Annotated in this window: 40 protein-coding genes, 1 pseudogene and 1 riboswitch (1 of these 42 cut by a window edge); of the genes and pseudogenes, 17 read left to right on the top strand and 24 right to left on the bottom strand. The window is 71.4% G+C overall.

Features of this window, described 5'->3' with window-relative positions; translation table 11 throughout:
* Positions 1-258: the 3' portion of a hypothetical protein gene (locus ACZ7L5_RS38865; protein WP_328879814.1), read on the top strand. It extends 129 nt beyond the left edge of the window; 258 of the gene's 387 nt are visible here — the last part of the coding sequence; the start codon falls outside the window, past its left edge; it ends in the stop codon at positions 256-258.
* Positions 259-522: 264 nt separating this feature from the next.
* Positions 523-2287, top strand: a pseudogene (locus tag ACZ7L5_RS38860) (protein kinase domain-containing protein).
* Between the two features lie 72 nt (positions 2288-2359).
* Here the strand turns inward: ACZ7L5_RS38860 and purH are convergent.
* Positions 2360-3925: a bifunctional phosphoribosylaminoimidazolecarboxamide formyltransferase/IMP cyclohydrolase gene (purH, locus tag ACZ7L5_RS38855; RefSeq protein WP_471523078.1), complete on the bottom strand. Its 1566-nt coding sequence runs from the start codon at positions 3923-3925 to the stop codon at positions 2360-2362.
* Positions 3922-4551 (bottom strand): phosphoribosylglycinamide formyltransferase, encoded by a 630-nt coding sequence (gene purN, locus ACZ7L5_RS38850; protein ID WP_328879818.1) that lies wholly within the window; start codon positions 4549-4551, stop codon positions 3922-3924. Before purN ends, purH begins: the two co-directional genes overlap by 4 nt.
* A 301-nt stretch (positions 4552-4852) precedes the next feature.
* Between purN and ACZ7L5_RS38845 the strand changes: the two genes are divergently transcribed.
* Positions 4853-5644 (top strand): hypothetical protein, encoded by a 792-nt coding sequence (locus tag ACZ7L5_RS38845; protein ID WP_471523076.1) that lies wholly within the window; start codon positions 4853-4855, stop codon positions 5642-5644.
* Between the two features lie 262 nt (positions 5645-5906).
* Here the strand turns inward: ACZ7L5_RS38845 and ACZ7L5_RS38840 are convergent, their stop codons facing one another.
* The gene (locus ACZ7L5_RS38840; RefSeq protein WP_471523074.1) at positions 5907-7646 is read right to left on the bottom strand and encodes a cell division protein PerM; all 1740 of its coding nucleotides are present in this window, start codon (positions 7644-7646) and stop codon (positions 5907-5909) included.
* 96 nt (positions 7647-7742) lie between these two features.
* Between ACZ7L5_RS38840 and ACZ7L5_RS38835 the strand changes: the two genes are divergently transcribed.
* A complete protein-coding gene (locus ACZ7L5_RS38835) occupies positions 7743-8963 on the top strand; it encodes a helix-turn-helix domain-containing protein (protein WP_471523072.1) in 1221 nt (406 codons plus the stop codon).
* Between the two features lie 78 nt (positions 8964-9041).
* Here ACZ7L5_RS38835 and sucD read toward each other — a convergent pair whose 3' ends face one another.
* The 7 genes from sucD to ACZ7L5_RS38800 all read right to left on the bottom strand — a co-directional run bounded on the left by sucD (position 9042) and on the right by ACZ7L5_RS38800 (position 21097).
* Positions 9042-9926: a succinate--CoA ligase subunit alpha gene (gene sucD, locus ACZ7L5_RS38830; protein ID WP_363035549.1), complete on the bottom strand. Its 885-nt coding sequence runs from the start codon at positions 9924-9926 to the stop codon at positions 9042-9044.
* A 27-nt stretch (positions 9927-9953) separates the two neighbouring features.
* Complete coding sequence (gene sucC / locus ACZ7L5_RS38825; RefSeq protein WP_362384975.1) at positions 9954-11132, bottom strand: ADP-forming succinate--CoA ligase subunit beta; 1179 nt, start codon at positions 11130-11132, stop codon at positions 9954-9956.
* Between the two features lie 467 nt (positions 11133-11599).
* Complete coding sequence (locus ACZ7L5_RS38820) at positions 11600-13747, bottom strand: hypothetical protein (protein ID WP_471523071.1); 2148 nt, start codon at positions 13745-13747, stop codon at positions 11600-11602.
* Positions 13748-14015: 268 nt separating this feature from the next.
* Positions 14016-14771, bottom strand: coding sequence for a hypothetical protein (locus tag ACZ7L5_RS38815; RefSeq protein WP_471523069.1), 756 nt, complete (start codon positions 14769-14771; stop codon positions 14016-14018).
* A gap of 1037 nt (positions 14772-15808) precedes the next feature.
* The gene (locus tag ACZ7L5_RS38810) at positions 15809-16972 is read right to left on the bottom strand and encodes a vWA domain-containing protein (RefSeq protein ID WP_471523067.1); all 1164 of its coding nucleotides are present in this window, start codon (positions 16970-16972) and stop codon (positions 15809-15811) included.
* 148 nt (positions 16973-17120) lie between these two features.
* Positions 17121-19685: a DUF5682 family protein gene (locus ACZ7L5_RS38805; RefSeq protein ID WP_471523065.1), complete on the bottom strand. Its 2565-nt coding sequence runs from the start codon at positions 19683-19685 to the stop codon at positions 17121-17123.
* A gap of 281 nt (positions 19686-19966) precedes the next feature.
* Positions 19967-21097 carry an ATP-binding protein gene (locus ACZ7L5_RS38800; protein ID WP_471523063.1) on the bottom strand — a complete coding sequence of 377 codons (1131 nt, stop codon included), beginning with the start codon at positions 21095-21097 and terminating at the stop codon, positions 19967-19969.
* 166 nt (positions 21098-21263) lie between these two features.
* Between ACZ7L5_RS38800 and ACZ7L5_RS38795 the strand changes: the two genes are divergently transcribed.
* Together ACZ7L5_RS38795 and ACZ7L5_RS38790 are read left to right on the top strand one after the other, a co-directional pair.
* On the top strand, positions 21264-22622 hold the full coding sequence (locus ACZ7L5_RS38795) for an SWIM zinc finger family protein (RefSeq protein WP_471523061.1): 1359 nt from the start codon (positions 21264-21266) through the stop codon (positions 22620-22622).
* A gap of 247 nt (positions 22623-22869) precedes the next feature.
* Entirely contained in the window at positions 22870-24516 is a 1647-nt protein-coding gene (locus ACZ7L5_RS38790; RefSeq protein WP_471523059.1) for a DUF5691 domain-containing protein, read from the top strand.
* 102 nt (positions 24517-24618) lie between these two features.
* On the opposite strand, the gene ACZ7L5_RS38785 is transcribed toward ACZ7L5_RS38790, so the two are convergent.
* Positions 24619-25035: a cobalamin B12-binding domain-containing protein gene (locus ACZ7L5_RS38785; protein WP_362385184.1), complete on the bottom strand. Its 417-nt coding sequence runs from the start codon at positions 25033-25035 to the stop codon at positions 24619-24621.
* A gap of 647 nt (positions 25036-25682) precedes the next feature.
* On the opposite strand from ACZ7L5_RS38785, the gene ACZ7L5_RS38780 reads away from it, so the two are divergent.
* Positions 25683-26543 (top strand): lipase family alpha/beta hydrolase, encoded by an 861-nt coding sequence (locus ACZ7L5_RS38780; protein ID WP_471523057.1) that lies wholly within the window; start codon positions 25683-25685, stop codon positions 26541-26543.
* Between the two features lie 302 nt (positions 26544-26845).
* A complete protein-coding gene (locus ACZ7L5_RS38775) occupies positions 26846-28315 on the top strand; it encodes a M23 family metallopeptidase (RefSeq protein WP_471523055.1) in 1470 nt (489 codons plus the stop codon).
* Positions 28316-28411: 96 nt separating this feature from the next.
* Here ACZ7L5_RS38775 and pcrA read toward each other — a convergent pair whose 3' ends face one another.
* On the bottom strand, positions 28412-30898 hold the full coding sequence (gene pcrA / locus ACZ7L5_RS38770) for a DNA helicase PcrA (protein WP_328879833.1): 2487 nt from the start codon (positions 30896-30898) through the stop codon (positions 28412-28414).
* 365 nt (positions 30899-31263) lie between these two features.
* A riboswitch (cyclic di-AMP (ydaO/yuaA leader) is annotated at positions 31264-31432 on the top strand.
* An 8-nt stretch (positions 31433-31440) separates the two neighbouring features.
* Here pcrA and ACZ7L5_RS38765 point away from each other — a divergent pair.
* Both ACZ7L5_RS38765 and ACZ7L5_RS38760 read left to right on the top strand, forming a co-directional pair.
* Positions 31441-32607 (top strand): C40 family peptidase, encoded by a 1167-nt coding sequence (locus ACZ7L5_RS38765; protein ID WP_471523053.1) that lies wholly within the window; start codon positions 31441-31443, stop codon positions 32605-32607.
* Positions 32608-32852: 245 nt separating this feature from the next.
* The gene (locus tag ACZ7L5_RS38760; protein WP_471523051.1) at positions 32853-33839 is read left to right on the top strand and encodes a tellurite resistance/C4-dicarboxylate transporter family protein; all 987 of its coding nucleotides are present in this window, start codon (positions 32853-32855) and stop codon (positions 33837-33839) included.
* Here ACZ7L5_RS38760 and ACZ7L5_RS38755 read toward each other — a convergent pair.
* Complete coding sequence (locus ACZ7L5_RS38755) at positions 33817-34170, bottom strand: hypothetical protein (RefSeq protein ID WP_471523049.1); 354 nt, start codon at positions 34168-34170, stop codon at positions 33817-33819. The two genes, ACZ7L5_RS38760 and ACZ7L5_RS38755, sit on opposite strands and share 23 nt — an antisense overlap.
* A gap of 446 nt (positions 34171-34616) precedes the next feature.
* On the opposite strand from ACZ7L5_RS38755, the gene ACZ7L5_RS38750 reads away from it, so the two are divergent.
* Entirely contained in the window at positions 34617-35687 is a 1071-nt protein-coding gene (locus ACZ7L5_RS38750) for a C40 family peptidase (protein ID WP_471523047.1), read from the top strand.
* A gap of 70 nt (positions 35688-35757) precedes the next feature.
* On the opposite strand, the gene ACZ7L5_RS38745 is transcribed toward ACZ7L5_RS38750, so the two are convergent.
* Both ACZ7L5_RS38745 and ACZ7L5_RS38740 read right to left on the bottom strand, forming a co-directional pair.
* Entirely contained in the window at positions 35758-36477 is a 720-nt protein-coding gene (locus ACZ7L5_RS38745) for a response regulator transcription factor (protein WP_328879838.1), read from the bottom strand.
* A complete protein-coding gene (locus ACZ7L5_RS38740) occupies positions 36474-37763 on the bottom strand; it encodes an ATP-binding protein (protein ID WP_471523045.1) in 1290 nt (429 codons plus the stop codon). Before ACZ7L5_RS38740 ends, ACZ7L5_RS38745 begins: the two co-directional genes overlap by 4 nt.
* A 178-nt stretch (positions 37764-37941) precedes the next feature.
* Between ACZ7L5_RS38740 and ACZ7L5_RS38735 the strand changes: the two genes are divergently transcribed.
* Both ACZ7L5_RS38735 and ACZ7L5_RS38730 read left to right on the top strand, forming a co-directional pair.
* Positions 37942-39384 carry a PspC domain-containing protein gene (locus ACZ7L5_RS38735; protein WP_471523043.1) on the top strand — a complete coding sequence of 481 codons (1443 nt, stop codon included), beginning with the start codon at positions 37942-37944 and terminating at the stop codon, positions 39382-39384.
* Complete coding sequence (locus ACZ7L5_RS38730; protein ID WP_471523042.1) at positions 39371-39640, top strand: hypothetical protein; 270 nt, start codon at positions 39371-39373, stop codon at positions 39638-39640. The genes ACZ7L5_RS38735 and ACZ7L5_RS38730 overlap by 14 nt, the downstream gene beginning before the upstream one ends.
* A gap of 13 nt (positions 39641-39653) precedes the next feature.
* Here ACZ7L5_RS38730 and ACZ7L5_RS38725 read toward each other — a convergent pair whose 3' ends face one another.
* Both ACZ7L5_RS38725 and ACZ7L5_RS38720 read right to left on the bottom strand, forming a co-directional pair.
* The gene (locus ACZ7L5_RS38725; RefSeq protein ID WP_471523040.1) at positions 39654-40184 is read right to left on the bottom strand and encodes a DoxX family protein; all 531 of its coding nucleotides are present in this window, start codon (positions 40182-40184) and stop codon (positions 39654-39656) included.
* Positions 40185-40571: 387 nt separating this feature from the next.
* Complete coding sequence (locus ACZ7L5_RS38720; RefSeq protein ID WP_471523037.1) at positions 40572-41855, bottom strand: hypothetical protein; 1284 nt, start codon at positions 41853-41855, stop codon at positions 40572-40574.
* 358 nt (positions 41856-42213) lie between these two features.
* Here ACZ7L5_RS38720 and ACZ7L5_RS38715 point away from each other — a divergent pair, with 358 nt between their 5' ends.
* Positions 42214-43101 carry a DUF4429 domain-containing protein gene (locus ACZ7L5_RS38715; RefSeq protein WP_471523035.1) on the top strand — a complete coding sequence of 296 codons (888 nt, stop codon included), beginning with the start codon at positions 42214-42216 and terminating at the stop codon, positions 43099-43101.
* Positions 43102-43193: 92 nt separating this feature from the next.
* Here ACZ7L5_RS38715 and ACZ7L5_RS38710 read toward each other — a convergent pair whose 3' ends face one another.
* The gene (locus ACZ7L5_RS38710) at positions 43194-44000 is read right to left on the bottom strand and encodes a class II aldolase/adducin family protein (protein WP_328879845.1); all 807 of its coding nucleotides are present in this window, start codon (positions 43998-44000) and stop codon (positions 43194-43196) included.
* Between the two features lie 158 nt (positions 44001-44158).
* Here ACZ7L5_RS38710 and ACZ7L5_RS38705 point away from each other — a divergent pair, with 158 nt between their 5' ends.
* Positions 44159-44632: a pyridoxamine 5'-phosphate oxidase family protein gene (locus ACZ7L5_RS38705; protein ID WP_328879846.1), complete on the top strand. Its 474-nt coding sequence runs from the start codon at positions 44159-44161 to the stop codon at positions 44630-44632.
* Positions 44633-44658: 26 nt separating this feature from the next.
* On the opposite strand, the gene guaA is transcribed toward ACZ7L5_RS38705, so the two are convergent.
* A complete protein-coding gene (gene guaA, locus ACZ7L5_RS38700) occupies positions 44659-46236 on the bottom strand; it encodes a glutamine-hydrolyzing GMP synthase (RefSeq protein WP_328879847.1) in 1578 nt (525 codons plus the stop codon).
* Positions 46237-46553: 317 nt separating this feature from the next.
* On the opposite strand from guaA, the gene ACZ7L5_RS38695 reads away from it, so the two are divergent.
* The gene (locus ACZ7L5_RS38695) at positions 46554-46841 is read left to right on the top strand and encodes a chorismate mutase (RefSeq protein ID WP_383237483.1); all 288 of its coding nucleotides are present in this window, start codon (positions 46554-46556) and stop codon (positions 46839-46841) included.
* 713 nt (positions 46842-47554) lie between these two features.
* Positions 47555-48604 (top strand): LAETG motif-containing sortase-dependent surface protein, encoded by a 1050-nt coding sequence (locus tag ACZ7L5_RS38690; protein WP_363035587.1) that lies wholly within the window; start codon positions 47555-47557, stop codon positions 48602-48604.
* A 93-nt stretch (positions 48605-48697) separates the two neighbouring features.
* On the opposite strand, the gene ACZ7L5_RS38685 is transcribed toward ACZ7L5_RS38690, so the two are convergent.
* The 5 genes from ACZ7L5_RS38685 to ACZ7L5_RS38665 all read right to left on the bottom strand — a co-directional run bounded on the left by ACZ7L5_RS38685 (position 48698) and on the right by ACZ7L5_RS38665 (position 57262).
* Entirely contained in the window at positions 48698-50506 is a 1809-nt protein-coding gene (locus ACZ7L5_RS38685; protein WP_471523031.1) for a GMC family oxidoreductase N-terminal domain-containing protein, read from the bottom strand.
* Positions 50507-50554: 48 nt separating this feature from the next.
* Positions 50555-52168 carry a succinic semialdehyde dehydrogenase gene (locus ACZ7L5_RS38680; RefSeq protein WP_328879850.1) on the bottom strand — a complete coding sequence of 538 codons (1614 nt, stop codon included), beginning with the start codon at positions 52166-52168 and terminating at the stop codon, positions 50555-50557.
* Between the two features lie 104 nt (positions 52169-52272).
* Positions 52273-54147, bottom strand: a complete 1875-nt coding sequence (locus ACZ7L5_RS38675) for a serine/threonine-protein kinase (protein ID WP_471523029.1) — start codon at positions 54145-54147, stop codon at positions 52273-52275.
* Between the two features lie 38 nt (positions 54148-54185).
* Positions 54186-55916, bottom strand: coding sequence for a serine/threonine-protein kinase (locus tag ACZ7L5_RS38670; RefSeq protein WP_471523027.1), 1731 nt, complete (start codon positions 55914-55916; stop codon positions 54186-54188).
* A 119-nt stretch (positions 55917-56035) separates the two neighbouring features.
* Complete coding sequence (locus ACZ7L5_RS38665; protein WP_471523025.1) at positions 56036-57262, bottom strand: serine/threonine-protein kinase; 1227 nt, start codon at positions 57260-57262, stop codon at positions 56036-56038.
* Positions 57263-57671 lie beyond the last annotated feature (409 nt).

Below are 57671 nucleotides of genomic sequence, written 5' to 3'. Positions count from 1 at the left end.
TGCCACAACTACCAGGCCGGCAACGTGATGTTCAACGGCAACGTCGCGGGCCGGCTGAACGCGGGCGACAACTGGTTCGTCTGCCAGAAGAAGTTCCCGGGCCAGGAGAACCCGCCGGTCGGCGACGCCCGCAACGACTGGTGGCTGTGGACCCAGGCCGACACCAACGTCAGCAACGGCGGCTGGGGCTGGTTCCCCGCCAACAAGGTGTCCGGCGGCGTGAACTACGGGGCGATCCCGGGGCTGCGCACCTGCTGAGCGCCTGCTGACCGCTTGACCCGCGGCCTCCGGCTCCCTCGGGGGAGGGCCGGAGGCCGCGACGCGTGCCCGCGCTGCGCCTGGAGGACGACGGCGTGTACGGCCCGAAGACCCGCGACAAGCTGAAGTGGCGCAGCGCCACCGGCCACTGCGGCACCCTCCCGTAGCCGCGACCAAGCTTCCCCGTGCCGCCTCACGCGGTAGCCTCACACCAACTGACGGGACACGAGTGGCCGTTGGTGCAGAGCAGCACTCGGGGGATCCATGACCGACCAGCGGCAGCCCACGCCATCACCTACCTCGGCGGCCCTCGACGCCGCCCTGACGCAGGCCGGCGCCACCCCCCTGAAGCCGACCGCCCCCGCCCGCATCGGCCCCTACGTCCCCCTCGGCCTGCTCGGCAGCGGCGGCATGGGCCACGTCTATCTGGCCCGCCCCGCCGACAACGCCCCCGGCCTCGCCGCCGTCAAGGTGATCCGCCCCGAGTACGCCGAAGACCCCCGCTTCCGGCGGCGTTTCGAGCGGGAGGCCGCCGTGCACGGACGGGTCCACACCCCGCGCACGCCGCGGCTGCTGGGCACCGGGTTCGACGACTCGCTGCTGTGGACGGCGACGCAGTACCTGCCGGGCCTGGACCTCGCCGAGGCGGTCCGCGAGTGCAGGCCGGCTGGGGCGCGCCGGGGTGTGGCGGCTGGTCGGGGACATGGGGCAGGCCCTGTCGGCGCTGGCCGCCGCCGACGTCGTACACCGGGATCTCAAGCCGTCCAACGTGATCCTGTCCCTGCAGGGCGCCCACGTCATCGACTTCGGCATCGCCCAGGCCGCCGACAGCAGCGCGATCACCTCGACCGGGAGCCGGGTCGGCACGCCCGCCTTCATGGCGCCCGAGTATCTGCGCGAGGGCCGCTGCGACACCGCCTCCGACGTCTTCTCGCTCGCGGGAAGCCTGATCTACGCCGCCACCGGGCACGCCCCGTTCGGGGACGGAACGGGCGTCGACGTGATGCACCGGGTCGCGTTCGAGGAGCCCAAGCAGGACATCATGGCCGAACTCTCCGCCGTGGACCCCGCGTTGGCCGCCGTGCTGGCCGCCTGCCTCGCCAAGGATCCCGCCGGACGCCCCACCCCGCGTCAGCTCACCGACGCCGCCACGGCAGCCGGTCACGGCGGCGCAGCCGTCTGGCACGAGCCGCTGAGCGCCCGGCTGCTGGCCCGAGGACAGGCCTGCGAGGTACTGGAAGGTGTCGCCGTCCAGGAGACCGCCCCGGCACCCCTTAGTTCGCGGACCTCTCGGACCTCCCAGGAGACGGTGCAGTTGCGGCTGCCGGGGGAACGTACGGCTGTCCCCGCCCCCGAGGACGACGGCAAGCGGCGCGCGCGGAGGGCATACCTCGCCGTCGCCGCGGGTCTCGCCGTGTGCGCGGTCGCCGCGGGCGCCTTCTTCGTCACCGGCCCGTCCGTCGACGAAACGGCCACGGCGGCGGCCTCGGCCACGGCGGCCGGCCGCGCCGCCGACGACGACGACGCTCAGGACGCTTCCCTCCCCGGCTCCTCCTCGTCGCCTTCCCGTGACAAGGAGCAGGAGGAAAGGGAGAAGGAGAGGGAGGGGACGGGGAAAGGCACCGACGCGAAGGCGTCCGCCGCGGCAGCCGAGTCCGCGGGCCCGAGCGCCTCCGACAGCGCCGCGGGCGAAACGCAGGCCACGCCCAGCAGCGGCAATGGCGGGGGCGGCGCCCCGACCGCCGCCCCCACCAAGACGGCCACGACGCCCGCCACCCCGCCCTGGATCTCCGACTGCACCCACTACGCCGGCACCGAAATCACCGACCGGGGCGACAAGGGCCCGCGCGTCGTCCAGGTGCAGTGCATGCTCAGCAAGCGCGGCTACAGCGTCGGCGGCTCGGGCGTGGACGGAGAGTTCGGCGCGGACACGGAGTCCGCGGTCAGGCTGTTCCAGAGCGACAAGGGGCTGGAGGTCGACGGCGAGGTGGGGCCCAACACCTGGGCGGCGCTGCGCAGTTCGACGTGATTTCGACGTGATGGCGATCGACGCGGGTGAGGGGCGGGCCGCAGATACGGCCCGCCCCTCACTCATACCGGCTCAGTGGAAGAAGTGCCGCGTCCCCGTGAAGTACATCGTGATGCCGGCCTTCTGCGCGGCCTCGACGACCAGCTCGTCACGGACGGACCCGCCGGGCTGGACCACGGCCTTCACGCCGGCCTCGGTCAGGATCTCCAGGCCGTCGGGGAACGGGAAGAACGCGTCGGACGCGGCGTAGGCCCCCTGCGCGCGCTCGGCGCCGGCACGCTCGACGGCCAGCTTCGCGGAGTCGACGCGGTTGACCTGCCCCATGCCCACGCCCACGGACGCGCCGTCCTTGGCGAGCAGGATGGCGTTGGACTTCACGGCCCGGCAGGCCTTCCAGGCGAAGGCGAGGTCCGACAGCTCCTCGGCGCCGAGCGCCTCACCGGTCGCGAGGGTCCAGTTGGCGGGGTCGTCGCCGCTGGCCTGGAGGCGGTCGGTGACCTGGAGGAGGACGCCGCCGTCGACGGCCTTGACCTCGACCTCGTTCGTCGGACCGTCGGGGGCGCGCAGCACCCGGATGTTCTTCTTCTTGGCGAGGGCCTCAAGGGCCCCCTCCTCGTAGTCCGGCGCGACGATGACCTCGGTGAAGATCTCGGCGACCTGCTCCGCCATCTCCTTGCTGACCGGACGGTTGACGGCGATCACACCGCCGAACGCCGACAGCGGGTCACACGCGTGTGCCTTGCGGTGCGCCTCGGCGACGTCCGCGCCGACCGCGATGCCGCACGGGTTGGCGTGCTTGATGATCGCGACGCAGGGCTCGGCGTGGTCGTACGCGGCACGGCGGGCGGCGTCCGTGTCCGTGTAGTTGTTGTACGACATCTCCTTGCCGTGCAGCTGCTCGGCCTGCGCGAGACCGCTCCCGCTGCCGTCGACGTACAGGGCCGCCGGCTGGTGCGGGTTCTCGCCGTAGCGCAGGGTGTTCTCGCGCTCCCAGGTGGCGCCGAGGAAGTCGGGGAACCGAGAGTCGTCGACGGGGGCGTAGGAGGAGGCGAACCACGAAGCCACCGCCACGTCGTACGCCGCCGTGTGCTGGAAGGCCTCGGCCGCGAGCCGCTTGCGCGTGGTGAGGTCGAAGCCGCCGTCGCGGACGGCCGCGAGGACGTCGGCGTAACGGGCGGGGCTGGTGACGACCGCGACGGACGGGTGGTTCTTGGCGGCGGCGCGCACCATCGACGGGCCGCCGATGTCGATCTGCTCGACGCACTCGTCGGGCGTGGCCCCGGAGGCGACGGTCTCGCGGAACGGGTAGAGGTTGACGACGACGAGGTCGAACGGCGCCACGCCCAGCTCGTCGAGCTGCTGCCGGTGGCTCTCCAGCCGCAGGTCGGCGAGGATGCCGGCATGCACGCGCGGGTGCAGCGTCTTGACGCGGCCGTCCAGGCACTCGGGGAAGCCGGTGAGCTCCTCGACCTTGGTGACGGGGACTCCGGCCGCGGCGATCTTCGCGGCCGTGGAGCCGGTGGAGACGAGTTCGACGCCCGCCTCGTGCAGGCCGCGCGCGAGGTCTTCCAGACCGGTCTTGTCGTAGACGCTGACGAGCGCCCGTCGAATGGCCCGCTTGTTGCTCTCGGCGGTCACTGGATAACTACCTTTCGTCCCTCAATGCGATAGCCGTTGCGGGCGAGGCGCCCCACGACCTCGACGAGCAGCCTTCGCTCGACTTCCTTGATGCGCTCGTGCAGAGCGCTCTCGTCGTCCTCGTCCCGGATCTCGACCACGCCCTGAGCGATGATCGGCCCGGTGTCGACGCCGTCGTCGACGAAGTGGACGGTGCAGCCGGTGACCCGGGCGCCGTACGCGAGGGCGTCGCGAACGCCGTGGGCGCCGGGAAAACTGGGCAGGAGCGCGGGGTGGGTGTTGACGAACCGCCCGCCGAAGCGCGCGAGGAACTCCTTCCCCACGATCTTCATGAACCCGGCGGAGACGACGAGATCGGGCTCGTGGGCGGATACGGCCTCGGCGAGCGCCGCGTCCCACTCCTCCCGGCTGCCGTGGTCCTTGACCCTCCGCACGAAGGTGGGCAGCCCCGCGCGCTCGGCCCGGGCGAGCCCCTCGATGTTGTCGCGGTCGGCGCCCACGGCCACGATCTGCGCGCCGTACGCCTCGGAACCGACGGCGGCGATCTCGTCGAGCAGCGCCTGCAGATTGGTGCCTGATCCGGAGACCAGCACGACGAGGCGCTTGGCCACGGGCTTGGCGGCCACGGCGGGGCCCTTTCTCGGGGGTGCGTTCTTCGGCGGCCGACGGCATGTACGTTCGCGCCCGTACGTCTCTCACCTGTACGTTCATACGAATGCATCGCGCCCCGGGATACGGGGAAGTCTACGAAGCAGCCGACCGTCAGCAACGATACCGGCACACCGGAAGGCCCCCACGGGACGGGGGCGTGGCCGGAAGGTAGCGTCTGGGGCGAGCGGGCTCGGGAACGCGGTCGTCGTGCGGTGCGTTCCTCGTGTGACAGCTCAGAACAGCAAGCCTTATCACCTAGGGGAAGACGCTCACTTGATGCCGGACCGCAGTCTGCGACTCCTCACGTTCCCCCCGCACCCGGTGCAGGGAGGGGAGCACAGCGGCGTGCTGCTGCGGGAGCGCCCCGCCTCACCGCCCGACGCGCCTTCGGGCGGGCAGAACGGCGACGAGCGGGGCAGCGGCCAGGGGAAGGACGACAACCCCTTCGCTCCGCCGCCGGAGGGCACCCCGGACCGCCCGTGGCAGCCGCGCCGCCGCCCGTCGGGCGAGGACGACTCCCAGGACTCCGACGAGGGCAGAGGCCGCTCCCCCTGGGGCAACCAGTGGAGCGACCGCCAGCCGGGCCGCTCCCCCGACGGCTTCGGCGACAACTCGCGACGCGGCCAGGACGGCCCCGGCGGCCCCGGGCCCGGCCCCAACCTGCGCTGGGACCCGACCGACCCCGTCCAGCGCCGCGCTCGCTTCGCACTGCTGTCCGGCATGTGGGCCTTCTTCTTCGCCCTCTTCAGCTGGCCGTACGTCGCCCTGCTCCTGGGCGCCCTGGCCCTCTACTGGGGCATCAGCAGCCTCCGAGCCAAACCCCGCACCCCCGACCCGAACACCCCGGCGCCCCCTCGCCCCACCGGCCGCCCCCAGACCACAGCAGCGGTAAGCGGCCTGGTCACAGCCTCCCTCGCCATCGCGGTGGTCGCCGCCGGCTTCACGGCCCAGATGGTCTACAGCGACTACTACACCTGCACGAACGACGCCCTGACGACCGCGGCGAAGCAGTCGTGCAACGAGCATTTGCCGGAGGAGCTGCGGGGGATTTTGGGGACAGGGGACTGAGGACCGCGGATGCTGCTCCTTGACGCCGGTCCAGGCACCCCGACCCGTCCGGCGCGTGAGGACGAGGGCTGTGCGCGCACGCCCTCGGTGCCTGTCGGCGCCGGTCCCGGCACATCCAGCCCGTCCGGTGTTTGAGGACGAGGCCGTTCAGGCCGACAGCGGGGGTCTGGGGCCGCAGGCCCCCAGGTCCGGGGGCGAAGGGGCGGCGCCCCTTGAAGGACGGGAAGGGTAGGGGCGGCGGGGGCGAGAACCCGCTCGGCGTTCACTGCGATGGCGGCCCCTCGGGGGCGTCCGGCGAATCCGCCACTTCCTTCATCGCCGCCCAACGAGCCTCACGCGAGTCATCCTCACCCCAGGGCGAGGGCGCCGATTCCGCCCCGGACTCCAGATCAGGCTCAGGCTCCGCCCCCTCCGCGGACGGCACCTCGGCAGGCGAATAGTCCTCCGGCTCGAACGTCGTGTCATGGTCGTACGCCCCGTACGGAACCCCCTCCCCATCACCCCCGTACCCCCCGTCCTCGTCAGGCCCAACCCCCCGCCCCTCCTGGTCCTGCCCCAACGCCGTGAACGGCCCTTCCTGCACGAAGGCCGACCGCCCCACGGCCTCCCCCGTCGCCGCCTCCGCACGAGGCCGACCGATCCAAGCCCCCTCCGTCTCGCCAAGCCGCCGCTCCGCCCGCCGTCCCATGTGGCACCGCCACCCCCGCACCACCACAGCCACCGGAACCGCCACCACCGACACCCACCCCAACGCCGCAGCCCCCACCTGCCACCACACCGGCCCGAACTCCGCAAGCGCCCCCCGCCCCAGCGGCCCACCCGACAGCTCGGCCAGCTCGGCTACCACGATCGCGCAGAACACGGCCGCCAGCAGGGCAACGCCGGCGGTCCGCCCGGGGGCCCAGGCCACGGCGGGCAAGTGCCCGCTCTCCGACCGCGCCGCAAGCCCGCCACCCCACCCCGCCGCGAACCACCCCACGACCACCCCGGCCACAACCGGCACCACCCCGACCCCCCACTGCACGGGCCCCCCGACCCCCGGGTCCGGCACCGCCGCCAGCAGCGGAAGCGGCGGCAGCAACGGCGCCGGCGCCGCGGACAGCGGCCCCACCACATGCCCCGTCCCGAGCACGAACCCCGGCCCGAGGGCATACGCTGCCGCCCACACCGCCGCGTTCGGCACCAGCGCCGCGCACAGCAACAGCACCGCGAACCGCCCCGACCAGCCCTCCGTCAACTGCAGAAACGACCCCCGCGCCGCGGCGCCGTGCCACACCAGCGAGCCGCCCACGAGCAACGCCCCACCCGCGACGAGCGCCCCCGCACCGGCCCCGGCCGCCCGGGCCGCCGCGCCGAGACGGGCAGGCGCCTCCGCGTCGGGAACCAGCCGCCGTACCCGGGTCGGCATCACACCCAGCACACCGTCGGCCGCCTCGGGCCGCCGTTCGCACGCCGTCCACACGCCCACCCCCGCCGCCGCCATCGCGAGAAGGGGCACGCACACCCCGGTCCACCACCACGAGGGCCGCAGCTCACCGCCCGCCGCGTACACCGCGGCCGCCAGCCCGACCCCGAGGTACCCGAGCACGACACCCGCCCACGCCGTACGCCCCGACACGAGCGGCGCCCCGTCACCGCCGTCCGCCGCCGAGTCCCGCGCCGCCCGGTACACCAGCCACGCCGGGAGCATGAGCATCAGCAAGGGCGTGACACCGACCGGCGCGGGGAGACCGGAGAGGGTGTCGGTACGGACCAGTTCGGCACCGTGCGCCAGCAGCCACAGCAGGGCGGCGACCTGCAACGCGCCCCCCGGCCCCTTGTCCGGATACGGCGAACTGACCCACAGCACCATCACCACCACGGAGATCACACCGAGCCCCAGCCCCGCCGCGACCGCGCCGCCGAGAAGGCTCGCGCCGAGTCCGGGCGTGCGGTAGCGCAGCCGAGTGAGCAGGGACGCCAGGGGCGTTCGCCGAGGGGTCATCTCGTTCACGCCCGCCATGCTCCCAACGACACGCGCTTTCCCGTCGTAACAGGCGAAGCTCCGAAGTGTCGCTCAATATACGTTTATGTACTTTTTCGCACGAAGGGGCGTACTGTGACGCAGAGCCCCGCTCCCCCGCTTCCCCCGCCCAAGGAACGCCGACGCCTGCGCGAGGCCACTTCATTGACGCAGGCTCAGGTCGCGGCACGGGTCGGCGTCAGCCGCGAGACAGTACGCGATTGGGAGAACGGCCGTACGACACCACGCGGCCGCAGGAGGGAGGCGTACGCGCACCTGCTCGTCTCGCTCGCGGAGCAGACGGCACAGATGCCAGCGGAGATCACGGCGGAGATCGCGGCAGAGATCGCGGCGAAGAAGTCACCGGAAGAGACAGAGCCTCAGGAAGCATCGGGAGGGCGCGACATGACGGTAGGTCAGGGTGCCCGCGAGCGCGCCGAGGCAGCCGTACGGACTGCCGTACCGGCAGCAGTCCCCGTCGAGGATCCGGCACCGCCCCCCGAAGCCCGGCCGGAACGCCCTCTCTCCCCTGCCCAGGCCTTCGACGCGCTCTACGCCTTCTGCGCCCCGGCCCTCGTACGGCAGACCTACCTGCTCACCGGGCGCCGGGAACTCGCGCGCGAGTCGGTCGAGCGGGCCTTCGAACTCGCCTGGCAGCGCTGGCCCGAGGTGGCCTGCGACCCGGACCCGGCGGGCTGGGTGCGGGCGACGGCGTACGACTTCGCGCTCTCCCCCTGGCACCGGTTCCGCCCGCGCTACCGGCACCCCGAACCCCCACCGTCGGACGCGTCCGACCGCGCCCTGCTGAACGTGCTCCTCGAACTCACGCCGCCCCAGCGCCGCGCGCTGCTCCTGTACGACGGTGTCGGCCTCGACCTGCCCGAGACGGCGGCGGAGACGGAGGCGACCACACCGGCGACCGCGAACCGTCTCCTCAACGCCCGCGCCGCGGTGGCCGCCCGCCTCCCGGACCTGTCCGACCCCACCGAGCTCCACCACCGCCTGGTCGAACTCGCCTCCACGGAGCGTCTGCGCGCGGCCAAACCGGCGGTGGTACGCGACGGCAGCGAACGCCGGGCCCGCTTCTGGACCCGTGCGGCGATCGCGTTCACCGTGGCCCTCATCGGCACGACGGCCCTGACCCTGCGCACCGCCCCGACCCAGTACGAGCCGCCGGTGCCGCCCGGGGAGACGGTGCTCGGCGTACCGCCGAGGGTGGCGCCGGGTCCGCTGTCGGAGAAGGAGCAGAAGCTGCGCGCGAAGCTCAGGGCAAAGATGCAGCACGGCCCGGAAAGACTCGCACCGCAGCCGCAGTGAGCTGCCGAAAACGCAGGTGGGCCCGCCCCCCAAGCAGGGGACGGGCCCACCGGATGATGCGCTGGGCGCCTGTGAAGGTCAGCCGCCGAGGATCTCGCGAGCCAGCTTCGCCGTCTCGGTCGGCGTCTTGCCGACCTTGACGCCCGCGGCCTCCAGGGCCTCCTTCTTCGCCTGCGCCGTACCGGACGAACCGGAGACGATCGCGCCGGCGTGACCCATGGTCTTGCCCTCGGGGGCGGTGAAGCCCGCGACGTAGCCGACGACCGGCTTGGTCACGTTCTTCGCGATGAAGTCCGCGGCCCGCTCCTCGGCGTCGCCGCCGATCTCGCCGATCATGACGATCAGGTCGGTGTCGGCGTCGGCCTCGAACGCGGCGAGCGCGTCGATGTGCGTGGTGCCGATGATCGGGTCGCCACCGATGCCGACGGCGGTCGAGAAGCCGATGTCACGCAGCTCGTACATCATCTGGTACGTCAGCGTGCCGGACTTCGAGACCAGGCCGATGCGGCCCGGCTTGGTGATGTCGCCCGGGATGATGCCGACGTTCGACTGACCCGGGGTGATGATGCCGGGGCAGTTCGGGCCGATGATCCGGGTCTTGTTGCCCTTCTTGCCGGCGTACGCCCAGAAGGACGCCGAGTCGTGCACGGCGATGCCCTCGGTGATGACGACGGCAAGGCCGATCTCGGCGTCGATGGCCTCGACGACGGCGTCCTTGGTGAACTTCTCCGGCACGAAGATGACGGAGACGTTGGCGCCGGTCTTCTCGATGGCCTCGGCGACCGACCCGAAGACGGGTACCTCGGTGCCGTCGAAGTCCACGGTCTGACCCGCCTTGCGCGGGTTCACGCCGCCCACGACGTTGGTGCCGTCACCGAGCATGAGCTTGGTGTGCTTCATGCCGGTGGCGCCCGTCATGCCCTGGACGATGACCTTGCTGTCCTTGTTGAGCCAGATAGCCATGGTGTGTTGTGTCCTCGTCCTGAGTGCTTACTTGGCGGCGTGGGCCAGCTCGGCGGCCTTGTCGGCCGCGCCGTCCATGGTGTCGACGCGCTGGACCAGCGGGTGGTTGGCGTCGGTGAGGATCTGTCGGCCGAGCTCGGCGTTGTTGCCGTCGAGACGGACGACGAGCGGCTTGGAGACGTTCTCGCCGCGGTCCTCGAGGAGCTTCAGGGCCTGGACGATGCCGTTGGCGACCTCGTCACAGGCGGTGATGCCACCGAAGACGTTGACGAAGACGGACTTGACGTCCGGGTCGCCGAGGATGATCTCCAGCCCGTTGGCCATGACCTGGGCGGAGGCGCCACCGCCGATGTCCAGGAAGTTGGCCGGCTTGACGTTGCCGTGGTTCTCACCGGCGTACGCGACGACGTCCAGGGTGCTCATGACGAGACCCGCGCCGTTGCCGATGATGCCGACCTCACCGTCGAGCTTGACGTAGTTGAGGTTCTTCTCCTTGGCGGCGGCCTCGAGCGGGTTGGCCGCGGCCTTGTCGTGCAGCTCGTCCCAGTCGTGGCGGAACTCGGCGTTGTCGTCGAGCGACACCTTGCCGTCCAGGGCGAGAACGTCACCGGAGGCGACCTTCGCAAGCGGGTTGACCTCGACGAGGAGGGCGTCCGACTTGATGAAGGTGTCCCACAGCGTGATGAGGACGTTCACGACCTTGTCGGCGACCTCGGCCGGGAACTTCGCGGCCTCGACGATCTCGCGGGCCTTGGCCTCGTCCACGCCGTCGATGGCGTCGATCGCGATCTTGGCGACGGCCTCCGGGCGGGTGGCCGCCACCTCCTCGATCTCCATGCCGCCTTCGACGGAGGCGATGGAGAGGAAGGTGCGGTTGGCACGGTCGAGGAGGAAGGAGACGTAGTACTCCTCCAGGATCTCCGGGGCCGTCTCGGCGATCATCACCTTGTGGACCGTGTGGCCCTTGATGTCCATGCCGAGGATGTCCGTCGCGCGGGCGACGGCCTCGTCCGGGGTGGCGGCGAGCTTCACGCCACCGGCCTTGCCACGGCCGCCGACCTTCACCTGGGCCTTGACGACGGACTTGCCACCGAGACGCTCGGTGGCTGCGCGGGCCGCCTCAGGCGTGTCGATGACTTCACCGGCCAGCACCGGTACATCGTGCTTGGCGAAGAGGTCCCTCGCCTGGTACTCGAACAGGTCCACGCGCTTCCGTCCCTATCAGTGATCTCGCGGTTCGTTGGATGCGTGGGCGTGCCGCGAAGGGCAACGTGACGTCCGCTGTCACAAGGGAGGCGCACACGGTGTCCGAGCGCGCGGCATGTCCGTCTCGCAGGTTATCTCTGCTTGAAGGAGGCCCCTAAATCGAGGGTCACACCTGAGCGGTGATACCTGTCACATGATGCCGCGATCAGCGGGGATCACTGGCACGGCGTGCCGACTGTGAGGCACTCGAAGGCGAGACGGAAGGACCTCACCGGGTTGGGGTTGACCCGGTGAGGTCCCTTGAACCGCCCGTAGGGGCACGAATGGGCCGCCCCGGTGGGCTCTGGGCAGGTGATCCCCACCCCAATGGGGATCACCCGGCCCGTCCGCGGGGTTCCGGTCGGTACAGCCGACGGCTTTCGGCCGTCCGGGCCGTCTGCCCCGCGGAGTCGGTGGGGAGCGGCGCGTCAGATGCGGGACGCGCCGCCCTGGGGGAGGTCGTGCCGGACGTCGTTGCGCAGATCGCGCTGGAGGTCCTGCGCGTAGTCCGGCGTGACCGACCGGCCGACCTGCTGCACACCGGCCGCGGCGTTGCCGGCCAGCGGGCCCGCCGAGTCGCGGACCGTGCCGGTCAGGTCCTCGGCGAAGGGCGCGGCCTGCCCGGCGACGCCGTGCACGAAGGGGTCGACCTCGCCGACGACACCGCCCGCGAAGGGGTGGACGTCGCCGGCCACGCCGTACGCCAGCGTCGTGGCGCTGCCGCCGACGCCCCGCACGACCGGCCGGGCGGTGTCCACGACGGTGTCGACGACGGGACGCACGGCACCGGTGACGCCGTACGCGAACGGCGGCACCTCCTCCGTGACGCCCTCAGCGAGGGGCAGGGCCTGCCCGGCCACCACCCCGTGCACGAGCGGGTCGACCTCCCCGACGACACCGCCTGCGAACGGCCGGACATCGCCGACCACGCCGTAGGCCAGCCCGCCGGCATCCGCGACGGCCTGCCCGGCGACCGGCACGACGCCGTCCACGGCGGTGCCGGCGACGGGCGGCAGGACAGCACCGGTGACGTCCGCGGTGACCTGGCCGACGAGACCGGTGGCGTTCGCGGCTACGTCCGTGGCGGCACCCCGCACGACCGGCTGCACGTCGGCGACGGCGCCGGAGGCGATGGGCCGGACGTCGCCGACCGTGCCGTGGGCAAGGTGCTGGACGTCGCCGAGCACGCCGTGGGCCGTCGGCTGCACGCCCTGGACCACCCCGTCGGCGACCGGCCGGACCCCCTGCACGGCATCGGCGGCGACCGGCTGGACGCCGCGGACGGTCTGCCCGGCCACGGGCTGCACGTCGGCGACGACGCCGTACGCCAGCGCGGTCGCGGCGTCGACGGTGTGCCCGGCGGTCCGGTTGACCCCGGCCACGGCGCCGCGGGCGACGGGGACGACGCCGTCCACGGCCTGCCCGACGACCGGGCGCACGCGGGTCACCGCACCGCCGGCCACCGACTGGACGCTGTCCACGGCGTTCGTGGCGACCGGAGTCACCCCGGCCGCGGCGCGGGTGGCGGTGGGGACGACGCCGAAGACGGCGTGCTCGGCGGTCGGGACGACGCCTTCGACCGCCTGGCCGGCGACGGGCAGCACACCGTTCACGGCCTGCGTCGCGATCGGCGGAACGACCGCGTGGACGGTCTGCGTGACGACCGGGGTGACCGTGCCGGGGACGGCACTGACCGTCCCGACGACCCGCTGCTCGACGCCGCCGACCGTGCCGTCGACCGTCCCGGTGACGTGGCTCGGAACGGCGGCGACGGAGGCCTCGACGGCGCCCTCGACGGCGGTGGCCCGGCCGGTGGCGGTGGCCTGCGTGGCCGTTGCCGTCCCCGTGACCCTGCCCTGGACTTCGGCTGCGGCGGCCCGGGCGACGTCTCGCGCGCCCACCCCTGTGCGGCCCGCGCCCTGCAGCTTCGTCTGGGTGGCGGCGAGCGCCTGCTCCAGCTCGGGGGCGAAGGCGGCGAGGGGGCCGAAGAGGTAGTCGATCGTGCCAGGGGCGCCGGGGGTGCCGGGGAGCTGCGGGGTGTCCTCGGGTGCGTTCCTGAGGTCGGTGACGGCAGCGGCGGCGGTCGCGGAGACGTTGGCCTCGGCCTGCGCGGCGGCCCGTACCGCCGCCTTGTCCGCGCGGGCGGCCTTGGCACCCTGGATGACCTCGGTGGCGGTCCTTGCCTTGGCCTTCGTGGCGTTGGTGGCGGTGGCAGTGGTGCCCCTGGCGGCCTTCTCGGCGCCGCCCGTGTTCGCGGGCGCGGTCCTGGCGGTTTCGGCGACCGCGCTGGTGGCGCCGTCAGTGGCGTTGGTGACGGCGGTGACGGTGTTCGTCACGTCGGAGACGACGCCGTCGACGGTGCCGGTGACCGCGCTGAGCAGCCCGGGGGCGTCGGCACCGCCGGCGGCCTCAGCCGCGTCGGTCGCGTCGGTCGCGTCGGTCGCGTCGGTGGTCGTGTCCGGTACGGAGAGAGTGGAAGCGTGCAGCTCGTCCGCGCCGGCGGCGGCCGAACCGAGCGCCCACGCGCCGGTGACACCGGCGGCTATGACGATCGAACGGCGAATGTTCTTGTTCATACGTACGTCGGATCCCTAGATCTTGGGCTCCGAAGGCCCCGGAGGATCGGAGATCCAAGGAACTCCGGGACTTCGGACGGAATGGGGACATAGCGGCACCGGCTCCGATCGCAGTCCGGGGAGTTCCGGGGAGTTGCGAACCAGCGGTACCGAGTACGGCTCCGGCGGCTTCCGTCCGGGAAGGTCCAGCGATGTCCCGATGTCCCGATGTCCAAAGGAACATCAGCGAATTGGAGGGGTCTCCGGACGGACGGGCCGGGCCACTGCCCTAAGCGGGGGAAACCGGAATGTCCCGGTGCCTGTCCTGGATCTCGTCCGCCTCGACGCGGGCGGCGGCGCCGGGCACCAACCGCAGCGGCGCCCGCTCGTTCAGCGAGACGGCGTGCGCGTCCCCGTGCCGCGACGAGTTGTTGTCCCCCGCCGAACGGTTCCCCAGCACACCACCCGGGTGATCGACCGGCGCATGAGGAACGGGGGCATAACGGGAAGGCGCGGTCGCGCGTGCACCACCGCTGGACGCCGAGAAGTGGGCCGCAGCGACATCAGCGACGGACCGGGGGCCGTGGTCGACGACCACGCCCTTGCCGGTCTCCTTGCCGGTACGCCCCACAGCACCCCGCCCGTCAACGGACCCGGGCACCTCCGCGACTGGGTGGGGTGTCTCGGCGCCGGGCGCGGGCAACGTCTGCCCGGGCACGGCGGGAAAACCGGGGAGCCCCGGGGCGTCGGGGAGGCCGGGAAGGAAGGCGCCGGGAAGCTCTGGACGCGGGAATTCAGGGAACTCCAGTCCCGGCCAGCTGGGCCAGCTGGGCCAGCTCGGCCACGCCGACGAGTCGGGCGCCGTCGGCAGAGCGGGCGCCGTCGGCAGAGCGGGCAGCGCCGGGAGCGCAGGCACTCCGGGGAGCGACGCCAACGGCGGCACCTTAGCCCGCACCTCGGCCAATCCGCCGGTCACCGACTCGACCACGTCCACGACCGGTTCGCCGACGCGATGACCCACGCCCTGGATGACACGCTCGGTCACGGGACGGAGGACCTGGTCGCCGGTGGGGGGCGGGATGGCGGGGGTGGCGCGGCCGGTGTTGGCCTGGCCGGCACTGACCTGACCGCGAACCTGGCCGACACTGCCCTGGCCGCCGGGAGCGTGGCCGGGGGGCAGCTGGGCGCCGGGATCCGGCGCATTTGGAGCGGGGGCACCGTGAGCCGGAACTGGAGGCGGAGCCTGGGGCCCCGGGCCACTGGCAGCCGGGAGCTGTGCAGTCGGGGGCTGGACAGTCGGGGGCTGGACAGTCGGGGGCTGGGCAGTCGGGGAGAACGGCGAAGTCGCCGGGGACTGCGGACTCGCCGGAGGCTCCGGCGTTGCCGGGCCGGCCGCAGCGCGCGCTCCCGCCTCCGCCAGGTCGCTCACCAACCGCCCGACCGCGCCACTCGTCGACGTCCCGATCCGCTCATCTTCCGGCGCCGAAGCCGTGGCCCCGACGACAGCGGAGGGTGCCGAGCCCGAGGACGACGACGCGGCCGTCCCCACCGACAGCCCGTCGGCCGCATACGCCCGCTCTCCGCAGAGGAGCCCGACCGCGAGGACGCCGCCCACCAGCAGGACCAGCTGCAGCGCACGCCACCCAGCCGCACCGCGCAGGACACGCAGAGCGGCACCGGGCAACGTGGCCGGCCAAGTCAAGACGGGGGTCCTCCCGTGCGGCGGAACGAAGTACGCGTGATGAGCAGCGAGTCGATGCGACGCGGTACGGACGAGCGGAGCGCGACGCACCGCTGAACAGGCGTCCGATACTCGCACGGCCCTCCCGATGGTGCGCAAGTCCTCCGCTACCGATGCACCTCATGTCCGTTTTGCCGGCCCAAGTCGGGCGTCACCAGGTCGACAAATCGCCAGTCATTCCGGGCTATTCGACCCTCCCAGCCGCCTTCCCGCCCCTTCTCGGCCGCCTTCCCTGCCCCCTTCTCGGTGCCCTTCTCGTGGCCCCCCTTGATCCTCCCCTCGCCTTCCCGGCGCCCTCCTCTCGCCCTCTTGGCCCTCCCCTCGTCCCCCTTCCCGCCCCCTCACACCGTGTCCGGGACCGGTATCGGCCGCTTCTCGATGGCCGCCGCCATCACCTCCGGGAACAGGTCGGGCGTGCAGGCGAAGGCCGGTGCGCCCAGTGCGGCGAGCGCGGATGCGTGCTCCCGGTCGTACGCCGGCGCCCCCTCGTCCGACAGCGCCAGCAGCGCCACGAACTGCACCCCCGACGCCTTCATCGCGGCGACCCGCTTGAGCATCTCGTCCCGGATACCGCCCTCATAGAGGTCGCTGATCAGCACGACCACCGTCTCCGCGGGCCGGGTGATCTGGGACTGGCAGTACGCGAGCGCCCGGTTGATGTCCGTGCCGCCACCGAGCTGCGTGCCGAACAGGACGTCGACGGGGTCGTCGAGCTGATCGGTGAGGTCGACGACGGAGGTGTCGAAGACGACGAGCCGCGTGTTGATGGACCGCATGGACGCCAGGACCGCCCCGAACACCGACGCGTACACCACCGACGCCGCCATCGACCCCGACTGGTCGATGCAGAGAACGACCTCCTTCTTCACGGACTGCGACGCCCGCCCGTACCCCATGAGCCGCTCCGGCACGATCGTCCGGTACTCCGGGAGGTAGTGCTTGAGGTTGGCCGCGATCGTGCGGTTCCAGTCGATGTCGTGGTGGCGCGGCCGGTTGATACGGGCACTGCGGTCGAGAGCCCCGGTGAGAGTGGCCCGCGTGCGGGTGGCGAGCCGCTTCTCCAGGTCCTCGACGACCTTGCGCACGACAGCGCGTGCCGTCTCCTTCGTGGTCTCCGGCATCGCCCTGTTGAGCGAGAGCAGCGTGCCCACGAGGTGCACGTCCGCCTCCACCGCCTCCAGCATCTCCGGCTCCAGCAGCAGCGTGGACAGCCCGAGCCGGTCGATGGCGTCCCGCTGCATGACCTGCACGACCGAGGAGGGGAAGTACGTCCGGATGTCCCCGAGCCACCGCGCCACGGATGGCGCCGACGCCCCGAGTCCCGCCGAACGGTCCTTCCCGGTCTGAGACTTGTCCCCCTTGCCATAGAGAGCAGTGAGCGCCCCGTCCATCGCCGCGTCCTTCCCGGAGAGCGCGCACCCGGTGCCGTCGGCGTTGTCCCCGCCCAGCACCATCCGCCACCGCCGCAGCCGCTCCCGGGCCGGATCCATCGCCTCGGTCGTCATCGGCATGCTCCTTCACGAGGCCGCTCCCACAGCGGCATCACCGGCACGCTCGTGGTCGTCCGCCGACCTTGCGCCACGTACCCGCGCGAGGGCCCGCCGGCCCTCACCACTCCGGCGCGCTCCCTCGGCTCCGTCACTCCGCCAGTCGTCATCCTGTAGCCCCCACCAGCCTGTTCGCGCCGACGTCGCTCTCGGCGTCCTCTTCCACCCGGTCCAGTCCCAGCAGCAACCGCACCACCGGCACCACGGCATCCGCTCGCTCAACATCGAGCTCGGCGCCGAAGCCGGGTATGCCGGATCCGCCGGCCTCCCTGCTCCCCCGTTGCCCCGGACCACGACGGACCAGTTCGCCCAAGGTCCGCCGCACCCCGGCCTCATAGGCCGAGAACGTCCGCCTGAGCAGCGGCAACACATCCGTGAACGCCTCCGCCGACACGCCGGTCAGCCACGCATCGACCAACCCGAGCAGCCGCTCGTCGTGCACCAGCAGCATTCCGCCGCCGGAACCACCGCCGACGAACCCCTCGATCCACGCAGCCGCGTCCCCCGGCGGCGTCCCCGGCGACAAGGCAAGCCCCATCAGCCGGGCCGCCTCCTCCTGCACCAACTCCCCGTCGTCCAGGAGCAACCGCACCGCACGCCCCCTGATGACACCGGGCACGGTGTCCCGCACGGACAGCACCCGAAGCACCCCGTGCCAACGGTTGCGCAGGTCGCCATGCCCGAGCGCGGTCGAGTCGCCCGGAGCAGTACCGGGGCCTTCCACGGCGTCCTCGCCCCCGCCCCGCGCCGACGCCACTGCGTCTCCCAGCAACCCCAACGCCCCATGCACCGCGTCCACATGGCGCCGCATCTCCTCGGCGGCGTCCGCGTCCAGCGCGGCACAGGCCGGGGGCAGTCCGACGAAGATGCGTTCGGCGAGCCCCGCGGCGACCTCTGTGAGCGCCCTGGTGTCCGTGCCTCGCACATCGCCGTACCGCAGGGACCGCACCAGCGCGGGCAGCGCCTGGGCGAGATGGCCGACGTCGGCGTCGAGAGCCGCCCGGTCTGCCAGGATCCGCATCACCGCAGGCAGTGCGTCCGACAGTTCGGCCAGCAGACAGCGCTCGGCGAGTGCGGTGACATCGGCGAGTCCCTGCGCCGCTACGGCATCCGCCTCCGCCTTGGCGGTGGCCGCCGCGAACACGGTGGTCCCCCACACCCCGGCTTCCGCGATCCGCACGGACAGCTCGGGCTCCCACCGCAGCCGCCACGTCTCCCGGAACGTCCCCGTACTCCCCCGCGACGCGACCGGCTCACCCCACTCCACGCCGAGCAGCCGCAGCCGGTGCAGCAGCCTGCTGCGCTCGGCGTCGTTCTCCTTGCGCAGGTCGAGCTCCAACTCCCGTTCCAGCGCCTCCGGTTTGAGCCGCAACCGGCGCTGGATCCGGTCGAGGTCCCGCTGCAACGGCACCGTCGGCGCCGACCGCGGCACCTCCCCGAGCACGTCCCCCACGACCAGCCGATCGCGCACCAACGCAAGCGGCACGTCCGAGCCCTCGCACATCACCGCCCGCACCGCGTCGGTCATCTCGCCCAGCCCCGGCAACGGGCGTCCGCGCATCGCCGCCAGCGTCTCCGCCAGCCGCACGGCCTCGATGACGTGCGCCGAGGACACGATTTGGTCCTCGTCCCGCAGCAACCCGGCCACCTTGGTCATCCACCGCTCGACCGGCCGGTCCGGTGCGCCGAAGAGGTGCCCGTACCACCCCGGCGAGTCGATCCCGGCCCCGTACCCGCTGGCCCGGGCCAGCCGCCGGTTCGTCCACGGCACCCAGGTCATGTCGGCCTTGACCTTGGCCAGCCCCTTCAGCAGCGCCTTGTCGGCGGCCACGGTGCTCCTCTGCCGCAGCGCGGGCACATGCCACGCCCCGCACACCACGGCCACGTCATCCGCGAACTCCCGCTGTGCGGCCCGAATTTGGAGCCGCATATACGCCTCCCGCACGAGATCCCGCTCATGCCCCCCGCTCCCGTACGCCTCCCGCAACGCCCCCATGGCCTCTTCGAGCCCGAGAAACGGCGCGAACGCGTCCCCGTCTCCCAGCCCCCGGTGCTCGACGACGTCCTCCCACCACCGCTCGGGATCGTCGTAACCAGCGGCATCGGCGAGTACGGCAAGGGGGTCGACCCGGACGTCTGCGCCGGGGCCGGGGCCGTCGGAGCCAGGGTCAACGGCGAGACCGGGGCCGCTCCCGTCTGCCCGCTCCCCGTCAGGCTCATCGGCTCCCCTGTCGGCGGGGGCCGGCCCCGCGTCCTTGTCAGCGGGCGCCGGCCCCCCGCCCTCATCAACGGACGCCGACTCCTCATCCCTCTCCCACGCCAACGTGTGCGTGGCCGGCAAGTCAATGAAGCGAGCCGGGACCCCGTGCTCCAGGGCCCAGCGGATGGCCACCCACTCCGGGGAGAACTCAGCCATCGGCCAGAAGGCCGAGCGGCCGGGCTCGTCAACGGCGTGGGCAAGGAGGGCGACCGGCGGTCGCATGTCCTCGTCACCGGCGAGCGCGATCAAGGCATCGGCCTCCGGTGGCCCTTCGATCAGCACGACCCGAGGCTGCGCCGCGTCCAACGCCGCCCGCACCGTCCGCGCCGACCCGGGCCCGTGATGCCGTACGCCGAGCAGTAGCGGTCCGACACCCCGCCTCTCGCCGCCGGACCTGTCCACGCCAGTCACACCGTCCCCCTCGATCCCCGACAGTCCGACACTGCCGCCGCCCACACGGCCGCGTACGCCGACCGCACCTCCGCGCCCAGCTCCCGACGCATCTCGTCACCCCTCACAGGAACCTCCCCCGCCCGCCCACGGCCGCCGGACGACGCCGCCCACCCCACCCGCCGGACCACGACCTGACGCCACCCCGACCACCCCCGACCATCCCGACCCCTAATCCGCCGCCACGGAGCCACCCGACTTCGACCCACCGCCCGGGCGACCCCACCCAAGGTCGTCCTCGTTCACACGCTCACTTCCCGGCACGCCCGGTAGAAGTCGGTCCAGCCGTCCCGCTCACGCACGACCGCCTCCAGGTACTCCTGCCAGACGACCCGGTCGGCCGCCGGATCGCGGACCACGGCGCCGAGGATGCCCGCGGCGACGTCGCCGGAGCGCAGCACCCCGTCGCCGAAGTGGGCCGCCAGGGCGAGGCCGTTGGTGACGACGGAGATCGCCTCGGCCGTCGACAGCGTGCCGCTCGGCGACTTCAGCTTCGTGCGGCCGTCGGCGGTCACCCCGTCGCGCAGCTCGCGGAAGACGGTCACGACGCGGCGGATCTCGTCGATGCCGTCGGGAGCGGCCGGCAGATCGAGGGAGCGGCCGATCTGGTCGACGCGCCGGGAGACGATGTCCACCTCGGCCTCGACGCTCGCCGGCAGCGGCAGCACGACCGTGTTGAAGCGGCGGCGCAGGGCGCTGGAGAGGTCGTTGACCCCGCGGTCGCGGTCGTTTGCCGTGGCGATGAGGTTGAAGCCGCGGACCGCCTGCACCTCCTGCCCCAACTCCGGTATCGGCAGCGTCTTCTCCGACAGGATCGTGATCAGCGTGTCCTGCACATCAGCCGGGATACGGGTCAGCTCCTCGACCCGCGCGGTCATCCCCTCCGCCATCGCCCGCATGACGGGGCTGGGTACCAGGGCGTCACGGCTCGGCCCGTGTGCGAGCAGCTGCGCATAGTTCCAGCCGTACCGGATCGCCTCCTCCGGCGTGCCCGCCGTGCCCTGTACCAGCAGCGTCGAGTCGCCGCTGACCGCCGCGGCGAGGTGCTCGGAGACCCACGTCTTCGCGGTGCCGGGCACGCCGAGCAGGAGCAGAGCGCGATCCGTGGCGAGCGTGGTGACGGCGACCTCGACGATGCGGCGCGGGCCCACGTACTTCGGTGTGATCACCGTGCCGTCCGGCAGCGTGCCGCCGAGCAGGTACGTGGCCACCGCCCACGGCGACAGTTTCCAGCGGGTCGGGCGCGGGCGGTCATCCTGTTCGGCGAGCGCGGCGAGTTCATGGGCGAAGGCGTTCTCGGCGTGCGGTCGCAACACCTCGGCCGCTTCCGTCTCCCCCGCTTCGACGGATTTCGGTGCTACGGAAACAGACATGGCAAAGTCCCCCTCCAGCTCGGCCGGTTCAGCCGTTTCGGATCTGGCACCCACGTTGCACCACGCCACTGACAATGCGTTCCGACCTGCGCAAACACCCTGGCGGGGCCGTTCGCGGGCTGGCCGCCCGGGCCGATTGTCAGTGGTGGGATCTACCTTCGATGGCATGACTCAGCAGGGGGTGCGCTGGACCGCGGACCAGGTGCTGGCACTGGCACCTGACGCCGCATCACGCAAAGCGGGAAGCAAACTCGGCGCGGCAGGGCCGTGGTCCGAGGCGGGGAGTTCCGACGAGGGGACGGTGTGGGGGCTGTGCAAGGGCAGTGGCAGCAAGCCGTATCAGACGGTCATCGATATCGCGGACGCGTCCGGGCCCGCGTACAAGTGCAGTTGCCCGAGCCGGAAGTTCCCGTGCAAGCACGCGCTCGGGCTGCTGCTGCTCTGGGCGGGTGGCGAAGGTGCGGTGCCGCCGGCGCAGCAGCCGCCGGACTGGGCGGAGGAGTGGATAAAGGGGAGAAGGCAGCGCGCTGACGAGAAGCGGACGGCGGGTGCCTCCGGTTCCTCGACGGCGTCCGCTGATCCGGAGGCGGCGCGGCGTCGTGCGGAGCGCCGGGCCGTGCGCGTCACGGCGGGGGCGACGGAGCTGGAGCAGCGCCTGGCGGACCTGCTGCGCGGTGGCCTGGCCGGCGCGGAACAGGCGGGGTACGGGCTGTGGGAGGAGACGGCGGCCCGCATGGTCGACGCCCAGGCGCCCGGACTGGCCGCGCGGGTGCGGGAGCTGGGCGCGATCCCGGCGTCCGGCCCCGGCTGGCCGGTGCGTCTGCTGGAGGAGTGCGCGCTTCTCCACCTCCTGGACCAGGGCTGGCTGCGTCGAGAGGGCCTGCCCGGCGCCCTGGGGGACACGGTCCGCTCCCGCATCGGTCTGCCCGCCTCGGCGGACGGCCCGCCGGTCCGGGACCGCTGGCTGGTCCTCGCCCAGTACGACACGGCGGACACGAAGCTGACGACGCGCCGGATATGGCTGTACGGCGCCGAGTCGGGCCGCACCGCGCTGCTCCTCTCCTATGGCGCCGCCGGCCGCGCCCCGGAGCTCGCGCTGCCGGTGGGGCTGGCCCTGGAGGCGGAGGTGTCGGCGTACCCGGGTGCCGGGCAGCTGCGGGCGGCCCTGGGCGAGCAGTTCGCACCGCCGTCGCCCGCGGTCATACGGCCGCCGGGTGTGACGACGACCGAGGCGACCGCACGATACGGCGAGGCGCTCCGTGACGACCCGTGGCTGGACTCCGTCCCGGTGACCTTGGACCGGGTCGTACCGACCCCGGACGGCGACTCGTGGCAACTGGCAGACGCCGACTCGGACTCGGCTCTGCCACTGACCCCGGCCTACCGTGCCCGCCCGGGCCTGTGGCGCCTGGTCGCGCTGTCGGGCGGCGCGCCGGTCAAGGTGTTCGGCGAGTGCGGCCACCGCGGCTTCACCCCGCTGACGGCCTGGCCAGAGGGACAGGGAGAAGTGGTGCAGCTGTGCTGAGCGCCACCGGCTCCGCGCGCTCCAGCTGTGCTGAGCACCACCGGCTCCGCGCACCCGCCCCTCCCGCGGGGCCACCCGGGCCCCCTCACTCACCCTTCCCTCCGGGCCATCCGGCTCCGCGCACTCGCCCTTCCCTCCGGGCCACCCGGCTCCGCGCACCCGCCCCTCCCCCAGCGCCACCCGACTCCTCCAATGCCCCTGCCCCACCCCACAGCACCCAGCACGAAGGCAGAGAGGAACGACCCTGATGAACAGCCCCTCGGTTCCCGTGGACTCGCCGCCCAGCGCCTGGGAGGAACTCGTCACCGCGGCGCTGCTCGGGACGGACCGGCGTACGCCTCCCGGCTGCGCACCGGGCCAGGAAGCACCGCTGGCGCTGCTCGACACGGCGGCCTTGCAGACCGTACGGCGGCGTGCCGGGCTGCGGCCGGCCCGGGCGGCGCGGCGGCCGCGGCCGGCTCCCGAGGACCCTCGCCCCGCACTGCCCACGGCGGCGACCCGCAGGCTGGCGATGCTGCTGACCGACCGCCCCGGCGCGGGCGGCGGCCGTAGGGGCACGGCGCCGGACCTCATGGAGCTGCTGCCCCAATGGCTCGCGACGGCGAACGACCGCGGCTTCGCACCGCCCCCGCAGTTGCTGCCCGCGCTGCTGGACGCGGCGCGGGGCCGGACGGACCTGCGCCCGGCGGCGCTGACGTTCGCCGGCCCGCGGGCGGTGTGGCTCGCCCGACTGAACCCGGACTGGCGGTTCGCCCTGCGCGCGACCCCTGGCGGCGGCGCGTCACTGCCCCACCTGGACAACCCGGCCGAAGTCCAGCAGCTCTGGCAGGAGGGGCTGTTCGCCGAGCGGGTCGCCCTGCTCTCCGCGATACGCGCGGGTGATCCCGCTGCCGCGCGCGAGCTGCTGGCCACGACGTGGGCGACCGAGCGGGCCGAGGACCGGCTGATGTTCCTCGACTCGCTGCGCAGTGGTCTGGGCCCCCAGGACGAGCAGTTCCTGGAGCAGGCGCTGGCCGACCGGAGCCGCAATGTCCGCGCGACGGCAGCGGAATTGCTGTCGGCGCTGCCGGGTTCGGCACTCGCGGCGCGGATGGCGGTGCGGGCCGGGACATGCGTCGCCCTCGATCACGCCGGCGAGGCCCCGGCGATCACCGTGGAGGCACCGCACGAGTGCGACGCGGGCATGGAGCGCGACGGTGTCGTGGCCAAGGCCCCGGCGGGGCGGGGTGAACGGTCGTGGTGGTTCGGCCAGTTGGTGGAGGCCACGCCGCTCGGCACCTGGCCGGGACGGCTCGGCGGACGCACGCCTCGGGAGATCGTGGCGTTGCCGGTGGCGGACGACTGGCAGGGCGAGCTGCACGCGGCATGGTGCCGGGCGGCGGTGCGCCAGCGGGACAGCGCGTGGGCCAGGGCACTTCTCGGGTCGCCCTCGGCCCCGGAAGCCGGCGGTCCGGGTGCGGTATCCCTGGCCGAGCGCGCAAAGCTTCTCGGCACATTGAGTCCCGCCGAACGGGCCGAATGGGTCGGCGGGTTCATCGCGACGCACGGCCTGTCCGAGGCCTTTCAGCTGCTCGGAGTCTGCGCCGTGCCCTGGGCGGAGCCGCTCGGGCGGGCGGTGGTCGACGCGCTCAACATCGCGCGGGACGCGGGGAGTTATCCATGGAGTTTCAGCGGAGTGATGGGCCTGGCCGAGCGCTGCCTCGACCCGGCCGAGGCAAACCGCCTCGACGGCCTGCTGGCGGTACCGGACGAGCCGGAGGACGCGTCTCCGGGGGCAGGGGGTTATTGGGCGGAAGCGTTCCAGCGGCTGGTCACGACGTTGCGGTTGCGGGCGGCCATGATCGACGAGCTGACGCCGTCCAGCCCGGCCGAATCCAGCCCGGCCGGCGTTTGAGGACGAGGCCGTTCAGGCCGAAAGGACGCCTGGGGGCGGAACCCCCAGCCAGCGGCCACCCCGACGAACCCGCGAACCCGCGCACCCGCGCCGAGCAGCGCCCTACGCTCCCGCCGGCTGACGCACGTTCGCCCGCACCCAGTCCACGATCGCCTGAGTCGTCGCCCCCGGCGTGAAGATCTCCGCGACACCCTTCTCCTTCAGCGGGGGGATGTCCGCCTCGGGGATGATCCCGCCGCCGAAGATCAGGATGTCCTCCGCGTCGCGCTCCTTGAGGAGGTCGATCACTGCGGCGAAGAGGGTGTTGTGGGCGCCGGAGAGGATGGACAGGCCGATCGCGTCGGCGTCCTCCTGGATCGCGGTGTCGACGATCTGCTCGGGAGTCTGGTGGAGCCCGGTGTAGATGACCTCCATACCGGCGTCGCGCAGCGCCCGCGCGATCACCTTGGCCCCTCGATCATGGCCGTCGAGCCCAGGCTTGGCCACCACCACGCGGATCGGACCGGCTGCCACACCCATCACTGCCTCCATGAAGCGACTACATCCATCCGTACCGACAAGCACCGCTCACATATGAGTTATGCCGCACTCGCCGCACATGTCATACATGGTGTGCGTATCGCACTTTTCCGCCGCTCACAGCACCGGACGCACCCGCACGGCACGGACGTCCCGGGCCACACCGCCCGGGCAAGTAAACGAACGTTATCTCCAGCATCCCGCAACCGGCAGTTTCGCGGTGCAGAGCGAGGGGGAAATCACACGGTGGGACACGTTCGCCGCGCACCGTTCCATATCTCTGCGGCACACGCGCCGCAGCGGTCTGCGGTACAAGCGTCGCAGCGGGACCAAGCGCAACGGGAGCCGCAACGAGGTCGCCGCACCACCGCGCCGCAGGCCGCGCGACGTGGCGGTGCGGTGCACCGACGGTGGCACGAAGGGCACGTAGGGCAGGTAAGGCACGACAGCGGGGAGCCTCGTCGCCACACCGGCAGGGAGCCCCGTCAGGTCATCGGTGCACCGTGGCCGACCCGACCGACTCACTTCACGCGCCTCGCTCACCCCACGCGCCTTCCTCGTGCCTCGCCGGCCACCTCCACCGCGACTTCCCATGAGGGCACACGGGGGCCGGAGCCGTCCTCCTGCGTGCCGCAAGGAGGTCGGCCATGAAGGTCACCGGGGCAGTAATCCCCTTTCTCCCACTCTGCCGACGCCTGCTTCCGAGCAGTCTCGCCGGCCTCTCCCTGGCCCTGCTGAAGGCGACCGCCCTCGAGCTCGCGATCCTCGCCGGCCACGTGCTGCTCTACCCCTCGGGCATCGCACAGGAGCGCCGGACCACCCCACAGCTCCCCACGCAGGACACGGCCCAGCTGCCGACGGAGACCAATCCCCCCGTCGTCCTGCTGCACGGCTTCATCGACAACCGCTCCGTCTTCGTCCTGCTGCGCCGCAGCCTCGCCCAGCACGGCAGGCACCAGGTCGAGTCGCTCAACTACTCCCCGCTGACCTGCGACATCCGCACCGCCGCCGAACTGCTCGGCCGGCACATAGAGGGGATCTGCGAGCGGACCGGCAGCAGGCAGGTGGACGTCGTCGGGCACAGCCTCGGGGGGCTGATAGCGCGCTACTACGTGCAGTGTCTCGGCGGCGACGTCAGGGTCCGCACCCTCGTCACGCTCGGCACGCCGCACTCCGGCACCCGCGTCGTCCCGCTGGCGAACGCGCACCCGATCGTGCGTCAGATGCGCCCCGGCTCACCGGTCCTGGAGAAACTGGCGGCTCCCGCGCCCGGCTGCCGTACCCATTTCGTGAGCTTCTGGAGCGACCTCGACCACTTGATGGACCCGCTGGAGACGGCCTGCATCGACCACCCGGACCTGATGGCGCAGAACGTCCGCGTCACCGGCATCGGACACCTCGCCCTGCCCGTGCACCCCGCCGTGGCAACCGGGATCCGGCAGGCCCTCGACTCCGCACGAACCGGAGCCGAGGCCACCGCACAGACCGGCGGCCTGACAGTGGCGTAGCCATCCCGCACCATCCCGCCGGCCGCGCCCGAGAGCTGCCCGACAGTCGCCCGACGACCTGATCGCACTCGCCGCACGGCCTCAGGACAGCTGACCAAACGTCGAACAATCTTCGAACACAAGGCCAAACTCACGCCCGCAGTCCGCCAAAACACGGCCGAATGCCCGTTTCCTGCGCGCGCGAAACCTGCCGAAGATTGTCGTGCCCGCATACCGCCGGGTACAGTCGCCGCACTGCTCTGGCAGCCCCTGTTGTCGAGGCGAGAGAGAAGTTGGTGAACGATCGTCACCCGTCGGGGACCATGACCTCTCCGACTTCGGCTTCCGATGCCGCCTCGGCGCACTACGCGTCGTACGGCGCCCAGGAAGCCCAGTACGGTGACTCCACCACGTACGGCACCTACGACGCCACCGGATTCGGCGCCACCGGGCACGCCACCACGACCTTCGACGCGGACCCCCTGTTCGGCAGCCTTCCCGGCGAGAGCACGGGCGCGTACGACACCACGCAGTGGTCGACGGGCAGCCACCACACCGTGAACTACGACGCCTACGCGGCCCAGCACCACGCCGCCTACGACACCGGCGCGTACGACACCACCGCCTGGACGACCGACCACGAGCGGCTCGCCTTCGTCCCGCAGCAGGCAGTCGGCCACGACACCTCGGGCCAGTGGGACGCGAACGCCTGGCTCCAGCCCGACCAGTCCGGCGCCCCGGCCGACCAGACCCAGCACTGGGAATGGGGTACGCAGGCCTTCGACACGGGCGCGTACGACGCCACGCAGTGGAACTCCGACGGCGGCGTAGAGGCCACCTCGCAGACGATCGACGAGTACGAGCACTCAGCAGAATCCTTCGATCAGCAGGCGACCGCGCACTTCGAGCACCTGGACCCCACGGCGTACGACGCCCCCGTCCAGGGCGACGCCGAGTTGACCGCGACCGGCGAACTCCCCGCCGTGACGCCCCTCCTCGACGGCCAGGAGGAGACCGCTCCGGCTCCCGCCCCGCGCGCCGCCTCCCGCAGCGGGTCCCGCTCCCGCCGCCGCACGCCCCCCAAGCGCTCCGCGCTCCTGACCGTGGCTGTGCCCTCGGCGTGCGTGATGGGTGTCGCGGGAATCGCCGCCGCCTCCGTCGGCAGCCTGACCGGCGACAAGGAAGCGTCCTCCACGCTGGCCTCGGACGGCGAGGCCGTGAAGCCGTCCACCGCGAACAACAAGCTGGACACCCAGCTCGAGAGCCTCTCCGCCGGCGCCGACGACTTCGCCGACCGGGCCAGCCGCACGCAGGAGCGCATCGACCTCAAGGCCCAGCAGGTGGCCGAGAAGAAGAAGGCCGCCGAGGAGGCGGCCCGCAAGGAGCGGCTGCGCCCGAAGTTCGCGGTGCCGGTCGCACAGCACGGCCTCAGCGCCTATTTCGGCCAGTCCGGCATCAACTGGATGTCCATCCACAGCGGCATCGACTTCCCCGTCTCGTACGGCACGACGGTCATGGCCGCGACCGACGGCACCGTCCGCACGCAGTGGAACAGCGCCTACGGCAACATGATGATCGTGACCGCGAAGGACGGCACGGAGACGTGGTACTGCCACCTCTCCAGCTACCGTGTCGCCTCCGGTACGACGGTGAAGGCCGGCGACCCCATCGCGTACTCCGGCAACTCCGGCAACTCGACCGGCCCGCACCTGCACTTCGAGGTGCGACCGGGCGGCGGCTCGGCGATAGACCCACTGTCCTGGCTGCGCAGCCACGGCCTGGATCCGTCGTAGGCGACCGGCCGACTTCCCCGGCAACCCGCCAACTGCCTTGTGCGCTCAGGCGCCCCCGCTCCTCAACAGCTCAGCGAGGGCGCACACCTGTGAGCGCTACAGCTTCTCCACCGGCGCATACCGCAGCAGCAGCCGCTTCGGCTTGGTGTCCCCGAAGTCGATCGTCGCCTCGGCGTTCCCACCCGTGCCCTTGACCGCCGTCACGGTGCCGAGCCCGAACTGGTCGTGCGTGACCCGGTCCCCGACCGCCAGCTGGACGACCGGCTTCTCCGAGGTCCGCCGGGTGGCGAACCCGGACGCCCCCGACGCCGAGGAGCGCGAGCGGGACGAGGACAGCGAGGCCGCCACGCCGGCCGCCGGACCGGAGGACACGGGCGAGGTCGCCCCCGTCCGCTTCCAGTCCACGTGCGCCGCCGGGATCTCCTCCAGGAAGCGGGACGGCGGGTTGTACGAGGGCTGCCCCCACGCACTTCGCATCGACGAGCGCGTCAGATACAGCCGCTCACGCGCGCGCGTGATGCCGACGTAGGCGAGCCGCCGTTCCTCCTCCAGCTCCTTGGTCTGGCCGAGGGCGCGCATGTGCGGGAACACGCCGTCCTCCATGCCGGTGAGGAAGACGACCGGGAACTCCAGGCCCTTGGCGGTGTGCAGGGTCATCAAGGTGATGACGCCGGAGCCGTCCTCGTCCTCGTCCGGGATCTGGTCCGAGTCGGCGACGAGCGCGACCCGCTCCAGGAAGGCCGCGAGTCCACCGGAGGCCTCATCCTCAGCCGACTCCTGCTCGAACTCCAGGGCCACGGCCGCGAGTTCCTGAAGGTTCTCGATGCGGGTCTCGTCCTGAGGGTCGGTGGAGGCCTGCAACTCGGCCAGATACCCGGTCCGTTCGAGGATCGCTTCCAGGACGGTCGCCGGCCCCACGCCGGACTCGACGATCGTACGGAGGTCCTCCATCAGCGTGTTGAAGCGCCTGACGGCGTTGGTCGACCGCGCGGCCATGCCGTACGCCTCGTCGACCCGGCGCAGCGCCTGCGGGAAGCTGATCTTCTCCCGCTGTGCAAGCGCGTCGATCATCGCCTCGGCACGATCGCCGATGCCCCGCTTGGGGACGTTAAGGATCCGCCGCAGCGGTACCGAGTCCTCGGGGTTGGCCAGCACGCGCAGGTAGGCCAGGACGTCCCGGACCTCCTTGCGCTCGTAGAACCGAACCCCGCCGACGACCTTGTAGGGCAGGCCGACGCGGATGAAGATCTCTTCGAAGACACGGGACTGGGCGTTCGTCCGGTAGAAGACGGCGACGTCACCGGCCTTCGCATCGCCCGCGTCCGTCAGTCGGTCTATCTCCTCGGCGACGAACTGCGCCTCGTCGTGCTCGGTGTCCGCGACGTAGCCGGTGATGCGCGCGCCCGCGCCCGCGTTGGTCCACAGGTTCTTGGGGCGCCGGGACTCGTTGCGCTCGATGACCGCGTTGGCGGCGGTCAGGATCGTCTGGCTGGAACGGTAGTTCTGCTCCAGCAGGATGGTCGTCGCGTCCGGGTAGTCCTCCTCGAACTGGAGGATGTTGCGGATGGTGGCGCCCCGGAAGGCGTAGATCGACTGGTCGGCGTCACCCACCACGCACAGCTCGGCGGGCGGGATGTCGGCCTCGCTCGGCGGCACGTCGACGGGGTGCTCACTGGTACCGACGAGCTCGCGCACCAGCGCGTACTGCGCGTGGTTGGTGTCCTGGTACTCATCGACCAGTACATGCCGGAACCGCCGGCGGTAGTGCTCGGCGACGTCCGGGAAGGCGCGCAGCAGATTGACCGTCGTCATGATCAGGTCGTCGAAGTCGAGGGCGTTGGCCTCCCGCAACCGCGACTGGTACAAGGCATACGCCTGCGCGAGGGTCTTCTCGAAGCCGTCCGTCGCCTGGGCGGCGAAGTCCTCCTCGTCGATCAGCTCGTTCTTCAGATTGCTGATCTTGGCGCTGAACGACTTGGGCGGAAACCGCTTGGGGTCGAGATCCAGATCACGACACACGAGCGCCATCAGCCGCTTGCTGTCGGCGGCGTCGTAGATCGAGAAGGACGAAGTGAACCCGAGCTTCTTGCTCTCACGCCGCAGGATGCGCACGCACGCGCTGTGGAAGGTCATCACCCACATCGCGTTCGCGCGCGGGCCGACGAGCTGCTCGACGCGCTCCTTCATCTCACCCGCGGCCTTGTTGGTGAAGGTGATCGCGAGGATCTGCCCCGGATGCACATTCCGCTCGGCCAGCAGGTACGCGATGCGATGGGTGAGCACACGCGTCTTGCCCGACCCGGCACCGGCCACGATGAGCAGCGGGCCGCCGGAGTGGACGACGGCCGCACGCTGGTTCTCGTTCAGCCCCTCCAGCAGCGCTGCCGCATCCAGGGCCGGGCGCGGGGCGCCGTCGCGGTAGTAGTCGTCCCGGTCCGGCGGCACGTCGAACTTCCCGCCGAACAGATCGTCCGGAACCGGCTCCGGAGCGTGTTCGTCCTCGGGCGGCGGCGGATGCTCGTCCGCATGGGCCCGCGGGGCCTGGAGGTCCGCCAGGAAGCTGTCGTCAAAGAGGCTGCTCATCGCTCTCCGAGTCTAGGGCGCCCCACTGACAGCCCGCCGCCGCCCCGAGAACATCACCTGTTTCAGCACTCACCGATCTTCAGAACCCACGCACCCCGGACACCCCCCTCACCCTCCACAACCACCCCATTACGATCCGCAACGCCCCGAAGCCAACCGATCCAAGTCAGCCGATATGCCCCCAAAGCCCAAAACGCATGCAACTGACCACCAACCCATACGCATCGACCGCGATCCCCGACACACATCGCCAAGGTCACGAAAATGTATCGGGCATATCGAACATCAACCTTCACAGGGGCCACACGAGTTGGCTACCGTGCCGGACAGGCCGTACGACCCCCACCGGCGAACGACGCCGGGCCGCACGGCCTCCGCCGAGTCCGGAGCGCCGCCGTGCACCCGGAGCCGGGGACCCACCGAACTTGGGGTGAATCGGCCCGACTCCCGCCCGGGGAGCGGCCGTAGGGCAACCCTTCCGAACCATCCGCCCGAACCCGACAGCTAACTCGGTAGGCGGAGCATGGAAGGAGTCGCCTCCCTTGGCGTCGCACCGCAAGTCGCGTCCCGCTGGAACGCGCGTAGCAGGCATACGGACCCCCGCCCTCGCCACGGCGGCCCTCACCTCCGTCGCCCTGCTGTCCCAGACGGCCAACGCGAGCCCCTCGACGGACGACAAACCGAGCCTCGAGGAGGTCGAGAAGAAGGTCGACGACCTCTACCGCCAGGCGGAGTCGGCGACCGAGAAGTACAACGCGGCCAAAGAGAAGACCGCAAAGCAGCGCAAGCGCGTCGACACCCTCCTCGACGACGTCGCCCAGCGCACCCAGAAGCTCAACGACGCGCGCGAGGAACTCGGCCGCAACGCAGCCGCCCAGTACCGCACGGGCACCTCGGCCCCCGACACGGCGACCTTCCTCCTGGCGGACACCCCGCAGGACTACTTCGACCAGACCCAGCTGATGGACCGCATGACGGGCCGTCAGAAGGAATCGGTCGACGACTACTTCACCCAGCAGTCCGCGACGATGAAAAAGCGCAAGGAGGCCACCCAGAGCCTCGAAACGCTCACCGAGTCGCAGAACGACCTCCAGACGGCCAAGTCCACCGTCCAGAAGAAGCTCGCCGACGCACGCGAACTGCTCTCGAAGCTGACGGCGGAGGAGAAGGCCCGCCTCGCCGCGATCGAGAAGCGCAAGCAGGAGGAGGCAGCCCGCAAGGCGGCGGAACTGGCCCGGCAGCAAGAGGCGGCCGAGCGTCGGCGCCAGGAGGCGGCGCAGCAGCAGGAGAGCGACGACTCCTCGTCCGACTCGTCCTCCTCCGACTCGTCAGCGTCGGACTCCTCGTACGCCACCAAGGCCGAGAAGGCCCTGGCCTTCGCCCGCTCCCAGGTGGGCAAGCCGTACGTCTGGGGCGCCACCGGCCCCGACTCCTACGACTGCTCCGGCCTCACCCAGGGCGCCTGGAAGGCCGCAGGCGTGGACATCCCCCGCGTCACCTACGACCAGGTCAACGCCGGCACCACGGTCTCCCTCTCCAGCGCCAAGCCCGGCGACCTGGTCTTCTTCTACGACGACATCACGCACGTAGGCCTCTACATCGGCAACGGCATGATGATCCACGCCCCGAAGCCCGGCGCGTACGTCCGCGAGGAGTCGATCTACTACGACGGAGAGTCGTCGATCCACAGCGTGGTCCGCCCGGCCTGACGAACACACGCGCGCGTGGCGCACATCCTCCGCCACGCGCGCGTAGTGGTGCGGCAAACGCACCCGCGCACGGCGGCACGGCCCCGACCCACCCCACACCCGAAGGCGCTTCCCGAACGCCACTCACCCGAGCGGGCCGCCACAGGGACCCGTCGCTCAACCGTCGCGCGGCAGACGTGCATTTCACCCCACACGCGCGCGTGCCCCCACCCGCCCCGCACCCCCCACTCCCTAGCATCGACCCCATGCCCGCCCCCACGACCACCCCCGCATCCCCCCTCCACACCTGGTGGTCGCAGAGTCCCCCCACAGCCGGCGCCGCCGTCATGGCAACCGGCATCCTGTCGGTCGCCCTTCACCAGACCGGCTACGAAACCCTGTCCCGAATCGCCCTGGCCCTCGCCTGCGTAGCCTGGCTGGCTCTCGCGGGCGGCTTCACCGCAAGGCTCCTCTGGGACCGCGCCAGGTGGCTGAAAGAGGCAGCCACCCCCGCCGCCCTCACCGCCATCGCCGCGACGACGGTTCTCGGCACCCGCTTCGCCACCCTCGGCTGGCAACCCCTCGCCAAGGCCCTACTGGCCCTGGCGGCCCTGCTCTGGCCGGGCCTCCTCATCGCCGTGGTACTGCGCTGGCACCCCCGCATGCCCGGCGCGGTCTTCCTCGGCTGCGTGGCCACGCAGGGCCTCGCCGTCCTGGCCGCAACCCTCGCCGCGACCGAGTCCACGGCATGGCTCGCCCACACGGCCCTCGTCCTGTTCTGGCTCGGCCTGGTGCTCTACGTCATGGCGCTGACCCGCTTCGACCTGCGGCAGGTGGCCAGGGGCGCCGGCGACCACTGGGTGGCGGGCGGCGCCCTCGCCATCTCCGCGCTCGCCGGCTCGAAGCTCATGTCGGCCGACAGCCCCGGCCTGTACCTCTGGAACGAGGACGACACCGACGTCCTGCGCACGGTGACCGTCGCCCTGCTCGTCCTGGACCTGGCCTGGTACGCCGTCCTGCTTCTCGCCGAGATCGCCTGGCCACGGCCGCGCTACGACGTACGCCGCTGGGCAACCGTGTTCCCCATGGGCATGACGGCCGCGGCGGCCCTCTCCGTCGCCACCGCAGTGGACGTGTCGTGGCTCAAGACCCCCGGCGAGGCGCTGCTGTGGATCGCCGTCGCGGCTTGGCTGGCGGTCACGGCAGGCGCAGTACTGAGCTACACCGCGGTCATGTCCACAGAACGGCGATGAAGACGTTCACCGTGGTCAGCAGCCCCACCAACCCGAAGAGCCGCTTGTCCACCGTCTCCTCGTCCCGCTTCACATACACCAGCCCGAGGATCACGATCAGCAGCGCCAGCTTCACGCCGATCTTGATGTTGTTGACGGACTGATCGTCCGCCTGGTTGAGGCCGACGAGGATGACGCCGGTGACCAGCATGGTCAGCGCGCCGTGCAGCATCGCGGGCACGAACCGGGCGGTGCCCTGGCCCATCGCCTTCATCTGGGTGAAGAAACCACCCAGCAACGCGGCGATACCGATGATGTGCAGACCGACGAAAAGGTGGATGAGTACGTCCATGGGGCCGGAGCCTAATCAGCCCCGTCAAGGCACCCACCACCGCCCCGGCCTTGCATATATGCGCCCCATAGCACTCCGCAGCCCCCACCCGCCTCCCATTCCGCCACATCGGTCAGCACACAGCGTGAACAAGACGCCCTCATCCTGCGATCACGCTCACTTACGGTCACCCAACGATCCGCTCCCGGCACTTCCGCACAACGCGTTACCACCCCGACACACGCAGGTTTAGCGTCCTCCACCAGGTGACCGGCTCCCCACCGCCGCCCGGGCCAGGGGCGGCAGTCGGACACCACCGCCGAGAAAGGTCCGGCGGCGGCCCGCTCCCCCTGTGTGGGCCGTCGCCGGACGCGTCATCCGCCCGCGGGCAGTCGTCCGTCCGCTCCCCAGGCTGTCGTGGCGGACGTGCGGGACGAGGCGGTCGTACGAAAGGACGTGCAGTCCACGTGGCAGCGCACCGAAAGCCCCGTCAGCGCTCGGTCGGCGGCAGTACGGCCCGCACGGCCTGGACGATCGCCCTGGCGGGCGCGGCGACGGCGACGGGCTTCGACGGGACCGGTCACGCCGAACCGCAGCTGACACCGGCCCAGGTCAAGGCGAAGGTGGACAAGCTGTACCACGAGGCGGAGGTCGCGACCGAGAAGTACAACGGCGCGAAGGAGAAGGCGGATGCCGCCGAGCGGCGGATCAGGTCGCTCCAGGACGAGGCAGCCCGCAAGACCGAGAAGCTCAACTCGGCGCGCGAAGCGCTTGGTTCGATGGCCGCGGCGCAGTACCGCGACGGCGGCGTCGACCCTGCACTCCAACTCGCGCTCTCCAACGATCCCGACCGCTACCTCGACGGCGCGGAGTTCGCCGAACGCGCCGGCAATCGTCAGGCGGCATCCGTCGCGAGCGTCCGCAGGCAACTACGCGAGATCGAGCAGCTACGCGGCGCCGCGCGCGTCGAGCTGACCTCCTTGCAGTCCCGCCAGGCGGAACTGCAAGGGCACCGGAAAACGATCACCGACAAGCTGGACGCCGCCCGCACTCTGCTCACCCAACTGACCGCCGAGGAGCGCGCCCGCCTCCAGAGCGGGAGCGGCTCCACCGACCGCGCGGCCCGCTCCTCGACAGGCTCCCGAGACGCCCTGACCGCTCCCGGCTCGGCCACGGCACAGGCACCCAACGCCCGTGCCGCGTCAGCCATTTCGTACGCGTACTCAAAACTGGGCAGCCCCTACGTCTGGGGCGCGACCGGCCCCAACGCCTTCGACTGCTCCGGCCTCACCCAGGCCGCGTACCGCTCTGCGGGCCTCTCCCTCCCCCGCACGACCTACGCCCAGATCGACGCCGGCCGCCGCGTCTCCCGCTCGGAACTGCTCCCGGGCGACCTGGTGTTCTTCTACTCCGGCATCAGCCACGTCGGCCTCTACATCGGCAACGGCCGGATGATCCACGCCCCGAACCCCTCGGCCCCGGTCCGGGTGGCCCCACTCGACGAGATGCCGTTCGCAGGGGCCACGCGCGTGGTGTGAACCGGCCCGGCCCGGCCCGGCCATACCCCGGCCCGCCGCGGACCTCGGCCCGCCGAACCGGAGCCCGGCATCACACCAGCCGTCGCGCCGTGGCCCACCGCGTCAGCTCGTGCCGATTGGACAGCTGAAGCTTTCTCAGAACCGCCGACACATGGGACTCGACCGTCTTGACGGAGATGAACAGCTGCTTGGCGATCTCCTTGTACGCGTACCCCCGCGCAATCAGCCGCAGCACCTCCCGCTCGCGCTGAGTGAGCCGGTCGAGGTCCTCGTCGACCGGCGGCGCGTCCGTCGAAGCGAAGGCGTCCAGTACGAACCCGGCGAGGCGAGGCGAGAAGACCGCGTCGCCGTCCTGGACCCGGAAGATGGAGTCGACCAGGTCGGTGCCGGTGATCGTCTTCGTCACGTACCCGCGCGCACCGCCCCGGATCACCCCGATCACATCCTCCGCCGCGTCCGAGACGGAGAGTGCGAGGAAGCGGACGGGCTGCTCGGCGTCCGCCATCAACGGGGCACAACGGCGCAGGACTTCGACCCCGCCGCCGCCCGGGAGGTGCACGTCGAGGAGGACGACCTCGGGGCGGGTCGCGGTGATGACCGTGACCGCCTGGTCGACGTCCGCGGCCTCTCCGACGACTTCGACGCCGGTCTGCTCGGTCCGGCCGATCTCGGCCTGGACTCCCGTACGGAACATGCGGTGGTCGTCGACGAGGACCACGCGCACATGTCGCTCGCCCGCGCTCCCGCCGGTCGACTCCACGGGCTCGTTCCCCTCGGTCGGGTCGCTCATGACGTCTTCTCCGCCCTCTCCATCTCCAGCTCGACCTCCGTGCCACCGCCGGGTACCGCCCGCAGCCGGGCCGTACCGCCGTTGCGCTCCATGCGGCCGATGATCGATTCTCTGACGCCCATGCGGTCGGCGGGTATCGAGTCGAGGTCGAAGCCCGGACCGCGGTCCCGGACGGACACGAAGACGGTCTTGCCCTCCACCTCGGCGAAGACCTGCACGGCGCCGCCCTCGCCACCGTACTTCGCGGCGTTCACCATAGCCTCGCGTGCGGCCTGCATCTGTGCGGCGATTTTCTCGTCCAGCGGGCAGTCACCGACGACCACGACCTCTATGGGAACGCCGTGCTTGTCCTCGATCTCCGCGGCATTGCGCCGGACCGCGTCGGCGAGGTTGGTGGGTTCGTCGGCCTCGTCCTTGCCGGTGCCCTCGGGTTTGTAGAGCCAGGTGCGCAGGTCGCGCTCCTGGGCGCGGGCGAGGCGGCGGACCTCGTTCGCGTTCTCCGCGTTGCGCTGGATCAGCGTCAGGGTGTGCAGCACCGAGTCGTGGACGTGCGCGGCGACCTCGGCCCGCTCCTGGGCGCGGATGCGCATCAGGCGCTCTTCGGAGAGGTCCTGGGTCATCCGGACCAGGTACGGGCCCGCGAGGAGTGTTATGCCGACAAGGACCGCCAGCGCCGCCTGCAGGACCGAGCCGAGGTGGGCGGCGGAGCCCTGTAGGACCAAGATGCCGGAGACGCCGGCCGTGACCAGCACGACGCCGCCCGCGGCACGCAGCAGCGTGAGGGTGTGCCGGCGCCGTCCGACCTCCATCCACCGGGCCCGGCGGGCGTTGTCCGCCTGGCGCCAGACCAGGGCGACGCCCGCGCCGACGAGCACGGCGGGCAGAAGATAGGCCTTGGCACCGCTTCCGAGGTCCACGCTGCCGACGAAGACCATCGCCACGACGACCATGAGGAGCAGGGCGACGATCTGCCCCTTGTCCGGCTTGCGGGCGACGAGTCTGCGGCGGCCGTCTGTCGCGGTCTCGGTGGTGAACGTCGACGGCTTCTGGGCGTCGACGCCGCCGACGCCGAGCGGCACGAAGAACCAGAACGCGGCATACAGCAACGCCCCCAGTCCGTCCGCCATGAACAGGCCGACGAAGACGAGGCGCACCCAGATGACGGGCAGGCCGAGATGCCCGGCGAGCCCCCGCGCCACGCCCCCGAGCCAGCGTCCGTCGCTGCTGCGGTAGAGCTTGCGCGGCGGCCGCGGTTCGACGAGTGGCGCTGCTGCGGCTTCCGGCATGCCATCGATGTTCACACGGTCGGAGCACCGGAGCATCAGGGTCGACCCCCGATACTCCCCTGATCTTCGACATTCACGGCCTCGAACGCTTCCCCGCAGCCACCTCAGGGCCGATATCAGGGTCCGACCAGGGTCATTCCGACTCCCGTCACGCCGACCCGCCCGTCACCATGGACACATGACAGATCACCAGCACGCCGCGGACTCCGTGCCCGAGCCGGACGCCGTGCCCACCGCGGGCACCGCGTCCGACGCGGCACCCGCGAGCGCCGCGGGTGAGGAACCCCGCGGGCGCCCGGGCGGAGAAAGCGGAGAAGCAGCCCCGTCCGAGGAAGCGGGCACACTCGACTCGCCGCACCGGTTCCGGCGCGACCGCCGGCACAAGATGCTGGCCGGTGTCTGCGCCGGGCTCGGACGGCAGTGCGACATGGACCCGGTGATCTTCCGGATCACCCTCGCCGTCCTCTCCGCGACCGGCGGCATCGGCCTTGTCTTCTACGGCTTCGCCTGGCTCCTCGTCCCGTACGACGACGAGGACGAGAACGAGGTGCGCAAGCTGCTGACCGGCCGGGTGGACGGCCAGGCGCTGACGGCCGTGCTGTTCGCGCTGGTCGGCTGCGGCGTCCTGCTGACCCTGCTGAGAAACGGCGGTGTGCTGGTCTTCGCCGTGGTCCTCTCCCTCCTCCTCGCGGGCGCCGGCTACTGGTCGCGGCACCGCAGCACCCCCGACCCCGACCCGCTCGCCGCCCAGGCCGTCGCCGACGCTCCACCGGAGGCCCAGGCCCCGCCCGTCCCCGCCGCCCTCTCCTCGTGGTGGCGCGAACCCATCGTCAAGGACGGCACGCACGAGGGCGGCACGGGCTATCTCTGGGGCCCCCGCGACTCCCGCGACCGCGACATCGCGGCAGCGGTCAACATCAGCCTCGGCAGCACCTGGAGCAGCCGCCAGGACATACGCACCCGTCATCCCCAGCAGCCGAAGCAACGCGGCCCCCGCTGGATCGGCGGCTGGGTGTTCCTGCTGGCCCTGCTCGCGGGCGCCCTCGGCACCAGCGCGACCTGGTCGGACCGGGCACTCGGCACCAGCCTGCAGACCGGCCTGGCCTGCGCTCTGCTCGTCCTCGGTCTGGGCATAGCCGTGAGCGCGTTCCTGGGCCGCACGGGAGCGGGCTCCATATTCCTGGCGATCATGACCGCGGGCATGCTGGCCGCCTCGGCAGCACTGCCCAAGGACATCAGCACCCACTGGATCGAGAGAAGTTGGCGCCCGGCGGCCGTGACCGACGTCCGGCAGCAGTACGACCTGGGCACCGGCGTCGGCACCCTCGACCTGACCCGCCTGAACCTCACCGACAACCAGACGGTGACGACAAGAGCAGACGTGGGTGTGGGCCAACTCAAGGTGATCGTCCCCAAGGACGTGACCGTGGAGGTGAGTATCGACGTGGGGGTGGGCGACATCCAGCTGCCGGGTGACGACAAGCAGGACGTGGACGTGGCACCGGGCAAGCACAAGGAGCTCACCCTGACACCGGCCAAGGGCACCAAGAAGGCGGGCACGCTGGACCTCGACCTGAGCGTCGGCGTGGGACAGGCGGAGGTGACCCGTGCTACGTCATGAGTTCCAGCCCGGCCGACTGGTCGCCGGCACCTTCCTGACCCTCGCGGGCGTCATCTACATCGGCGACGCGGGCGACGCCTGGGAGACCCCATGGTTCGTGGTGATCCCCATAGTGATCGGCGGCCTCTGCCTGGCAGCCGCGGTAGCGCTGACGACCCGGGGAATACGCAGACGCCGCAGCTCCCTCACCAAGCCCGAAGCCCACCCCCCATCCCCGGACATGGCCCCGAACTCGGGCCCGGACACACCCCACTGACGCCACCCGCGAGCTACCGATAGCCCCCGGTCCGCTGCCGTCGCCGCCTGTGAAATGCGGCATCCACCGAGAACATGGGGGCGCCTGCCAGCACGAGAGGCAGCCAGGCCATCAAGTAGGCCAGGTCATTGCCGTAGTAGTAAGGATCGGAGGCCCAGCTCACCGTCAGCCACAGACTCAGCGAGATAAGCGCCCCACCGAGCGCCGCCAAACGGGCGAACAGTCCGATCAGCGTGCCGATCCCGACGGCCAGCTCACCGCAGGCGATGGCGTAGCCGAAGGCAACGGGACTGTCCAGAGCCAGGTCGACCATGGCCGGAATCGCGGAGGAGTCCCGAACGGCCCGCATCATGTCGCCGATCGAGCCCGCTCCGGAGTCCTTCATGAAGGCGCTGTCGGTGAGCTTGTCCAGGCCGGCATAGATGAAGGTGACGCCCAGGAAGACGCGGAGCGGAAGCAGTGCATACCGGGTGGCGGAGTCCCGCCAGTTCCGGTCGCCATCGAGGTAAGGGGGGTGCGTGTCCGAATGCATACCGTGAGTCATCGCCCGTAGCCGCCTCTCGCCCGCCGTGCCGTGACCCCTCAAAAAACGATACGTACGCAGTGGCTGCGCCGCTCAACCCGAATTCTGGGACCTCCCCCGCCCGAAGAAAACCCTGCGTCGCCCCCTACCGGCGTCGAGGGCGCACCCCCGCGTCGCCGCAGTCGCCCACGGCGGCAAGGGGACGTGCCGGGGGGTGTCCGCCCGCGGCGGCCGGCGTCAACACGCGGCACCCTCCCTGCCCAACCCCAACCCCAACCGCCGGTCCGAGGACGGACACCCCCCGGCACGGCCCCGACCCACCACGCACCCGCAGGCGCTACGCGCACCCGACCGAAACAGCCACAGGCCGCCGCAGGCATCGCGCCGCCCAACCGCCGCAGGCAACCGTCAATCAGTCACATCGATCGCATACCGATTGGTCTCCACCCCCGCCGCGGTAACCACCTGCACGTCCACCCGCCCAGGCTCCACCTCCACCGGCACAGGCACAGTGAGCACCGCATCCGTCGGGTTGCTGAACCCCCCGCTCACCGGCACCAACGGCACATGGACATGCACCGCCCCGACCCGCACAACCATCCGCGACAGCCGTTCCGCCCCCTGAGCCCCCGGCGGCACGAACCCAGCCCCCCGAATCTCGATGTCGTCGCCGGTACGGATAGGCGCGTCCAGATCCCCCGCCTCCCGCGCCCGCACCACGGAAAGGATCACCGGCCGCCCCCCTTCCGCGTACTTCCCGGCCACATAGGTGGCCGCCGAGATCAGCACCACCACCGCCAGTCCCCATGGCAGATCGGGCAACTGATCCGGCCGCCGCCCCAACCGCACCGCCGCGAACAGCAGCGCAACCCCACCGATCACGACGTACTGGATGTCGGCGAACGTCCCCCGCCCGGCGTCATCCGTCAGCAGATCCGCCGCCCGAGGCCGTTCCGCCCGCAGCTTCTGCAGCCGCTGTCCGAGCACCCGTACCCCGACGACCCGCCGCACGAGCACCGCGATCGCACACACCACGGCGAGCACGGTCACGACACCCGCGCCCCGCCCCAGGTCAAGACCGGCGATCAGCGCATCGCGCTCCGCGTGCCCGGACGCCACCGCCAGTTGCCCCACCAGCACGAGCACGGCGTACGCGACGAAGAGCACCCACGCCCCGGCCACCGCACGCGACGTGGACAGCCGATTGTCCTCACCGATGACGGGCGCCAGCGCCCCACCCCGCCCCCGGTGGAACCACGACGCGGCGGTGAGCGCCCCGGCCGTCACCAGCGCGGCCAGCAGGCCGGCCGTACGCGCGGCCGTCCACCCCGCGCCGATCGCCGTGAACGCCTGCCCCAGGAGCAACGCCACGACCAGCGCCCAGACCACACACGCCGTACGCGACCACAGCCGCGCCAGCCACGCCTCCCCCTCGGCCCGCCCCCGCTGGGCGACGAGTTCCGCGGACTGCGTCAACTCCTCGGAGACCCACTGCCGGGAGGCGGAGACCGAGTGGGCCACGGCCGCAGGCAGTCCCTGCCCGGCCGCGAACTCGTCCCGTTTCAGCAGGAACTCGGCGACCGCACGCCGATGCCCCGCCCGCGCCCCGTGTGGACAGTCCCCGCAGGTGCAGCCACCCCCATGCGCGCCCAGCACCGCGCCCGCCCCCTGCCCAGCCTCCTGCACCGCCACGCCCGACGCCCCGCCTTCCCGACAACCCTCACGAACCTACGAACTCACGAACCTGCGAACTCACAAACACGAACCCACGGACTCGCGACTCTCAGGGCCCTACGCCCTTCGCAGGCGCCGACAACCCTCATGGCCTTATAGCCCCATGGCACACCGATCGGCAGCCCGATCTCAGATACCGGCCATCGCCGTCTCCGCACATCGCTGTCTTCGGCCATCTCCGCGTCTCCGCACCACCGACAACTCCCGCACGACGACGACGAATTGTCCCGCACCCCGCCCGCTCCCCACCCGGCAGGTCCGGTCGGCGCGGGTGAAGACAGGGCCACCGTGTTGACCCGGCTGCGAGAATTTCTCCATGGCCGAGATCATCCAGCGCGACGGGACCTGGGCCTTCGACGGCACAACGGTCCGGATCACGCCGGGACTCCACCGCTCCGTGCCGCTGTTCCGGCAGACGTACGGAGAGATCGCCGTACCCCTGGAAGCCGTCGCGGGCATCGTGTTCGAGCCCGAGCGCAAGCGCGGACGGCTGCGCATGCGGCTGCGCGAGGGCGCCGACCCGCTCCTCCAGGCGACCGGCGGCCGGCTCCCCGACCCCGCCGACCCCTATCGGCTGACGGTGGACGTCGACCGTGCCGGGGTCGCGGAGTACGTCGCCGAGGAGATCCGCCGCGCGCTGCTGCTGGACCAGATCCCCAAGGAGCCGACCAAGGCCTACCTGCTCCCCGGCCCACCGGTCCCGGTCTCGGTCCGTTCCTCGGACGGCACGGTCTCCTTCGACGGCGTGCAGGTGCGGATCGACTGGTCGGACACCTCGGAGCGGGTCAAGCGGGCGACCGGCCCGCGCATCATCGACGTCGGCGACCTCGTCCAGGTCGAATGGCTGCCCAACTCCGGCTACGAGGACGGCTTCCTGCGCTTCGTGACCAGGGAGACGGTGTTCTCCAAACTGCCGCCGGAGAAGGACCCGTACGCCCTTGACCTGTGGGGCAGCGCCCGCCGCGACCTGCTCACGGCCCTGGTCGCCACCGCGGTCACCGCCCGCCTGCCGCACCCGTCCACCCGACCCGGCGTCGAGGACCCCACCGACCGCCGGCAGCTCGCGGCCGCCGTCCCGCCCCGAGCCGACCACCACGACGTACTCCTGCGCAGATTGCGGGAGTTGGGCGAGCTGCACCGCGACGGCGTGCTCACCGACGAGGAGTTCGCGATGACGAAGGCGGTCGTCCTGCGGGGCTTCTGACGGCCCGCGCAGCCGGCCGGCCCGCCTGGGCCCCGCGCACAGCGCCCCCGCAAGCCGGGAGCCCTCCCCCGAGCCGGAAGCACCTGGAACCCTCAGCTCAACAGGTCCGGCTCACTGCGGCTGATGTCCTGCCACAGCGGCTGATAGTTGATCCATGCCACCAGATCCCCACCCAGCTGCTCCCGCGTGGCCACGGCCTGCCGATGCTCGATGAGGACGGGACGCCCCGCCGCTCGTGCCGTCAGCTGCACCTGGCTGGAGCGTTCCATCGACAGGAACCACCAGGCCGCCGCGTCCACCGAGTCGCCGACGGTCAGGAGGCCGTGGTTGCGCAGGACGAGGGCCTTGCGCGAGCCCAGCGCGGTCGCGATGCGCCGGCCCTCCAGGGCGTCGACGGCCACGCCCGAGTAGGCGTCGTAGAGGGCGTGGTCCTCGTAGAAGGCGCAGCTCTCCTGGGTGATCGGGTCGAGGAGCTCGCCGAGCGCCGCGAGGGCCCGCCCGTGCACCGAGTGGCAGTGCGCGACCGCGACGACGTCCGGGCGAGCGGCGTGGACCTGGGAGTGGACGGTGAACGCCGCCTGGTTGACGTGGTAGCGGCCCTCGATCACCTGCCCCTCGGAGTTCGCGAGGACCAGGTCGCTGACGGTGACATGCCTGAACGGCATTCCGAAGGGGTTGACCCAGAAACAGTCGCTGAACTCCGGATCGCGCGCGGTGATGTGCCCGGAGACTCCGTCCTCGAACCCGAGCCGCCCGAAGATCCGCAGCGCGCCCGCGAGCCGCTCCTTGCGGTGCCGGCGCTCGTCCTCGACCGACTCGTGCATGGGCGGCATCGCGAACTGCAGGCGGTCGGTCGGCAGGGGCGAGGGCGGGGTGGACCCGAGGGGCGTCCCGTGCATCTGTCCTCCAGCACTGGGTTGCTTACGGGGCGGAAGTTACCGTCGGTCAGCGCAGGAAAACAGAGTTGTTCTGTAAAGATGACGCACGCAACGCTCGCGGGAGCCGGTTGGGCGCATACCCGACAGCAGATGTCAGGTATCGGCGCCACACTCGCCGTATGACAGCGAACTGGGCAACCTTCACCGCGGCCGAGCCGGACCTCGCCCGCATCGCGGAGGAGCGCTTCGGCGCCTTCACGCACCACGTCCTGGCCACCCTCCGCAAGGACGGCTCCCCGCGCACCACCGGCCTGGAGGTCCGTTTCCTGAACGGCGAGCTGTGGCTCGGCATGATGCCGGACTCGCTCAAGGCCCTCGATCTGCGCCGCGACCCGCGGTTCGCGCTCCAGGCGAACCCCGGGGAGGGGCAGTCCATGGGCGGGGGCGACGTACGGATCGCCGGGCGGGCGATCGAGGTCGAGGACCCCGGGACGAAGGCCGCATACGGCGAAGAGGTGGAACCGCCGGAGCCGTTCCACCTCTTCCGTACCGAGCTCACCGAGGTCGTGAGGACCTACATCGAGGACGACAAGTACCTCGTCGTCAAGATCTGGCAGCCCGGCCGGCCCCTGCGCACGATCAAGCGCACCTAGGGCCTGCCCCACTCAGCAAAAGGGGCCTACTCCCACTCGATGGTGCCCGGCGGCTTCGAGGTCACGTCGAGGACGACGCGGTTGACGTCCCGCACCTCGTTGGTGATCCGCGTCGAGATCTTCGCCAGCACGTCGTACGGCAGCCTCGACCAGTCGGCGGTCATGGCGTCCTCGCTCGACACCGGCCGCAGGACGATCGGGTGGCCGTAGGTCCGGCCGTCACCCTGCACGCCCACGCTGCGGACGTCCGCGAGCAGGACCACCGGGCACTGCCAGATGTCACGGTCGAGACCGGCGGCGGTGAGCTCCTCGCGGGCGATGGCGTCGGCCTCGCGCAGGAGGTCGAGACGCTCCTTGGTCACCTCGCCGACGATGCGGATGCCCAGGCCCGGGCCGGGGAACGGCTGGCGCTGGACGATCTCGTCCGGCAGGCCGAGCTCCTGGCCGACCATCCGGACCTCGTCCTTGAACAGCTTGCGCAGCGGCTCGATCAGCTGGAACTCGAGGTCCTCGGGGAGGCCGCCGACGTTGTGGTGGGACTTGATGTTGGCGGTGCCGGTGCCGCCACCGGACTCGACCACGTCCGGGTACAGGGTGCCCTGGACGAGGAACTCCACCGCCGGGCCCTCGTCCGCGATGATCTCGGCCTGCGCCTGCTCGAAGACCCGGATGAACTCGCGGCCGATGATCTTCCGCTTCTCCTCGGGGTCGGACACCCCGGCGAGCGCCTTCAGGAACCGCTCCTCCGCGTCCACGACCTTCAGCTGTACGCCGGTCGCGGCCACGAAGTCCTTCTCGACCTGCTCGGTCTCGCCCTTGCGCATCAGGCCGTGGTCGACATACACACAGGTCAGCTGGGCGCCGATGGCCTTCTGGACCAGCGCCGCCGCGACGGCGGAGTCCACGCCGCCGGACAGCCCGCAGATGGCGCGCCGGTCGCCGACCTGCTCGCGGATGGCCGCGACCTGCTCCTCGATGACATTGCCGGTGGTCCAGTCCGGCTTCAGGCCCGCGCCGCGGTACAGGAAGTGCTCCAGCACCTGCTGGCCGTGCGTCGAGTGCATGACCTCGGGGTGGTACTGGACGCCGTACAGCTTCAGCTCGTCGTTCTCGAAGGCGGCGACCGGGACCACGTCCGTCGAGGCCGTCACCGAGAAGCCCTCGGGGGCGGCGGAGCAGGCGTCGCCGTGCGACATCCAGACGGCCTGCTCGGCGGGGGTGCCCTCGAAGAGGGTGGAGGACGACTTCGACACGTGGAGATCGGTACGGCCGTACTCGCGCGCACCGGTGTTGTCGACCGTCCCGCCCAGGCTCTGCGCCATCAGCTGGAAGCCGTAGCACATGCCGAAGACGGGGATGCCGGCCTCGAAGAGCGCGCGGTCGAGGCGGGGGGCGCCCTCCTCGTACACGGACGAGGGGCCGCCGGAGAGGATGATCGCCGCCGGGTTCTTGGCGAGCATCTCGGCGACCGGCGTGGTGCTCGGCACGATCTCGCTGTAGACCCGGGCCTCGCGGACGCGACGGGCGATGAGCTGGGCGTACTGCGCACCGAAGTCGACGACCAGGACGGTGTCGGGGGCGGCTGCGGGGTTCGCTGATGACACGGGTTGCCTTCCGGCGGTGAGCGAGGTGTGTGTGAGCCCGAGTCTACCGGGGTCCGCGGGGCCCCTCCCGGGGCAAGCCCCGTCTCAGGATGCGAACCCCTTTGGACTCCCCCGCGCGGCACGGCATACTGGGCCCATGCTCACGCACCCGACTTTCCTCTTTACCTATGGCAACCGGCCCACCGGCTGCCATGGTCGTGCTGCTTGAGCAACTGACAAGCGACTTCCCAGGCGCCCCGGGCCGACAAGGCCCGGGGCGTCTGGCGTTTCCGGGTCCTGCCGCCCCGGGGCGACCCCAGCCTCCACAGGAGCCCCGAATGACTGCCACCGCCGCCGAAAAGACCGGCGCCCGCACCCCCGAGGCCGCCGGCGTGATCACCGGTGCCCGTGAACGCATCGACGCGCTCGACGACCGGATCATCGGTCTGATCCAGGAACGCATGGCCGTCTCCGCGGTGATCCAGGAGGCGCGGATCACCTCGGGCGGCCGGCGCGTGAACCTCTCCCGCGAGATGGAGATCCTCAACCACTACAGCGAGGCGCTGGGCAAGCAGGGCACCTCGCTGGCGATGACGCTTCTGGAGCTGTGCCGCGGCCGGATCTGAATCCACGTTCCGGGGACAGACGTCCGCATCCGCTCTCACCCGTCCGGAGCGTGACACCTTTCCGGCCCCTTCGTTGGTACCGGTGTCCGTGCCAGCCAGGGGCGGGCCCGAAAGAACCACGCGTGGCTCGCTGGAGCGATGTGGCGTACGGATCGTCCCGTGCGTCGTGGGACCTCGCTCCAGGAAAGTGACCGGACGGCAGGGGACAGCAGCCCGGTCACCCAAGAGAACGGTCGGCTCCGGGGACGCCCGGGGCCGGCCGGCGGAACGGGCAGGACGGAGTAACGCCGGGATCGAGCGGTTGCGGTGGCCCCACCCGTCCAGCACGATGCGTAGAAAGCTCCAAGCCCCTCCGTAGGACACCTGCAATTCCCTCGGCCCTGCCGTGCGCTGACGCACTGCCAGCGGCTGCGGCCCCCAGGACCAGCGGCGCAACCCCCCGGCGCCGCTCCCCAGGCACCGACGCTGCCCTGACGTCGGTGCTGACGAAAGAAGGGCCCCGCGGCTCCGTCCCGCGGGGCCCTTCTCATGCCCGTCTCATGGCCGCCACGTGACGCAGGCCACATAAAAAATTTGTTAGTGACGGTGCAACCATTCACAGCCGTCACTGATCAAACCGTGCGTACCAAGGGCCACTCCCGCGCCCCACACGCGGAGGCCTCCCTGTATGCGCGTGCTGCGACATCGCAGCACTCCGGACTTTCGAGGTCTTCATGAAGCTTCGCCGTGCCCTGGCCGCTGCGGCCGCGACGGCAGTCATAGCGCCGATCGCACTGCTGTCCGCGCCGGCTGCGTTTGCCACGGACGACACTGCGACGCCTACGGCGTCGGAGAGCACGCCGGCCGCCGAGGAGAGCACCCCCGCGGCCGAGGAGAGCACGCCGGCCGCCGAGGAGTCGACCCCGGCCGCCGAGGAGAGCACGCCCGCCGCGGAGGAGAGCACCCCCGCCGCGGAGGAGAGCACGCCGGCCGCCGAGGAGTCGACCCCGGCCGCCGAGGAGAGCACGCCGGCCCCGGAGGAGAGCACCCCCGAGGACGACCCGTCCTGGAACCCGTACGAGGACTGCGAGACCTTCGACCTCGACGACAACCTCAAGGCCGAGATCTCGGGCCTGCCGAGCAAGATCGTCGCGGGTTCGGGCTGGCACAACTTCGAGTTCGTCGCCACGAACAACTCCGACAAGGACCTGGAGAACGTCTGGATCGAGGCGTTCACCGAGTACGCGGAGGAGAACGCCGACGAGTCGCTGTACCTGGACATGGCCGAGATCCAGGTCAAGCAGGACGGCAAGTGGACCAGCAGCTACCAGGACTTCTACAAGGACGAGAACGGCGAGGTCGTCTTCACCGGCAGCTTCGTCGCCTCCCTGGACAAGCTGGAGGCGAACTCCTCCTCCACGCTGGACCTGCGTGTGCGCGTGAAGTCGTCCGCCCCGGCCGGTTCGTCCTTCGCGCTGAGCCAGGCGATCTACGCGGGTGACGACGCCGCGTGCTACGGCAACGGTGAGTTCTACGAGTTCACCGTGCTCGCCGCGGGCAGCAACCCGGGCGACGTCGACCCGGCCGACCCGACCGGCGAGAAGCCCTCGGGCATCGACGGCAAGAAGCCGCAGGGCGAGGTCCAGGAGGTCAGCGGCAACCTCGCCGAGACCGGTGCCGACTCCAACCTCCCGGTCATCGGGACGATCGGCGGCGTCGCCATCCTCGCCGGTGCCGGCGTCGTGTTCGCGATGAAGCGCCGCAAGGTCGGTGCGGAGGCCTAAGCCTCACCGAAGCTCTACGCAAGACGGAGAAGGACCTGCGCTCGGAGGGGGGCGCAGGTCCTTCTCTGTTGTCCGCTGTCGCGTCGCCGGCCGCTACTTCTTCGGCGGCACCGCCGGCATCCCGAGGAACGGCAGCTTCAGGGCCCCGAAGGCCTCCGCCGGGACCACCGGGAACTGCGGCTCGACGGGCTTGAGGCGTTCGTACGCCGCTCCCTGCACCGGGCGCTGATCCGCCTCGCCGTTGTTGGGCCAGTACGACATCGCCCGCTCGGCCTGCGCGGTGATCGTCAGGGAGGGGTTGACGCCGAGGTTGGCGGACACCGCCGCCCCGTCGACGACCGAGATGCCGGGGTGGCCGTACAGACGGTGGTACGGGTCTAGTACGCCGGTCTCGGGCGAGTCGCCGATCGGGCAGCCGCCGAGGAAGTGGGCGGTGAGCGGGGTGCCCATCAGCTCGCCGACGTTGGAACCGGCGAAGCCGTTGATGTCGGCCGCGAGCACCGAGGCGGCCTCCGAGGCGGCCTTGATCTGCTTGGGGTTGGGGGCGCCGTGGCCCTGGCGGGCGGTCAGCAGGCCCTTGCCCACGCCGTCCGGCTTCAGGTACGTCGTCAGCGAGTTGTCCAGCGACTGCATCACCAGGCCGATGATGGTCCGTTCCGACCAGCGGCGGTTGGACAGGGAGCGCAGCATGAGGAGGGGGTGGCGGGCCGCGTTCGCCAGCCAGGCGCCGGCCCGCGAACGGCCGTCCACGTAGGGCACCTGAAGGATCGACAGGCCGCCCATCGAGTTGGAGCCCCTGCCGTAGCGGACCGGCTCGATGTGGGTGTTCTCGTCGGGGTGGATCGAGGACGTGATGGCGACTCCGCGCGTGAAGTCGACCTTCGGCTGCCCCGTCGCCTTGCGGTAGCGCCGGTTGTCGGTCTGCGCGCCGACCAGGGCCTCCGAGTTGGTGCGGGTCAGCTCGCCCAGCTTCGGCGAGAGGTGCGGCAGTTGGCCGCCCGCCTTCATGCGGTGCAGCAGGGTCTGGGTGCCGTAGGTACCGGCGGCGATGACCACCTTGCGGGCCTTGAACAGCCTCCCCTCGCCCTTCTTCCCACGGTCGGTCGGCAGGGTCGCCACCGCGAAGCCGCCCTGTGAGTCGTCCGTGACCGAGACGACCGTCGTCAGGGGGTGGACCACCGCGCCCGCCTTCTCGGCCAGGTAGAGGTAGTTCTCGTTGAGGGTGTTCTTCGCGCCGTGCCGGCAGCCGGTCATGCACTCACCGCACTCGGTGCACGCCTTGCGCGCCGGGCCCGCCCCGCCGAAGTACGGGTCGGACACCTCCTGGCCGGGCTCGGCCTGCGACTCCCCCGCGGCGTCCTTGCCGTCGCCGAAGAACACGCCGACCGGCGCCATGTGGAAGCTGTCGCCGACGCCCATCCGCTCGGCGGCCGCCTTCAGGTGGACGTCCGACGGGGTCATCGTCGGGTTGATCCGTACGCCGAGCATGCGCTGCGCCTGGTCGTAGTACGGCTTCAACTCCTCCTGCCAGTCGGTGATGTCACGCCACTGGGGGTCGTCGAAGAAGGCCTTCGGCGGTACGTAGAGGGTGTTGGCGTAGTTCAGGGAGCCGCCGCCGACACCCGCTCCCGCGAGCACCATGACGTTGCCCAGCAGGTGGATGCGCTGGATGCCGTACATGCCGAGCTTGGGGGCCCACAGGTAGTTCTTCAGGTCCCAGGAGTTCTTGGGGAGGGTCTCGCGGGTCCAGCGGCGGCCGGCTTCGAGGACACCGACGCGGTAGCCCTTCTCCGTCAGGCGCAGCGCTGTTACGGACCCGCCGAACCCCGACCCGACGACGATGACGTCATAGTCGTATCCGGAGCCGTCGTCCTGTTTCTGGGCAGAGTTCTCCTGTGACACTTGCTCTCCTCATTGAGGGCGTGAAGCGGCGGTGCGGTCGAGCGGGATCTAGCGGAAGCGGAACGCCTTCATGAGCCGCAGGCTGCGGCTCATGAACTGGGCGTACTTCTCGTCGTCCATCCCCAGCGAGGGCGCCATCGGCAGCAGCCGCTGCTGGGCGACCGTCTGGGCCTCGGTGTACTTGAGGATGCCCTCGGAGCCGTGGCGGCGGCCGAGGCCGGAGTCCTTCATGCCGCCCATGGGCGACTGGACGCTGCCGTATGCGGGGGCGTAGCCCTCGTTGACGTTGACCGTGCCGGTGCGCAGGCGGGCGGCGACCGCGCGGCCGCGGCTGCCGTCCTTGGTCCAGACCGACGAGTTGAGGCCGTACGGCGTGGAGTTGGCGAGCTCGATCGCCTCCTCCTCGGTCTTGAAACGGTAGATGGAGACGACCGGGCCGAAGGTCTCCTCGGAGCAGACGGCCATCGGCGCCTCGACGCCGTCGAGGATGGTCGGCTCGAAGAAGTACGGGCCGATGTCGGGGCGGGCGGTGCCGCCGGCGACGAGCTTCGCGCCCTTGGCGACGGCCTCCTCCACGTGCCGGGTGACCGTCTCCAGCTGGCGTTCGCCGACCAGGGAGCCCATGTCGGCGCCGTACGCGAGGGACTTGCCGAGCCGCATCGCCTTGGTGCGCGCGGCGAAGCGCTCCACGAAGGCGTCGGCAACGGACTCGTGGACGTACAGGCGCTCGATGGAGATGCACAGTTGGCCGGCGGAGGAGAAGCAGGCGCGGACGGCGCCGGCGGCGGCCTTCTCCACGTCGGCGTCCTCAAGGACCAGCATCGCGTTCTTGCCCCCGAGTTCGAGCGAGACGCCGACCAGGCGGGCGGCGGCGCCCTGGGCGACCTCGCGGCCGGTGCGGGTGGAGCCGGTGAACGAGACGTAGTCGGCGTGCTTGACGACCTCGGGGCCGATGACCGGGCCCTCGCCGAGGACGACCTGGAAGACGTCGGCGGGCAGTCCCGCCTCGATGAGCAGGTCACGGGCCCACAGGGCGGTCAGGCAGGTCTCGGTGTCGGGCTTCATCACGACCGCGTTGCCCGCGACGAACCCCGGGAGCGCGTCGCCGACCGACAGCTCCAGCGGGTAGTTCCAGGGCGCGATCTGGCCGACGACACCGCGCGGGTGGCGTAGTTCGGTGACCTTGGTCAGCGTGGGCATGGCCCCCGCGTGCCGCTTCGGCTTCAGATAGGCGGGTGCCTTACGGCCGTAATGGCGGGCCGCGACGGCTACGGCCTGCACCTCTTCGTGGGCGTGCAGGCGAGCCTTGCCGGTCTCAAGCTGGATGAGGTCGAGGACCTCGGCCTGGCGTTCGAGCACCAGGTCGTGGAAGCGGAGCAGGACGGCGGCCCGCTGCCGTACCGGGACCTGTGCCCAGACCGCCTGGGCCTTCCGGGCCGCCTCGAACGCCTTCTGCACGTCCTCGGGCGTGGATTCGGGCAGGTCGGCCAGCTTCTCGCCGGTGAACGGCGTGTGGTTCGCGGTACGGCCGGAGCCGGCCACGCCCTTGGTGAGCTGGGCGACCAGCTCGGGGGTGACCACGTCGGCGGCGGTACGGGCGCCCTCCGGGGCGGGGGCGAGGGGGTTCGTGCCGGTCTTGGCCGGGGCCTGCGCGTCCGTCATGAGCCGCAGAGTATGCCGCGACGGAGGCTTTGTGTACCCGTCGGTAACGGGGATTCACCGAGTGCTCACATGCTGCCAGTGTCCACTGGCAGTAAACGCGCTGATCAGGGCGTTGCGCGAGGACGAGGAGGTGGCGCTCGGTCCGGTCCGATCTCAAGTCGGTCACGGGCACCCTTGAAGACCGCGGTGCCCTTCTTCTCCGTGGGTGTGCCCTTGGGCATGTCGACGCGCAGCTCGTACATGCGGTCGTCACCGGTGACCACGAACAGCTGCATGACGCGGGTCGGCGATTCTTCCTTGTTGTAGGTGATGTCGGACTGGACGGCGTCGAAGCCCTTGAAGGTGGTGCGGGTGGACTGGCCACTGGCGTCGTGGTCGTAGCTGTCCCAGGTGTCGAGCGCGTTCTGCGCCTGGTCCAGCAACGGGCGGGGCGACCTGTCCCACAGGGTGAGGCGGACCTGGACGAGGCCGATGTCGTAGACGACGAGGCGGGGCTGGTCGGTGGTGCTGCCTTCCCGCGCCATCTCCTTGTACTCGGCCGGGAGGGACAGCACGGCGTCCATCTCCTTCTCCCGGTGCGCGATCCAGGCACCGGCGGCGGGGCTGGAGGTGGAGCTGGCGCTGGGGGTGGAGCTGGGGGTGGTCTCGCCCGGCACCAGGGGGGCCGAGGTGTGGACGGGGTCCATCTCCTTGGGGCCTTCGTCGGTGTCGACGAGGAAGGAGGAGGTGGTGAACCAGGTGCCGGCCACGAGGAGGACGCCCAGAACGGCGACGGGAAGGGGGCGCAGCCAGGATCGGCCCTTGGGGCCGGAGGGGGCCGGGTTCGGGGTCATGGCTGCGGTCGCCGGTTCGGGCAGCGCTTCCGGAGGCGCGTCCGGGGTTGCTCCGGGCGCCGCTTCAGGGCCTGGCGCCCCCTGGTCACCGGCCGTTTCGGAGGCCGCCGTTTCGGGCGCTGCCCGTTCAAAAGCTGCTCTTTCGGAGGTCGCCCTTTCGGCAGCCGTCGCCCTTTCGGGGGCTGCCCTTTCAGCAGCCGTCGCGCCCGAAAGCCGTATCGTCCCCGCGTCCTCCGTGAACTCCCGCAGCGCCGAGGCGTCCTGAGGCCCCGCCCCCGCCGAGCCCACGGCGGGCTCCGGCACCGGCCACCCCTGTGCGACCGCCTCCAGCACTGCCCCGACATCCTCCGCGTCGGGGCGCAGCTCGGGATCCTTCACCAGCAGCCGCACGATCAGCGACCCCAGCGGCCCCGCCTGTTTCGGCTCGGGCGGATCGGCGGCGAGGATCGCGGCGAGCGTGGACTCCAGGGTCGTACGGCGGAAGGGCGACCAGCCCTCCACGGCGGCGTACAGGAGCACGCCCAGCGACCACAGGTCGGAGGCCGGGCCGGCGCCGCGGCCGGACATCCGCTCGGGCGCGATGAACTCCAGGGAGCCGACGAACTCGCCGCTGACGGTGAGGGATTCCTCGCCCTGGATGTGGGCGATGCCGAAGTCGGTGAGGACCACACGGCGGTGGGCGCCGAGCAGCACGTTGGCCGGCTTGACGTCGCGGTGGACGATGCCGACGGCGTGCGCGGCGCGCAGGGCGCCGAGGACGGCGACGCCGATGCGGGCCGCCTCCGGCGCCTCAACCGGCCCCCGCTTGAGGGCCTCGTGCAGGGACTCGCCGTGGACCAGCTCCATGACGATCCACGGCAGTCCGTCCTCCTCCACGACGACGTCATGGATGGAGACGGCGGCCGGATGGTCGACCCGGGCGGCGGCGCGGGCCTCGCGGTAGAGGCGGTGGGCGGCCCGCTGATGAGCCGCGTCCTCCTGGTCGCCGGGCAACCTCGGCTGCTTGACGGCGACTTCGCGGTCCACGAGCTCGTCCAGCGCCCGCCAGACGGTGCCCATCCCGCCGGAGCCGATGCGCTCGACGAGGCGGTAACGCCCGCCGATCACACGCCCCTTGGGGCCGGTGCCGCCCCCGTCGCTACTCATGCACAATGCCTACCCTGCGGGGCGGGCCGTTGGCCAGTTCAGAGCTTGCCGATGTCCAGGTTCGCGATGGTCGCCTGCGCCACCTCGCGTCCACGGTCCGTGAAGTCGCCCTTGCCCGGATAGCTGATCGTCACCTTGTACATGTCGCCCGCCGTGGTCTTGTAGTAGAAGATCTTCAGTTCGCGGGGGCGGGGGTTCTGGGTGTCGTCAGTCGTGTACTTGACCGTGTTCTCGGCGGACTGTTTGCCCTGGTACGTGGTCTGCCTCGTGTCGGTCTGAGGACCGTCGGGCATGGAGAGTTCGTAGTTGCCCTGCTCCTTGTACTGCTCGTTGTCGGCGTACATCTCGGCCGCCGCGGAGTTCTTGATCTGGTTCGAGGTGTCCTCGGACTTCCGGGCCAGCCTCACGCCGACCCAGATGCTGCCGCTCCAGTCGGAGTAGGTGATCCAGTTCTTGTCCGTGTCGTCGGCGTCCGGCTTGGTGAGCTGGTAGGCCGCGGGCACCTTCAGGGTCACACCCAGCTTCGGGTGCGCCCGCTGCGTCCAGCCGTCCGGCGTGGACCCCGCGAACGGATCCGCGATCACCAGATACGCCGCCAGCGCACCGGCGACGGCCGCCGCCCCGATTCCGAGCAGCGCCTTGCGCCCGAGCAGGATGCCTCCCTTGGCGCCCTCCGCGACCCGAACGATCTGCGTCGTCGGGGCCGGCGCCGGCGGGTTCGCCGTCTGCTCCAGCAGCGCACGCGTCTGCGCCGCGTTCGGGCGGCGGGCCGGGTCCTTCTGGAGGAGGCCGTTGATGGCCTCGGCGAGGGGGCCCTGCGCGGAGGCGGGCGGCGCGGGCGTGGCGTTGAGGACCGACTGGAGGGTCGCCGGGGTGTTGCTGCGGCGGAACGGCGAGACGCCCTCCGTCGCCGCGTACAGGACGACACCCAGGGACCACAGGTCGCTCGCGGGTCCCGGCCGCTGGCCCAGCACCCGCTCCGGCGCGATGTACTCGGGCGAGCCGACGAAGCCGCCGGTGTCGGTCAGGTTGGTCTCGCCCTCGATCTGGGCGATTCCGAAGTCGGTGAGGACGACGCGGTCATGGCGGCCGAGGAGGACGTTGTCCGGCTTCACGTCGCGGTGCAGGATGCCCGCCGCGTGCGCGGCCTCCAGCGCGCCGAGCACTTCGAGGCCGATTCTCGCCGCGTCCCGGGCACCGAGCGTGCCTTCCTGCAGCGCGTCGCCCAGCGTACGGCCCTGCACCAGCTCCATCACGATCCAAGGCTGGCCGTCCACGACCGCGACGTCATGCACGTTCACGACCGCCGGATGATCGAGCCGGGCTGCGGCGCGGGCCTCGCGCCGCATCCGCTCGAAGGCGTTGGCACGTTCGCGATCGGGAAGGTGATCCGGTACGCGGGGTTCCTTGACGGCGACTTCGCGGTCCACCGTCTCGTCCTTGGCCCGCCAGACGGTACCCATCCCGCCGTGCCCGAGCTTGGCGAGCAGCCGGTAGCGGCCGGCTATCAGACGTCCGGTGCCAGGGTCCGGGGCGGGCCCTGCGGGCGCGGGCTGGTGGGGCCCTGGCTGGTGGGGCGCAGCCTGCGGCGGTACGGCCGACTGCGGTACGGCCGACTGCGGTACGGCCGACTGCGGTACGGCCTGAGTGGGCGACGCATACGGGTTGTCCGGGTGCGGAACGGGGCCCGGCGGGTTCGGCTGCGGCGGTTGCAGTTCAAAACTCGTCGGCTCGTCGGACCGGTAAGGGGCTCCCCCGTTGCTGCTCATGCTTCCATCCATATCGCGGTAAGCGCCCACGTATCCAGCGGGAATGCTTTCCGGTCACAGAGCCGTGACTCAGCTCGCAACTTATCTCCGCTTTATCCGAGGTTGGTCGGCGCGAGGGGTCACGGGGTGGAGGTGGAGGTGGCGCTGGGCGAGAGGGGGGCAGTGGGGGTGCTGGAGGGGGTGACCGTGCCGGGCCTGGTGGCGGGGCTTGCCGTACTGGGCCTGCCGGACGGGCTCGCCGTGCCGGGTCTGCCGGAGGCACTCGGCGTACCGGGGCGGCTGGAGGCGCTCGCGGTACCGGTCGGCCCGGCCGACGTCCCCGGCGTCGAGCTGGGCGGCACCACACCCCCGTCCCCGCCGCGACTCACCAGCAGGGCCGCCGCCGACACCCCTGCGACCGCCATGGCGGCGACCAACACGACGGTGGCCAGTTTGCTGCGCGTCGAGTACGGGCCTTCCCCACCGCCGACCGTGCGCACGGCGGACCTGCCGAACCGTTTCTCCGCAGGCACGCGCCCCGTGTCCAGGAACTCCCTCAGCATCCGCTCGGCAGCCTCCGCGTCCAGCCGCAGGGCCGGGTCCCGCTCCAACAGCCCCTGAACGACCGGCAGGATCGGTGCCGCCTGCGCGGGCGGGCAGATCTCGTCGGACACGACGGCGAGCACGATGCCGCTCAACGAGTCGCGCCGGAAGGGCGATTCACCGCTCAGGGCCGCGCACAGCAGCGCGCCCACCGACCACAGGTCGGATGCGGGGCCGGTCCTGGAGTCGGACATCCGCTCCGGTGCGGTGTACTCCGGCGAGCCGACGAAGGACCCGGACTCGGTGAGCGTGGTCGCGCCGGCCACCTGAGCGATGCCGAAGTCGGTGAGAACGACGCGGTCGGTGCCGTTCTCGATGAGCACGTTGGCCGGGGTGATGTCGCGATGCAGGACGCCGGCCGCGTGGGCCGTCTGCAAGGCGCTCAGCAGATCGGCGCCGATCCGGGCGGCCTCCGGCGCGTCCACGGGGCCGTGCGCCGCCATTCGGTCGGCGAGGGAGTCGCCGTCCACCAACTCCATCACGATGTACGGGCGTTCGTCGTCCTCCAGGATGTCGTGGACGACGATGACGTGCGGGTGGCTCAGCTGCGCCACCGCCTGAGCCTCGCGCAATGTGCGCTCACGCGCTCGCCGGGCCTCGGCCGCGGAGAGCGTCTCGTCGAGGGGGAGCTCTTTCACGGCCACCCTTCGTCCGAGCAACTGATCGGTCGCCTGCCATACGACACCCATGCCGCCGCGACCGAGCCTGTCCTCGAGACGGTAACGCCCCGCGATCACACGGAAGTTGGCTCCCTCGGTCCCCATGCGCCCCATCATGCAGCACCGGACGGATCGACTCCGGGGCGGCGATCGGCCAACTATGCAAAGCAGCAAAGGGTTTCAAAAGCCGCGGGACGCTCGCCGCCGGACGCTCGCCGCGAGGCACTGGGAGGCTTGGCTGCCGGGCCGTGGGGGGCGCCGCGGGGCGCGGGGAGGCTTGGCTGCCGGGCCGTGGGGCGGGTGCACCGCAGCGCACCGGGAAGCCTGGCCGCCCGGCCATGGAGGCGGGTGCACCCCAGCGCACCGGGAGGCCTGGCCGCCCGGCCATGGAGGCGGGTGCACCCCAGCGCACCGGGAGGCCTGGCCGCCCGGCCATGGAGGCGGGTGCACCCCAGCGCACCGGGAGGCCTGGCCGCCCGGCCATGGAGGCGGGTGCACCCCAGCGCACCGGGAG

It is taken from the genome of Streptomyces sp. NPDC107528 (genome assembly GCF_055639295.1).
The sequence above is the reverse complement of the archived record's forward strand: the minus strand, read 5'-3'. Positions and strand labels throughout refer to the sequence as shown.

Bases quoted from the DNA above. Each gene is read 5' to 3' on its own strand.
- ACZ7L5_RS38675 (WP_471523029.1), bottom strand. From the start codon at position 54,147: ATGAGTAGCGACGGGGGCGGCACCGGCCCCAAGGGGCGTGTGATCGGC.
- ACZ7L5_RS38845 (WP_471523076.1), top strand. From the start codon at position 4,853: ATGCCGGACCGCAGTCTGCGACTCCTCACGTTCCCCCCGCACCCGGTG.
- ACZ7L5_RS38715 (WP_471523035.1), top strand. From the start codon at position 42,214: ATGGCCGAGATCATCCAGCGCGACGGGACCTGGGCCTTCGACGGCACA.
- ACZ7L5_RS38690 (WP_363035587.1), top strand. From the start codon at position 47,555: ATGAAGCTTCGCCGTGCCCTGGCCGCTGCGGCCGCGACGGCAGTCATA.
- sucD (WP_363035549.1), bottom strand. From the start codon at position 9,926: ATGGCTATCTGGCTCAACAAGGACAGCAAGGTCATCGTCCAGGGCATG.
- ACZ7L5_RS38695 (WP_383237483.1), top strand. From the start codon at position 46,554: ATGACTGCCACCGCCGCCGAAAAGACCGGCGCCCGCACCCCCGAGGCC.
- ACZ7L5_RS38775 (WP_471523055.1), top strand. From the start codon at position 26,846: ATGACCTCTCCGACTTCGGCTTCCGATGCCGCCTCGGCGCACTACGCG.
- ACZ7L5_RS38790 (WP_471523059.1), top strand. From the start codon at position 22,870: ATGAACAGCCCCTCGGTTCCCGTGGACTCGCCGCCCAGCGCCTGGGAG.
- ACZ7L5_RS38745 (WP_328879838.1), bottom strand. From the start codon at position 36,477: ATGAGCGACCCGACCGAGGGGAACGAGCCCGTGGAGTCGACCGGCGGG.
- ACZ7L5_RS38665 (WP_471523025.1), bottom strand. From the start codon at position 57,262: ATGGGGACCGAGGGAGCCAACTTCCGTGTGATCGCGGGGCGTTACCGT.
- ACZ7L5_RS38755 (WP_471523049.1), bottom strand. From the start codon at position 34,170: ATGGACGTACTCATCCACCTTTTCGTCGGTCTGCACATCATCGGTATC.
- ACZ7L5_RS38710 (WP_328879845.1), bottom strand. From the start codon at position 44,000: ATGCACGGGACGCCCCTCGGGTCCACCCCGCCCTCGCCCCTGCCGACC.
- ACZ7L5_RS38670 (WP_471523027.1), bottom strand. From the start codon at position 55,916: ATGAGCAGCAACGGGGGAGCCCCTTACCGGTCCGACGAGCCGACGAGT.
- ACZ7L5_RS38740 (WP_471523045.1), bottom strand. From the start codon at position 37,763: ATGCCGGAAGCCGCAGCAGCGCCACTCGTCGAACCGCGGCCGCCGCGC.
- ACZ7L5_RS38820 (WP_471523071.1), bottom strand. From the start codon at position 13,747: ATGAACAAGAACATTCGCCGTTCGATCGTCATAGCCGCCGGTGTCACC.
- ACZ7L5_RS38680 (WP_328879850.1), bottom strand. From the start codon at position 52,168: ATGACGGACGCGCAGGCCCCGGCCAAGACCGGCACGAACCCCCTCGCC.
- ACZ7L5_RS38840 (WP_471523074.1), bottom strand. From the start codon at position 7,646: ATGGCGGGCGTGAACGAGATGACCCCTCGGCGAACGCCCCTGGCGTCC.
- ACZ7L5_RS38785 (WP_362385184.1), bottom strand. From the start codon at position 25,035: ATGGGTGTGGCAGCCGGTCCGATCCGCGTGGTGGTGGCCAAGCCTGGG.
- ACZ7L5_RS38780 (WP_471523057.1), top strand. From the start codon at position 25,683: ATGAAGGTCACCGGGGCAGTAATCCCCTTTCTCCCACTCTGCCGACGC.
- ACZ7L5_RS38760 (WP_471523051.1), top strand. From the start codon at position 32,853: ATGCCCGCCCCCACGACCACCCCCGCATCCCCCCTCCACACCTGGTGG.
- pcrA (WP_328879833.1), bottom strand. From the start codon at position 30,898: ATGAGCAGCCTCTTTGACGACAGCTTCCTGGCGGACCTCCAGGCCCCG.
- ACZ7L5_RS38735 (WP_471523043.1), top strand. From the start codon at position 37,942: ATGACAGATCACCAGCACGCCGCGGACTCCGTGCCCGAGCCGGACGCC.
- ACZ7L5_RS38800 (WP_471523063.1), bottom strand. From the start codon at position 21,097: ATGTCTGTTTCCGTAGCACCGAAATCCGTCGAAGCGGGGGAGACGGAA.
- ACZ7L5_RS38725 (WP_471523040.1), bottom strand. From the start codon at position 40,184: ATGACTCACGGTATGCATTCGGACACGCACCCCCCTTACCTCGATGGC.
- ACZ7L5_RS38705 (WP_328879846.1), top strand. From the start codon at position 44,159: ATGACAGCGAACTGGGCAACCTTCACCGCGGCCGAGCCGGACCTCGCC.
- ACZ7L5_RS38810 (WP_471523067.1), bottom strand. From the start codon at position 16,972: ATGACGACCGAGGCGATGGATCCGGCCCGGGAGCGGCTGCGGCGGTGG.
- ACZ7L5_RS38795 (WP_471523061.1), top strand. From the start codon at position 21,264: ATGACTCAGCAGGGGGTGCGCTGGACCGCGGACCAGGTGCTGGCACTG.